We start from the raw sequence: 43,637 nt of genomic DNA, 5'->3' as shown, positions 1-43,637 counted from the left end.
GGCGGTTTCTAGGGGTCGTCGCAACACGTGGTCGTGTTGGTCAGGCCGCGAGTAGTTTATGCAGGCGCTCGGCCGGGGTTTCCCAGCCGAGCGTTTTGCGTGGGCGGCGGTTGAGCTGGTCGGCGACGGCGGCCAGGTGCTCGGGGTCGTGGACGGACAGGTCGGTGCCTTTGGGGAAGTACTGCCGCAGCAGGCCGTTGGTGTTCTCGTTCGAGCCGCGCTGCCAGGGGCTGGCGGGGTCGCAGAAGTAGACCGGGATGTCGGTGGCGAGGGTGAACTGCGCGTGGCGGGCCATCTCGCTGCCCTGGTCCCAGGTCAGGGACCGCATCAGCTGGGCGGGCAGGGTCTGGACGGTGGCGGTCAGGGCAGTCAGGACGGCCTCGGCTCCGTGGTCGCCGGGCAGGTGCAGGAGCATGACGTAGCGGGTGGCGCGTTCGACCAGGGTGCCGATCGCGGACCTGCCGTCCTTGCCGATGATCAGGTCGCCCTCCCAGTGGCCGGGAACGGCCCGGTCCTCCACCTCGGCGGGCCGTTCGCTGATCATCACCATCGGGGTGGTGAAACGCGGCTGGCGGCAGTTCGCCTGCCGCTGGGGTCTGCGGCGGGCCCGCCCGGAGCGCAGGGCGCCGGCCAGCTCGCGCCGCAGCTGACCCCTGCCCTGGACATAAAGTGCCTGATAGACGGTCTCGTGGACCACGTGCATCTCCGGCCGCTGGGGGAACTGTGTCCGCAGAGCGTGGCATATCTGCTCCGGGCTCCACTTCTCGTCCAGCATCGTCTGGACGGCGTCCCGCAGCTCGGGGTTCCGGAGGATCTTGCGGGGCTTGGGGCGGGGACGGCGGGCGTCGGCGCGGGCCTGGGCGGCGTGCGGGCGGTAGTGCCACTGGCCGCGTGTGCCGTCGGTGCGGTTGCGGCGGATCTCCCGGCTGACCGTGGACGGACTTCGGCCCAGCTCCGCGGCGATCGCCCGTACCGTGGCCTTCTCCCGCAGCCGGTCCGCGATGTGGATCCGCTCGTCCTCGCTCAGGTATCGGGACGGACCGGAAGCCGGCACCACCAGATTGATCGGTGGTACCGGCTTCCGGTTGCGTTCCCCGGAGCGGCCGTTGCGCCACTTCCGACCGGTCCGCTCATCGATGCCGACAATCCGGCACGCTTCGGTGTTGCTGTATCCCTGCCGCACGAGCCGGGAGTATGCCTCCCGCTCCCGGGACAACTTCTTACGCCCCTGCGGTGTCCGGTCCGCTCGGATCTGGAAGTCCATCGCACCCCTTGAACTGGGGTGTTGCGACAACCACTAGAACCCAAGTGGTGGCGGGCGGCCCTTTCGCTGTGATGCGCCGTGTGGCGCCGTGCGGTGCTGCCGTTGCGGTCAGCCGTTGCGCGGAGCCGGGAAGGCCGGCGGGCGCTGCTCCTCGCGCAGCGCCTGGCTGCCCGAGGTCGGCTGCGGCGGCATCGTGCGGGCGGGCGGGACCACCGGCACGGTGCGGGGAGCGGGGCCCGGCTCCGCCGTGCGCTCCGGGTCCAGGGCGACGCCCGCCTGCGGGGCGCGGCGCGAGCCGTAACGGCGGTGGACCGCCTGCTTGGTGACTCCGAGCGCGGAGCCCACCGCGTCCCAGGAGAACCCGAGCGAGCGGTCGAAGTCGACCGCCGCCGTCACCAGGGTCTCGACGCTGTCCCGCAGCTCCTGGGCGAGCCGTACGGTCGGGGCGGGAGCGCGTCCGTAGACGACGAAGCCCGTCGAAGGAGCGGTGCGGCGCGGACGGTAGACATTGCCCAGCTGGGCCGTGAGCGTGCGCAGTGCGTCCACCTGCCGCCGGACCCGCTCGATGTCCCGCACGAGCAGGTGCAGACTTGCCCGGGCCTGGGCGTCGTGGGTTGCGTGGTCGGCCATGGATGAGCCTCTCGAACCGGCGTGAAAGGGGCGGGTCGCTGGGGGAAGGGCGACCCGATTCGGTCAATCTCCTTTGACCAACGCGCCACCCGTCCGTTGGGTCACGCTGCGGGGGCGTACACGCATATGCGCAGGGCGCTCGACCTCGCGTACGCCCCCCGAGCTGACGGACCCTAGACTTGAGGGTCCGTCCGGTGGACGCCGCCACCGCCCCGAGATGCGAGGTTTTCCCGCGTGAAGCTCGTCTTCGCTGGCACCCCCGAGGTCGCCGTACCCGCCCTGGACGCCCTGCTCGCCTCCGGGCGGCACGAGGTGGCCGCCGTCGTCACCCGGCCCGACGCGCCCGCGGGCCGTGGCCGCCGGCTCGTCGCGAGCCCCGTCGCCGAGCGGGCCGAAGAGGCGGGGATCGAGGTCCTCAAGCCGGAACGGCCGCGCGACGAGGCGTTCCTCGCACGGCTCCGGGAGATCGCCCCGGACTGCTGCCCCGTCGTCGCGTACGGCGCGCTGCTGCCCCGCGTCGCCCTCGACATCCCCGCCCACGGGTGGGTCAACCTGCACTTCTCGCTGCTGCCCGCGTGGCGTGGCGCGGCGCCGGTGCAGCACGCGCTGATGGCGGGCGACCAGGTGACGGGCGCGTCCACCTTCCAGATCGAGGAAGGCCTCGACTCCGGCCCGGTGTACGGCGTCGTCACGGAGGACGTGCGGCCCACCGACACCAGCGGAGACCTGCTCACCCGCCTCGCGTTCGCGGGCGCCGGACTGCTCGCGGCCACCATGGACGGCATCGAGGACGGCACCCTGAAGGCCGTGCCGCAGCCCGCCGACGGCATCACCCTGGCCCCGAAGATCCAGGTCGAGGACGCCCACGTCGACTTCGCGGCCCCCGCGCTCCGCGTCGACCGCGTCGTCCGCGGCTGCACGCCCGCCCCCGGCGCCTGGACCCTTTTCCGCGGCGAGCGCCTCAAGCTCATCCAGGTCGCGCTGCTGCCCGACCGCACCGACCTGGCCCCCGGCGAGCTCGCCGTCGGCAAGAACAACGTGTACGTCGGCACCGGCTCCCACGCGGTGGAACTGCTCTGGGTCCAGCCGCAGGGCAAGAAGCCGATGAAGGCGGCCGACTGGGCGCGCGGTGTGCGCATCGCGCCCGGCGAGCGGGTCGGGGCGTAGCCCACCGTGCTGCCGCTGCCGGAGGGCTCCTGGTGGGACCGGACGGTCCTGCGCTACGACGGCAGCCGGCTCACCCTGGCCGCCGGCCACGACCTCTCCTACGGCCACGGACTGCAGGTCGCGTTCACGGACACCGTCTGCCTGCGGTGTCCGACGGCCTTCTCGGACCCGGAGTTCCGCGAGGCCACCGCCGAGGAGCGGGCGGAGATCGTCCGGCTCGTCGGCGAGGACCCGCCGGTGCCGGCCGCCTCCGACGCGGACGGGTACGGCACGCGACCCGTCCCGTGTCTGATCGCCGCCGGTGACCGGGCGGTCGGGCTCGGCCGTTTTTCCCGGGACGGCGCGCGGACGTAGGCTGAGGAGGTTCGACCTCTTCTTTCTCACGCGGAGCACCTTTGAGCGAGCAGGCACGTCGCCGCACCCCCACGTCCTCCAAGGCCCCCCGGCCCCACCGGCGGCCCAAGAAGGACCCCGTGCGGATCCTCGCCTTCGAGGTGCTGCGGGCCGTCGACGAGCGCGACGCCTACGCCAACCTGGTCCTCCCGCCGCTGCTGAAGAAGGCGCGGGAGAAGAACGAGGGCTTCGACGGCCGGGACGCGGCCCTCGCCACCGAGCTGGTGTACGGCACGCTGCGCCGGCAGGGGACGTACGACGCGATCATCGCGGCCTGCGTCGACCGGCCGCTGCGCGAGGTCGACCCGCCGGTGCTCGACGTGCTGTCGCTCGGCGCGCACCAGCTGCTCGGGACCCGGATCCCGAGCCATGCCGCCGTCTCCGCCACCGTCGAGCTGGCCCGTGTGGTGCTCGGCGACGGCCGGGCGAAGTTCGTGAACGCCGTGCTGCGCAAGATCGCCCAGGACGACTTCGACACCTGGGTGGCGCGGGTCGCGCCGCCGTACGAGGAGGACGCCGAGGACCACCTCGCCGTCGTCCACTCGCATCCGCGCTGGGTCGTGTCCGCGCTGTGGGACGCCCTCGGCGGCGGCCGCGCCGGGATCGAGAGCCTGCTGGAGGCCGACAACGAGCGGCCCGAGGTCACCCTGGTGGCCCGGCCCGGCCGGGCCACCACCGACGAGCTGGCCGCCGCGGCCGAGACCGAGCCCGGGCGCTGGTCGCCGTACGCGCTGCGGCTCTCCGAGGGGGGCGAGCCCGGGGCGATCGAGGCCGTGCGCGAAGGCCGGGCCGGCGTCCAGGACGAGGGCAGCCAGCTCGTCGCGATCGCCCTCGCCAACGCCCCGCTCGACGGACCCGACACCCGCTGGCTCGACGGCTGCGCCGGCCCCGGCGGCAAGGCGGCCCTGCTCGGTGCGCTGGCCGCCGGGCGCGGCGCCGCCCTGCTCGCCTCCGAGAAGCAGCCGCACCGCGCCCGCCTGGTCGAGCGCGCCCTCGCCGGCAACCCCGGCCCCTACCAGGTCATCGCCGCCGACGGCACCCGCCCGCCGTGGGGCGAGGGCTCCTTCGACCGGGTCCTGATGGACGTGCCCTGCTCCGGGCTCGGCGCGCTGCGCCGCCGCCCGGAGGCCCGGTGGCGCCGCCGGCCCGCCGACCTCGACGGCTTCGCCCCGCTGCAGCGCGGGCTGCTCACGGAGGCGCTGCGGGCCGTGCGCGTCGGCGGCGTGGTCGGCTACGCGACCTGCTCGCCGCACCTCGCCGAGACCCGCGTGGTCGTGGACGACGTCCTGAAGAAGGCCGGCGGCGCCGAGCTGATCGACGCCCGGCCCCTGCTGCCCGGCGTCCCCGACCTCGGCGACGGCCCCGACGTCCAGCTGTGGCCGCACCTGCACGGCACGGACGCGATGTACCTCGCCCTGATCCGCCGTACGGCCTGAGGCGTCGAAGGCGCGCCCGTGGCCGGGCGCCGGGGTGCCGTTTCCGGACGTGGCGCCCCAACATAGGTACGGATACTCATGAGTTCCGCGTCGCGTGTGCGCTGTAGTGGTCCCCGCTGAAAGTGACACGGGTGAACGGGGGCCTGCGCGTGGCGTGGGACGAGTGGGAACAGATCAAGGCCGGGACCGCCGGGGGTCCGCCCGCGGCGATGCGGCTCGACCACGTACCGGTGGAGCCGAGTTCAGGGCCGAGTGCCGTGACCGGCGGTCTGAAGTCCAGTCAGAAGGCGTGGACCACGGCCGCCGAGGGCGTGGGCTCCCTCCGCGGGAGCATGGGCACCGCGCTGTCGAAGCTGGAAGAGGGCCAGGCGGGGCTCGGCGCGACGACGGGCTGTCTGACGGCGGCGGCGCAGAAGGACGTCCACGACTCGTGGAAGAAGTACGCCGAGAACGTCGGCAAGCGGTGCGGCGCGCTCCAGGGCATCCTGCGGCAGGTGGGCCGGGACGTGCTGACCACCGACGAGGCCGTGAAGGGCGAGATGGACCGGCTGAACCGCACGTACGCCGACACGGACGCCGTCGGCGGCCAGTCGAAGAGCCGGTGACCGGCGCCATGGACTACGCCACCCTCAAGGCCTTCGAACCCACCGGGTTCGAGGGCGCCGCCGACGGCTACCGCGCCCTGGGCAACGCCGCCCAGGCGGCCAGGAACCACATCGAGAACACCGTCGCCACCGGCATGCGCACGTCCCTGTCGGGAGAGTCGGCGGAGGCGGCGCAGAAGCAGCTCAAGGCCCTGGCCGAGAACTTCCACTACACCGTCACCGAATGCCATGTGATCAGCACGGCCCTCAACGGGTTCGCGTACGACATGGCCGCCGCCAAGCGGAAGCTCGACGCGGCGGTCGAGGACGCCCGCGCGGACGGCTGCACGGTGAACGCCGACGGCTCGGTGAGCTACCCGGCGGGCCGCAAGCCGGGCGACGAGAAGGACACCGAGGGGGGCACGGTCACCGGCAGCGCCGGCGGCGACGCGACCTCCGACGCCCTGGAGCGCCAGGCGGCGAACATCCACCCGAACCCCCACTACGGCAAGGCGATGGCGTACGCCGACCGGATCGCCGACGCGGTCAAGGAGGCCACGGACGCCGACGCCAAGTGGGAACCGAAGGTACGGGCCCTCAGGGCCGACGACGACCTGACCGTCTCGGACCGGGACTGGACGGACGTCGCCTCGGACACGGGCGGCGTACGCGGAGCGGCCGACGCCTACCTCGGCTCGATCGAGCCGCCGCCCGAGAACGACTGGCCCCAGGACAACGCCGACTGGTGGAAGGGCCTCACGGACGAGCAGCGCGAGGCCTACATCTCCCTGCACCCGGCGAGTGTCGGATCCCTCGACGGCCTGCCCTCGGCCGTGCGCGACGAGGCCAACCGCACGGTGCTCGCGGAACAGCGGGCCGCCAGGCAGCTGGAGTACGACGCCTGGCTCAGGAAGGAGCCCGAGCACTACCGGCCGTACATCAGCCCCGTCACGGGCCGCGAGGTCAAGGGCGCGATGGTCCCGACGGAGGAGTGGAAGGAGTGGGAGGAGAAGCGGAAGAAGCTGGAGAACGGCTTCAAGGGCATGGACGCCATCCAGTCCCGCTTCGACAGCTTCACGACCGAGGGCAACCGCCCCTACCTGCTCGGCTTCGACGGCAACGGCATGGGCCGCGCCATCGTCTCCATCGGCAACCCGGACACCGCCGACAACGTGGTGACGTACGTGCCCGGGACGTTCGCCAAGCTGGAGTCGATCGACGGGGACCTCCGCAGGGCCCAGCTCCTCCAGGCCGAGGCGGAGCGCCAGGACGGGGCGCACGCGACGGCCTCGATCGTGTGGCTCGGCTACGACGCCCCGCAGGGCATCATGACCGACGCCACGGAGACCGGGTGGGCCGACGACGCGAAGGAGCCGCTGGGCGACTTCATCCAGGGGCTCGAGGAGGCCAACCACCGCGAGAACGGCGTGAACCAGACGCTCATGGGCCACAGCTACGGTTCCCTGGTGGTGGGCGAGACGATGGAGACGCACATCGACCTGCCGGTCGACAACGCGATCATGGTCGGCAGTCCGGGTGTGGGAGTGAACCACGCCAAGGACCTGAACATCCCGCCGGACCACGTCTTCGCGGGCACCGCCCAGAACGACCTCATCAACCTCGCCCCACCGGTGGCCAGGGACCCGCTCAGCCCGAAGGCGTACTGGGACACCTTCTTCGACGGCGACGAGATCGTGCACGGCACCGACCCGACCTCGGAGGACTTCGGGGGCCAGGTCTTCGAGGTCCCCGACGGGAAGCTGCCGCTCACGGACTGGGAGATGATGCCCGCGCACTCCCAGTACTGGGACGAGAAGCCCCTGGGCACCCTGGGCAAGATCGTGACCGAAGGACGACTGTGAACCCACGCAAGGCCGTCCCGGCCGCCGCGCTGCTGGCCATGACGCTCATGGCGACCGCGTGCGGGGCACAGGAGGACGGACCCGACACCGGCGGAAACGCACCGAAGCAGGTAGTGATGAACGAGCAGCAGGCGATCGCCCGGGCAGAGGAGATCATCGGGGAGGCCGTCGACGGCATGTCGCCCCGGCCGACGCTGGAGCGCATGGGCCCCGCGCCCGTCGGCCCCTGCCTCGCCCACGACGACCACCGGCCCGACGACCGGGTGCAGGTCACCCTCATCTACAAGCTGACCGGCGTTCCGGGGACCCAGGCGCAGAACCTGGTCCGCCAGGCACGGGACGCCTGGCGGAAGCACGGCTACGTGAACCAGTCGGGCGAGCAGGACTGGGAGACCGACTACCCGGCGGTCTACATGCGCACGAAGGCGGACGACTTCTGGATGAACGCCGTGACCGGCGTCCTCGACCGCGCCAGGAAGGAGGGCCTCGCCTCCCTCAAGGTCACGTCCCCCTGCTTCCTCCCGCCGGACAAGGCCTCCTCCGCCGCCGATCCCGCCGCGTTCGAGCCCCAGGACGCCGACGACCCCGCCGCGCGCCGCGCCCTCGGACACTCCAGCCGGATCTACGACGTGCTGCGGGCCGGATCGGCGCCCGCGCAGCCGGGGGAGGGCCTGAGCAGGGTCCCGGGCGGGTCCGGGGCCGCGGTGCACCACACCTGGTCGACCCCGGCGCTGCCGGAGGACGAGCGGCTGCGGGTGGTGGAACGCGCGCGGGCGTACTTCGCGGGCGAGGGATGGCGCGTACGCCCCCTGCCGACGGCCGACGGACACCCGGGCGTCGTCGCCGGTCACCCCGAGGAGCACACGGTCGCGCAGGTGGTGGTCTCGGCCACCGGTACGGTGCGGGTCGCCGTGACGACGCCCGTCGACGGAACGGATTCCGCGGAGGCGTGACAGGATCCCGCCGGACCCTACCGGCGGGATCGGCTGGTCTGTACCATTACGTCCCCCGCGTGAAGCGTCCCGCGCACGATCCACACCGCTCCGCGGCAAAGAAGTCCTCAAGAACATGGCAGGCTTGGCACATGGCGCAGATCTATCCCAGCATCCTGTCCGCGGACTTCGCCCGGCTCGCCGATGAGGCGAAGGCGGTCGACGGAGCCGACTGGCTGCACGTCGACGTGATGGACAACCACTTCGTGCCCAACCTGACGCTGGGCGTCCCGATCGTGGAGTCGCTGGCCAGGGCCACGGACACCCCGCTCGACTGCCACCTGATGATCGAGGACCCGGACCGCTGGGCCCCGCAGTACGTGGAGGCCGGCGCGGGATCCGTCACCTTCCACGTGGAGGCGGCCGCCGCGCCGGTGCGCCTCGCCCGGGAGATCCGCGCCAAGGGCGCCCGCGCGTCCATGGCACTCAAGCCGGCCACGCCCATCGAACCGTTCGAGGACCTGCTGCCGGAGCTCGACATGCTCCTGATCATGACCGTCGAGCCCGGCTTCGGCGGCCAGGCCTTCCTCGACATCATGCTGCCGAAGATCCGCCGCACCCGTGAGCTGATCTCCAAGCACGGCCTGGAGCTCTGGCTCCAGGTCGACGGCGGCGTCTCCGAGTCCACCATCGAGCGGTGCGCCGAGGCCGGCGCCGACGTCTTCGTGGCCGGTTCCGCCGTCTACGGCGCCGCCGACCCGGCCGACGCCGTCCGCTCCCTGCGGGCCAGGGCCGACTCCGCGACCGCCTCGGCGGCCTGGGCGTGCGGCCACTGAGCCTCCACCGGCCGACCGGCACGTGAACGCGGCCCGTCGGGCCGTCGACACGACCGCTCAGGACCCGCCGGATCTGACAGGATGAACGGTGAGTCCACAGCGTGAACGCAAGCAGGAAAAGCAGCAGAAGCAGCGGCCCCGGCGCAGCGACGAAGCGCGCCGGGGGCACGCGGCAGCCGTACGTGAACAGCAGTGAGGAGATCGCGGTGGCGGGTATGTCGGCGGGACGGTCGGCCCTGCGCATGGGACCCGCGGAACTCGTGCAGGCGGCGGCCATGGCGCGCCGCTTCTACCTCGAGGGCAAATCCAAGATCCAGATCGCCGAGGAGTTCGGCGTGAGCCGCTTCAAGGTGGCCCGGGTCCTGGAGACCGCCCTGGAGCGCGACCTCGTCCGCATCGAGATCCGCGTGCCGGCCGAACTGGATGCCGAGCGCTCCGACGCGCTGCGCGCCCGCTACGGGCTGCGTCACGCCGTCGTCGTCGAGTCGCCGGCCGAGGGCGAGGACGAGTCGCCCGACCCCGAGAACCTCGGCGAGGTCGCGGCCGACCTCCTCGGCGAGCTGGTCACCGAGGGCGACGTCCTGGGCCTCGCCTGGGGCCGCTCCACCATCCACATGGCCGCCGCCCTCGACCGGCTGCCGCCCTGCACCGTCGTCCAGCTCACCGGCGTGTACGACGCGGGCACGGCCGAGCGCGGCTCGGTGGAGGCGGTGCGCCGCGCCGCCCAGGTCTCCGGCGGCGAGGCCCACCCGATCTACGCGCCGATGCTGCTGCCGGACGCGGCCACCGCCAACGCCCTGCGCAGCCAGACCGGCATCGCGCGGGCCTTCGAGTACTTCGACAAGGTCACCGTCGCCTGCGTCTCCATCGGCTCCTGGGAGCCGGGCATCTCGACCGTCCACGACATGCTCTCCGACGCCGAGCGCGCCCACTACGCCTCGCTCGGCGTCGCCGCCGAGATGTCCGCGCACCTCTTCGACGCCGAGGGCCGCCGGGTCGGCCGGGACCTCGGGGAACGCTGCATCACCGTCGAGGCGGACCGGCTGCGCCGGATCCCCGAGGTCGTCGCCATCGCGGGCGGCCAGCGCAAGGCGGCGGCGATCGGCGCGGTGCTCCGCTCCGGTCTCGTCACCAGCCTGGTGACCGACCGGTCCGCGGCCGACCACCTGCTCACCGAGTCCAGCCCCGGCCCGCGCCCCGCACTCGACCGCGCGGACCCCGACGGCATCTGACTCCGCGGCCCGCCCGCGACCGCGCCCGCCCGTCGCCCGGTGGGCGCGCCCGCACGGCGGGCCGGCCCCGGCGATGGCAGCATCGGGGCCATGATCCTTCGCAGCGCCCGGCTCGGCCTCACCCTCCTGGCCGGGCTCTCGCTGTTCCTGACGGGCCTCACCGGCTGCTCCGGCGGCGCCACCGGCCCGGGCGACCCCGCCGCCACGACCCGCACCGCGGCCGTCGCGTCCACCGCCACCTCCGGTCTCCCCGCGGCCTCCTCCCGCTCCTCCGCGGACCCCCCGGGCCGCCGCACGCCCTCCTCCGGCCTCCCCACCGTGCGCGAGGCGGACCTGCCGCCCGAGGCGCGCACGACCCTCGCCCTCATCCGGAAGGGCGGCCCCTTCCCGTACGCCAAGGACGGCACCGTCTTCTCGAACTTCGAGCGCGTCCTGCCCCGGCGCGAGCGCGGCTACTACCGCGAGTACACGGTCAGGACCCCGGGCGGACGCGACCGCGGGCCGCGGCGCATCGTCACCGGGCGGCAGGGGGAGACGTACTACACGGACGACCACTACCGCAGCTTCAGGGAGGTGGTCGCGGATGAGGATCGATGACGCCGTCGTCCTCGACCTGCACGGGGTCACCGACAAGAACGCCTTCCTCGACCGCTGCGTCCGCGCCCTCCCGCTGCCCGTCTGGTTCGGCCGCAACTGGGACGCCCTCGCCGACTGCCTCTCCGGCATGCGCGAACCCATGGCGATCGTGGTGACGGGCTGGCAGTCTTATGCCGAGGCCGCACCGGACGAATGGTCCGTCGCCGAGGAGGTGTTCTCCGCGGCGGCCCGGGCCAGCTCCGCCGGTCTCGCGGTCCTCCTCTCGCTGGGCGGAGACCTCGCCCATCTGGAGGATCGGACAAGCACCCCCGCACAAGACTCGGACGATCCGCCCGCACCGCCCCGCGCCCCCGGCGTGGGACAATGAACTACGTGCTTTTTCCCCTGGCTGAAATGCCTAGGGGCCGATCCGAACGACTGGGATGTCAGCACGTGCGTTTCCTCAATGACGTCAAGCCGCCGTACGACCTCACGTACGACGATGTGTTCATGGTGCCGAGCCGCTCGGCCGTCGGTTCCCGCCAGGGCGTGGACCTCTCCTCGCCGGACGGAACCGGTACGACGATCCCGCTGGTCGTGGCCAACATGACCGCCATCGCGGGCCGCCGCATGGCCGAGACCGTCGCCCGCCGCGGCGGCCTGGTCGTCATCCCGCAGGACATCCCGATCGAGGTCGTCACCGACGTCATCGGCTGGGTCAAGTCCCGCCACCTGGTCCTCGACACCCCGATCGTCCTGGAGCCGCACCAGACGGTCGCCGACGCCCTCTCGCTGCTGCCGAAGCGCGCGCACGAGGCCGGTGTCGTCGTCGACGAGGACCGCCGCCCGGTGGGTGTCGTCACCGACGCCGACCTGTCCGGCGTGGACCGCTTCACCCAGCTGTCCGAGGTCATGTCGAAGGACCTGCTGCTCCTCGACGCCGGCATCGAGCCGCGCGAGGCCTTCCACACCCTCGACTCCGCCAACCGCCGCTACGCCCCGGCCGTCGACGCCGACGGCAAGCTGGTCGGCATCCTCACCCGCCGGGGCGCGCTGCGCGCGACCCTCTACACCCCGGCCGTCGACGCGAACGGCCGGCTGCGCATCGCCGCCGCCGTCGGCATCAACGGCGACTTCGTCGGCAAGGCCAAGCAGCTCCTCGACGCGGGCGTGGACACGCTCGTCATCGACACCGCGCACGGCCACCAGGAGTCGATGATCAACGCGATCAAGGCCGTCCGCGCCCTGGACCCGCAGGTCCCGATCGTGGCCGGCAACATCGTCGCCGCCGAGGGCGTCAAGGACCTCGTCGAGGCCGGCGCGGACATCATCAAGGTCGGTGTGGGCCCCGGCGCCATGTGCACCACCCGCATGATGACCGGTGTGGGCCGCCCGCAGTTCTCCGCCGTCCTGGAGTGCGCCGCCGAGGCGAAGAAGTACGGCAAGCACGTCTGGGCCGACGGCGGTGTCCGTCACCCGCGCGACGTCGCCATGGCGCTCGCCGCCGGCGCGTCCAACGTCATGATCGGCTCCTGGTTCGCCGGCACGTACGAGTCCCCGGGCGACCTCCAGCACGACGCCAAGGGCCGTGCCTACAAGGAGTCCTTCGGCATGGCCTCCGCCCGTGCCGTGAAGAACCGCACGAGCGACGAGTCCGCGTACGACCGCGCCCGCAAGGCGCTGTTCGAGGAGGGCATCTCCACCTCGCGCATGTTCCTCGACCCGCAGCGCCCGGGCGTCGAGGACCTGATCGACTCGATCATCGCCGGTGTCCGTTCCTCCTGCACCTACGCCGGTGCGAGCAACCTCGCCGAGTTCGAGGAGCGCGCCGTCGTCGGCATCCAGTCCGCCGCCGGTTACGCGGAGGGCAAGCCGCTGCACGCCAGCTGGAGCTGAGCCCCACGCTCCGACGCCGCGGGCCCCCGGGAGACCACTCCCGGGGGCCCGCGGCGTTCCCCTGCGCCCCTTCCCCGTACGGGGGGCCGCCCCCTCCCGCCCTCGGGCCCCTCACAAGGGCCCTGGAGCGCCTTCTGCGGGCTTCCCGGCCCTCCGCGTGTCCACGCGGCCCGCGGGGCCCGTGGAGGCGGTGGGCGGCGCGAAGCCCGCCTCGCGCAGGGCACGCGCCACCGCGGCGCCCAGCACGGCGTGCCCCGCGTCGTTCGGGTGGAGGCCGTCGGCCAGGTGCTCCGGACGCAGGAGGCCGCGTCCCGGCAGGACGGCGAGCCGTCCGTCGCCCGCGCCGACCCGGTCCCGCGCCGCCCGCTCCATGGCCGCGCGCAGCTCCACCAGCGTCGCGCCCATCCCGTTCGGCGTCGCCTCCGCCTCCGGCCGCAGGACGGGGGAGAGGAGGAGGACCGGGGTCGTGGGATGACCCCGCCGCACGAGCGCCAGGAACGCCCGCGTGGTCTCGTACATCAGCGAGGCCGAGAACGGCACCGTCCCCCAGCAGTTCGTGCCGAAGGCGAGCGTGATCAGCTCGCCCGGGAGACGGGAGAGCTGCTCGGCGAGCGGGAGTTCGCCGCGTGCGCCGCCCGCGTAGCCGAGGTTGACCGGGTCGAGACCGAGCAGCCGGCCCGCCGTCGCGGGCCAGGAGCGGGCCGGGCGGGTGGCCCACCAGCCCTCGGTGATCGAGTCGCCGTGGACCAGCCAGCGCGGGCGGCGCGGGGCGGGCGAGACGACGCCGCCGACCGCGCGCAGACCGCGCACGACCGGCGCCTGGCCCTCGGGCAGATGGACGGTGAACTCGCCGCCGCCCGGCGGGAGTTCGATGCGCACGGAGCCCTCCTCCGCGGGCCGGGCGAAGACCTCGGCGACACAGTCCGTGCCCCGCCATAGCTGGAAGCCGTGCCGCAGCGCCCGCAGCGCGTCACCGGCGAGCGGAAGGGCCGCGCGGTACCGCAGCAGCACGGCCCGGGTCCCCGGCGCGGCCGTGAACTCCACCCGCACGCCGATCGGCAGCGCGGCCCGCTGGGCGATGTCCCAGGGCAGCCGTTGCAGGTCCGCCGGATCGGCCCGGACGGGCCGGTCACCGTCCCGCCAGGCCGTACCGCGCAGGAAGGGTCCGGGCTCCAGCCAGCTCACCTCGTACCTCCGTTCCGGCGGGTGCGGCGCGGGACGTGCGCCACAAGGAGTCCCTTCACCCGCGCGGGCCTCCGTACGCCCCCGATGTGTCGATTCATGCGGGGGAGCGCAATGTTTCCCCGTCTGTGCCGCAAGCGCGCAATGATCATCCGCGACTGCGCAACAACCCTGCATTACGGATGCGAAGCCCGGGGCCTTAGGCTCGTGCCTCGTACCAGGAGTGGCGGCGACCGCCTGCTCGGCGGTTTCCCCTTCCCCCGTGGGCTGTCTTCGCACGCCCGCGCACCGCCGCGGTCCCGCTTCGTCTACAGGCAGCGATAAGGAGCCTCCGCAGTGCTGGACCACGGCGCAGCCCCACCGGTCGACGACACGAACGTCACGACCGCCCGCAAGACCACCGGGCTCTCCGCCCTCACCCGCCGCAAGCCGGTCGAAGCCCTGGTCGCGGAGGGTGGACAGGGCGAGGGCGGCTCGCTCCGCCGCTCGCTCACGATGTGGCAGCTGACCATGATCAGCATCGGTGCGACGCTCGGCACCGGCATCTTCGTGGTGCTCGGCGAGGCGACCCCGCTCGCCGGCCCCGCGGTCGCGATCTCGTTCGTCATCGCGGGCCTCACCGCCCTCTTCTCGGCGCTCTCCTACGCCGAGCTGGCCGGCTCCATACCGGTCTCGGGTTCCTCGTACTCGTATGCGTACGCAACGATGGGTGAGCTCATCGCCTGGGTCTGCGGCTGGTGCCTGGTCCTGGAGTACGGCGTCTCCGTCGCCGCCGTGGCGGTCGGCTGGGGCGAGTACCTCAACGAGCTGCTCGACGGCACCATCGGGGTGACCATCCCCGACGCCGTCTCCGCGCCGCTCGGCGAGGGCGGGTTCATCAACCTCCCGGCCCTCGTCGTGGTCCTCCTCGCGATGGTCTTCCTGATGGGTGGCGCGAAGGAGAGCGCCCGCATCAACACGATCATGGTCGCGGTGAAGATCGTCACGCTGCTGCTCTTCATCGGCATCGGCTTCATGGGCATCAAGGCGGGCAACTACGCCCCGCTGGCCCCGCTCGGTGTGACCGGCATCAGCGCCGCGGCGGCCACCCTGTTCTTCTCGTACATCGGCTTCGACGCCGCCTCCACCGCCGGTGAGGAGGCCAAGAACCCCAAGCGGGACCTGCCGCGTGCGATCATGCTCTCGCTGCTGATCGTCACCGTGCTGTACTGCCTGGTCGCCCTGGTCGCGGTCGGCGCCATGCCGTGGCAGGACTTCGAGGGCACCGAGGCGGCCCTCGCCCAGATCATGAAGGACGTCACCGGACAGAGCTTCTGGGGCGTCGTGCTCGCGGCGGGCGCGGTCGTCGCCATCGCCAGCGTCGTCTTCGCCGTCCTCTACGGCCAGACCCGCATCCTCTTCGCGATGTCGCGTGACGGCCTCGCGCCCAAGGTCTTCGCCAAGGTCGACGCCAAGACCGGGGCCCCGCGCGCCAACACCGTGATCGTCTCGCTCTTCTGCGGCGGCCTCGCCGCGTTCATCCCGCTGGGCGAACTGGCCAACGCCACGAGCATCGGCACGCTGTTCGCCTTCGCGCTGGTCAACGTCGCGGTCGTGGTCCTGCGCTACACGCGGCCCGAGATGAACCGCACCTTCAAGGTGATGCTCTTCCCGGTGACCCCGATCCTGGGCTTCCTCTTCTGCGGCTACATGATGTTCAGCCTTCCGGCCATCACCTGGATGTGGTTCGGCGGCTGGATGATCGCGGGTCTCGTGTTCTACTTCCTGTACGGCATGCGCCGCTCCCGACTGGCCACGGCACCGGCCGTGGCAGAGGCTCCAGCAGAGAAGTGATCCACCCGTAGTGCGACTCAACGACCTCGACGAACGCATCGTCCACGCCCTCGCGGAAGACGCCCGCCGCAGCTACGCCGACATCGGCTCGCTGGTCGGTCTTTCCGCGCCCGCCGTGAAGCGACGCGTGGACCGGCTCCGCGCCGAGGGCGCCATCACCGGCTTCACCGTACGGGTGGACCCGGCGGCGCTCGGCTGGGAGACCGAGGGGTTCGTCGAGATCTACTGCCGCCACAACACCTCGCCGGAGGACATCCGGCGAGGGCTGGAGCGGTATCCGGAGGTGGTGTCCGCGTCGACCGTCACCGGTGACGCGGACGCCGTCGTCCAGGTCTTCGCCTCCGACATGCGCCACTTCGAGCGCGTCCTGGAGCGGATCGCGGGCGAGCCCTTCGTGGAGCGCACCAAGTCCGTCCTGGTGCTCTCGCCGCTGCTGCGGCGCTTCTCCTCCGGCTCGCCCGCGTAGCGGACGCACCGGCCAGGCCCGACGGCCCGGACGGGACAGAACCCGGACCGGCGAGCCCGGTGCGATGAGCTCGGACCCGGACCGACGGGCCCGGACCCGTACCGACGAAGGGACCGCCCACCCCCGTGGAGCGGTCCCTCCGTCGTACCGGCCTCCCCTCTTCCGCAGCCGGCCGCGCCGGGGCGTCGGGCCGCGGCAGGGTCCTGGTCTCCGCCGTGCGGCGGGGGGAGTCCTCCGCCCGCGGGCGGAGCGGCGCGCAACGATTCGCCGCGGTCACCGGAGATCGCGCAACGGTTCGACGGTCGGTCCGCAACGGTCTCGCCTTGTCCCGGGTGAGTCCGAAACCGTACCGTTTTTGACGTCTTCCTTTGGAAGTCTCACCCTCCCCTCCGCCCCCACGAGGAACGCCATGCCCGCGCTGCGCACCGCCCTGCTCCAGAGCTCCGGACAGCTCGGTGACGTCGCCGCGAATCTGAAGCTCCTCGATGAGGCCGCGGCCCGTGCCGCCGCCGCGGGGGCCGGGCTGCTGGTCGCACCCGAGCTCTTCCTCACCGGCTACGCCATCGGCGCCGACATCGCCCGCCTGGCCGAGCCGGCCGACGGCCCGTCCGCCCGCGCCGCCGCCGGGATCGCCGCCCGCCACGGCCTGGCCGTCGCCTACGGCTATCCGGAGCGCGACACCGAGCGGCACGGCGTCGTCTACAACGCGGCCCGGCTCGTCGGTGCCGACGGCACCCTGCTGGCGAACTACCGCAAGACCCACCTCTTCGGCGACTTCGAGCTGAAGTGGTTCACGCCCGGAGACCGGAGCGTCGTCCAGGCGGAGCTCGGCGGACTCACCGTCGGCCTGATGATCTGCTACGACGTCGAGTTCCCGGAGAACGTCCGGGCGCAGGCGCTGGCCGGCACGGACCTCCTCCTCGTGCCGACCGCGCTCATGCACCCCGCCGAGATCGTGCCCGACGCCGTGGTCCCCGTACGCGCCTTCGAGAACCAGCTCTACATCGCGTACGCCAACCGGACCGGACCCGAGGGCGACTTCGCGTTCGTCGGCCGGTCCGCCCTCGCCGCCCCCGACGGCACCGCCCGGGCCCGGGCCGGCCAGGGCGAGGACCTCGTGTTCGGTGACGTCGACCCCGACGTCCTCGCCGCGTCCCGCGCGCTCAACCCGTACCTCCGCGACCGGCGGCCCGGCCTCTACGGCGCGCTGACCGACGACCGGACCTGAGCGCCGCCCCTCCGCCCTCCCACCCGCTCCACCCCTGTTTCCGTGCAAGGAGTCCGTACCCCATGACGTCCACGGTGCCCACCGCCGTCCAGCACACCGACGGCCAGCCCCCGATCACGATGTTCGGTCCGGACTTCCCGTACGCCTACGACGACTATCTGGCCCACCCGGCCGGCCTCGGGCAGATACCCGCGACCGAGCACGGCACCGAGGTCGCGGTCATCGGCGGCGGCCTGTCCGGCATCATCGCGGCGTACGAGCTGATGAAGATGGGCCTCAAGCCCGTCGTGTACGAGGCCGACCAGATCGGCGGCCGGCTGCGCACCGTCGGCTTCGAGGGCCCGGAGACCGACGGCCTGACCGCCGAGATGGGCGCGATGCGCTTCCCGCCCTCGTCCACGGCGCTCCAGCACTACATCGACCTGGTGGGCCTGACGACCAGGCCGTTCCCGAACCCGCTGGCCGAGGCCACGCCCTCGACCGTCGTCGACCTCAAGGGCGAGTCGCACTACGCCGAGACCATCGACGACCTGCCGCAGGTCTACCGTGACGTCGCCGCGGCCTGGAACAAGTGCCTCGACGAGGGCGCCGACTTCTCCGACATGAACCGCGCCATGCGCGAGCGTGACGTGCCGCGCATCCGCGAGATCTGGGCGAAGCTCGTCGAGAAGCTCGACAACCAGACCTTCTACGGCTTCCTCTGCGAGTCGGAGGCCTTCAAGTCCTTCCGGCACCGCGAGATCTTCGGTCAGGTCGGCTTCGGCACCGGCGGCTGGGACACCGACTTCCCGAACTCCATCCTGGAGATCCTGCGGGTCGTCTACACCGAGGCCGACGACCACCACCGCGGCATCGTCGGCGGCTCGCAGCAGCTGCCGCTGCGCCTCTGGGAGCGCGAGCCGCAGAAGATCGTCCACTGGCCGCTGGGCACCTCGCTCGCCTCGCTGCACGAGGGCGACCCGCGCCCGGCCGTCACCCGGCTGAACCGCACCTCCGGCAACCGGATCACGGTCACCGACGCCTCCGGCGACATCCGCACCTACCAGGCGGCGATCTTCACCGCCCAGTCCTGGATGCTGCTGTCCAAGATCGCCTGTGACGACTCGCTCTTCCCGATCGACCACTGGACGGCGATCGAGCGGACCCACTACATGGAGTCCTCGAAGCTGTTCGTGCCGGTCGACCGGCCGTTCTGGCTGGACAAGGCCGTCGACGACGAGGGCAATCCGACCGGGCGTGACGTCATGTCGATGACGCTGACCGACCGGATGACCCGCGGCACGTACCTGCTGGACGACGGCCCGGACAAGCCGGCCGTCATCTGCCTCTCGTACACGTGGTGCGACGACAGCCTGAAGTGGCTGCCGCTGTCCGCGAACGAGCGGATGGAGGTCATGCTCAAGTCGCTCGGCGAGATCTACCCGAAGGTCGACATCCGGAAGCACATCATCGGCAACCCGGTGACCGTGTCCTGGGAGAACGAGCCCTACTTCATGGGCGCCTTCAAGGCCAACCTGCCGGGTCACTACCGCTACCAGCGCCGCCTGTTCACCCACTTCATGCAGGACCGGCTGCCCGAGGACAAGCGGGGCATCTTCCTCGCGGGCGACGACATCTCGTGGACGGCCGGCTGGGCCGAGGGCGCGGTGCAGACGGCGCTCAACGCGGTGTGGGGCGTGATGCACCACTTCGGCGGCGCCACCGACGCCACCAACCCGGGCCCGGGCGACGTGTACGACGAGATCGCCCCGGTCGAGCTGCCGGAGGACTGATCCCCCAGGGCCCGGTCCAGGGCCTCCGCGGCTCACGGCCCCCAGGCCGTCGGGGCCTCAGGGCCTGGCCAGGGGCGTGAGCAGCATCCGTCCCACCAGGCCCACCGACCGGTCGAGGCGTTCGGTGAACTCCTCGGCCAGGTCGGGCAGCCGCCGCAGCTGCCACAGCGAGCGGGCGGCGAACCAGGCCCCGTCGCGGGCCCGGTCCAGGCTCCAGCAGCCGAGCAGATGCGTCAGCGGGTCCGCGATCTCCAGGAGGTCCGGGCCCGGCATCAGTTCCTCGCGGATGCGCTCCTCCAGGAGGACCAGGACGTCGCCGACCCGGTCGAACTCGTCCTCCAGGTCCGCGGGCGCGCACTCCAGGGTGCGGCAGGTGTCGACCACCGCGAGGGCCAGGTCGTGGCCGATGTGGGCGTTGATCCCGGCGAGCGCGAACTGCAGCGGCCGTACGCCGGGATGCCGCCGGTAGTGGAAGAGCGGCCGCCAGCAGGCCGGGGCCCGGCCGCCGGCCGCGACGGCGTCGACGACCTCGAGATAGCGCTGGGCGAACCGTACGTCCAGGGTGGCGGCCGCCCGCCGGTCGGCGAAGGATCCGGACTCGATGGCCCGGCCGATCTCCTCGGTGACCGTCAGATAGACCCGGTTGAACACGGCGACGCCGTCGGCCGGGTGCCAGGCCGAGCGGATGGCCCGCATCCGGTCCACCACGGGGTCGACGGCCGTGAACGGCCCGAGCTGGATGTCCTGCGTCTGCGCCGTGTATGCCATGGCTGCAGGGTGGCAGCAGAGAGGCCGGACGGCGGTGTTCCGCCACCCGGCTTCCCCAGAACGGGCGAATGTGTCAGGACTTCGCCGTGGGCTCCTCGCCCGTGGTGCCCTCGTACGAGCTGGTGCCGGAGTCCAGGAGCGGCTCCTGCTGCTTGAGGTGGGCGGGTGCGAAGGCGCCCAGCACGTGGTAGCCGGTGATGACGACGATGGTGCCGAGCGCGATGCCGCCGAGCTCGAAGGTGTCGGTGAACGTGAGCTTCACGCCGCCGACGCCGATGATGATGCCGGCCGCGGCGGGCACCAGGTTGAGCGGGTTGCGCAGGTCGACCCGGGCGTTGGTCCAGATCTGGGCGCCGAGCAGGCCGATCATGCCGTAGAGGATGACGGTGATGCCGCCGAGCACGCCGCCGGGGATGGCGGCGACGACCGCGCCGAACTTCGGGCAGAGGCCGAAGAGCAGGGCGAAGCCGGCCGCGGCCCAGTAGGCGGCGGTGGAGTAGACCCGGGTCGCGGCCATGACACCGATGTTCTCGGAGTACGTGGTGTTCGGCGGGCCGCCCACGGCGGTGGACAGCATGGAGGCGGCGCCGTCGGCGGCGATCGCGGTGCCGAGCTTGTCGTCCAGCGGGTCGCCGGTCATCTCGCCGACGGCCTTGACGTGCCCGGCGTTCTCGGCGATGAGGGCGATCACCACGGGCAGGGCCACGAGGATCGCGGACCACTCGAAGCTGGGGCCGTGCAGGGTGGGCAGGCCGATCCAGTCGGCCTGGGAGACGCCGGAGAGGTCGAGTCGCCAGTGGTCGGTGACCCGGCCGTCCGCCCCCGTCGAATGGATCTTCCCGAAGACCAGGTCGAAGACCCAGGAGACGGCATAGCCGAAGACGAGGCCGAGGAAGATCGCGATGCGGGACCAGAAGCCGCGCAGGCAGACCACGGCGAGGCCGGTGAACAGCATCACCAGCAGCGCCGTCCACTGGTCCTGAGGCCAGTACGTGGCGGCCGTGACCGGGGCCAGGTTGAAGCCGATCAGCATGACGACCGCGCCGGTGACGACCGGCGGCATGGCCGCGTGGATGATCCGCGCCCCGAACCTCCTCACCGCGAGGCCCGCGAGGAACAGCACCGCGCCGACCACGAACACCGCGCCGGTCACGGTCGCGCTGCTGCCGCCGGAGGCCCGGATGGCGGCGGCGACGCCCACGAAGGAGAGCGAGCAGCCCAGGTACGACGGGACCGTGCCGCGGGTCGCGAGCAGGAAGATCACGGTGGCGACACCGGACATCATGATCGCGAGGTTGGGGTCGAGGCCCATGAGGACGGGGGCGACGAAGGAGGCTCCGAACATCGCCACCACGTGCTGGGCGCCGAGCCCGGCCGTACGGGGCCAGGAGAGGCGTTCGTCCGGACGGACGACTGCTCTCGGAGCGGGTGTCCTCCCGTCGCCGTGCAGGGTCCAGCGCACGCCGAGGCTCATGTGCTCGCTCCAGTTTCCGTGGGTCGGGATCGCGGGGAGGGGACGTCTTTCGGTCCTGTCGTGCAGTGACCGAAAAAGATCAGCCATATGGTAGGTCCTGTCCGGTCCCGACAGGCCGGACAGGACCCGGGCGCCGCGGGCCCACGGAGCACCCGGTCCGCCCCGGGGCAGCGGACCGCGGGCGCCGTGGGCCGGCGGACCCCTTCGGCGGTGCCGTGGGCCGGCGGACCACTTCGGCGGTGCCGAGGGTCAGCGGACCTTTTCGACGGCGCCGCGCTCCGCCGCCCCCGCCGTCCGCCGCTCGCCGGTCCTGAGCACACCCGCCCCCAGCACCAGACCGAAGGCCAGCAGGGTCACCAGTCCGAAGGAGAAGGCCAGCGAGGTCGCGTCCGCGATGCCGCCGATCGCCGAGGGGGCGATGAGGCCCGAGGTGTACGTGATGGTGGCGACGCCCGCGATGGCCTGGCTCGGGTTGGGGCCGCTGCGGCCGGCTGCGGCGAACGCCAGCGGGACGACGACCGCCACACCGAGCCCCATGAGGCCGAAACCCGCCAGCGCCAGGGCCACGTGCGGGGCGAACACCACGAGCAGACCGCCGGCGGTCGCGGCCACGCCGCCGACGCGCACCGTGCGCACCGCCCCGAAGCGGTCCACCACCCGGTCGCCGGCCAGCCGTGCCACGGCCATGGTCAGGGCGAAGGCCGTGGTGGAGGCGGCGGCGAGACCGGCGGAGGTGCCCAGTTCCTCCTTCAGGTAGACCGCCGACCAGTCCAGGCTGGCACCCTCCGCGAACACCCCGCAGAACCCGATCGCGCCGATGACCAGGGCGGATCGCGGCGGCAGCGAGAACCGCGGCGGCGCCTCCTCCTCCGGCGCGCTCTGCAGGTCGAGCACGCCCTGGCAGGCGGCCAGACCGAGCGCGGTCAAGGCGAGCGCGGCGACCAGATGGTGCAGCCGGGCGTCGCCGCCGAGGTGCGCGGCGACGGTGCCGGCGGCCGAGCCGATCAGGGCGCCCACGCTCCACATGCCGTGCAGCCCGGACATGATGGAGCGGCCGAGCCGGTTCTCGGTCTCGACGCCGAGCGCGTTCATGGCGACGTCGGACATGCCGGCCGTGGCGCCGTAGACGAACAGGGCCGCGCACAGGCCGTAGACGTTCGGCGCGAGCGAGGGCAGCGTCAGGGACAGGGTCCACAGCACGAGCAGACCGCGCAGCGCGTTCCGGGCGCCGAAGCGGTGGCTGATCGCGCCGGCGAGGGGCATCGCGAGCGAGGCGCCGATCGCCGGGAACGCGAGGGCGAGCCCGAGCGCGCCCGCGCCGACGCCCGCGTGGTCCTGGATCCAGGGAATGCGGGTGGCGAAGCTGCCGGTGACCGCGCCGTGGACGCAGAAGACGGCGGCGACGGCGAAACGGGCGCGCCGCAGCCGCTCGCTGGTGAAGACGGTCTGCGCCGTCATGGGCCCTCCCCGGAGTGGTCGTCCTCGACGGGCCGTAAACTATCAGGAACCCTGCCTGATAAATAGTGTCCGCAGAGGCCCGGGGCGACGGGCCGCGCCGGACGGCCGTACGCCGGTACCCGGAACGCCTCCGGCCAGTCTGAGAGGATCGCCGCATGGCCGCATCCCCGAGCACCGCGCGGGCCATCAACGACCGGCTCGCCCTGCGACTGCTCCAGGACGAGGGCCCGTTGACGGCCGCCCAGCTCAAGACCCGCACCGGACTGTCCCGGCCCACCGTCGCCGACCTCGTCGAACGGCTCCGGGGCTCGGGACTCGTCCATGTCGTCGGCGAGTCCGGAGCCGACCGCCGCGGCCCCAACGCCAAGCTCTACGGGATCGTCGCCGACCGCGCCCACCTCGCCGCCCTCGACGTCCGCACGCGCTCCGTCTCGGTCACCGTCACCGACCTCGTCGGCACCCCGCTCGCGGAGGCGGCCGCCCCCGTCGGCGACGCCGACGGCACCGGCACCGCCGTCGAGCGGGCCGTCACCCTCCTGGAGCGGACCGCGAAGCGGGCCGGCGTGGCCCGGCTCCACACCGTGGCCGTCGGCGCACCCGGCCTCATCGACCCGGCCACCGGCGAGCTGCGCGACTCCACCGGACTGCCTGCCTGGCACCGCCGGCTCATCGGCGTCCTCCAGGAGCGGCTCCCGGCCCGCGTCCTGGTCGAGAACGAGACCAACCTCGCCGCCCTCGCCGAACTGCGCGAGGGCGCGGCCGGCGACCGGGACGACTTCGTCCTCCTCTGGCTCGGCCAGGGCGTCGGCGCGGCGGTCGTCCTCGGCGGCAGGCTGCGCCGCGGCGCCTCCGGCGGCGCCGGCGAGATCGGCTTCCTGCCCGTCCCCGGCACCTCCGGGCTGCCCTCGGCCACCGGCTGCGACGGCGGCTTCCACGAGCTGGCCTGCGTCGCCGCCGTCGACGCCCTGGCCGCCGCCCACGGCCTCGCCCCCGCCACGGCGCTCACCTCCGGGCACGGCCCGTTCCTCGATGCCCTCGCCCACCGCCTGGCGATCGGCGCGGCCGCGGTCGTCTCCGTCCTGGACCCCGGCTGCGTGGTCCTGGCCGGCGAGACCGGTCACCAGGGCGGGCAGGAGCTCGCCGCCCGCGTCGAGGCCGTCCTCACCTCGCTCTCACCGCTGCGCACCGAGGTGCGCGCCACCACCCTCGGCGACGCGGCGGTCCTGCGGGGCGCGCTGCTGCGGGCCCGCGACGCGGCGCAGGACGAGCTCTTCCCGTAAGGACGGCGCCACCGCCACCGCTCCCGCCACCGCCACCGTTCCCGCTCCCGAAGCTCCCCGACCTCGAAACTCCCTGCCTCTCGTCCTCCCGAACGCCCCGAACGCCCCGAGCGCCCCGAGCACCTCCCAACGCCCCGAGCGCCCCGAACGCCACCGCGCCGCGTCCCGGACAGGGGGACGCGGCGCGACGGGGGAGACCCGGCGGCGGCAAGGGCCGTGAGAACCGCCGCCGGGGGTTTCATGCGTTGACGGGAGGCTTCGTTCCGTCGGTCAGCAGGAGCCCTGGTCCTTCAGGTCAGCAGGCGCCCTGGTCCTTCCAGACGCCCCACTCGCCGGTCGTACCCGGCTCCTCGTTCTGGGTCCACCACTGGGCCTTCCAGGTGTGGCCCTTGTGGGAGACCAGCGAACCGCCGTTGTAGACCTGGCCGGCCACGTACGCCGGGGCGGTGCAGCCCGTGGGCGGCGTCGTCGGCGGGGTCGTGGGCGGGGTGGTCGGGGGAGTGGTCGGCGGGGTCGTGGGCTCCGTCGTCGGCGGCGTGGTGGGCGGGGTCGTGGTGCCCGGCTCCACCGTCGTCGTGCCGCGCGCCAGGTCACCGGCGAGCGCGTACGTCGTGCCGTTGATGTTCACCGTCCAGTTCGACGGGGTCGAGACCGGCAGGTAGTAGTTGAAGGCCAGGTCGACCGAGGCGCCCGGGGCCAGCGACTGCCAGGCCGGGAGCTTCAGGGAGACCCGGTGGAAGTCGCCCTTCAGGCCGCCGACGTTGCTGCCCGTGTGGTCGCTGCTGATCACCTTGGTGCCGAAACCGGACTGGTCGGAGGCGTTGCTCGGCGCCGAGGTGCCGTAGTCGAACTGGAACTCCGTGCCGCCCGGCAGCGCGGTGGCGGTGTTGTTGGTGATCTTGATCTTCGGGGTGATCGGGTAGTTGGAGTCGCCCAGCTTGAACTCGGTGAACTCCACGCCCACGTTCACGGCCTGGGTCGGCAGCGCCTTGTTGCTCTTCTTCGCGCCGTAGGGGGTGGCGGCCTTGAACTTGTCGTACATCAGCGAGGTGAGCGTGTCGCCCATCTCGTACTGGCCCTTGGCCGCGTTCCAGCCGTAGTCGCCGGCCAGCTCCCAGATCATCGTGCCGCCGATGCCGCGGTCGACCACGTAGTCGGCCTTGGCGGCCACCGACTGCTCGTCCTCGGTGGACAGGAAGACCTTCTTCTGGGCGTTCCACAGCCACGGGGCGACCAGCGTGGAGTCGTACTTGCGGGCGTAGGTGCCGGTCAGCGTGGTGTTCGCCGGGAAGCCGTACTGCGTGACGTAGTCGCCGACGATGCCCTTCTCGAGGTTCTTGGCGTGCCACATCGGGTTGGAACCCGCGGGCGACTCCTGCCCGTTGGTGTCCTTGTCGTGCCACAGGTTGTCGATGCCGACGGCGCCGTCACCGCACTTGGTCAGACCGGCCCCGGCCGGGCAGCTGGTCGCGGCGGCCTTGCCCCACAGACCGTCGGTGCCGCCCTGCACGTTCTTGTGGCCGCGGGTGTAGTACGGCAGGCCGATGTTGATCCGGCCGGACGGCATGGAGCCGCGGAAGTAGTGGTACGCCCAGTCGGTGTTGAGGTAGCCGATGTTGCCGTACTGCGCGGAGCCGTAGACGTTGGCCGCGGCGAGCTCGCCGTCCTTGCCGTCGTCGAAGAGCGAGGCGTTCGGGCCGACGTACTCGTTCCAGGCGCCGTGCAGGTCGTAGGACATGATGTTGACGTAGTCCAGGTACTTCTGCACCTGGAAGGTCTCCATGCCGCGCAGCAGGTAGCCGGAGGAGGGCGCGGCGACGGTCAGCAGGTAGTGCCTGCCGTCGGCGGCGCCGGCCCTGTCGAGCTTCTCGCGCAGGGACTTCATCAGGGCGGCGTAGCCCTTGACGAGGCCCGCCCGGCGCGCGTTGGCGACCTGCCAGTCGAGCGGGTTGCCCGCGTCCTTCATCGTCGTCGGGTACTCGTAGTCGATGTCGACGCCGTTGAAGCCGTACTTCCTGATGAAGTCGACCGCGGAGTTCGCGAACGTGTCGATGCCCGCCTGGTTGACCGAGCCGTCGGCGTTGGTGGCCATCGAGTAGAAGCCGCCGGAGTTCACGCGGTCGCCGTTGTCGTCGAAGTAGCCGCCGGTCTCCGCCCAGCCGCCGACCGAGATCAGCGTCCTGACGTTCGGGTGCTGCTTCTTGAACTTGTTCAGCTGGTTGAAGTGGCCCTTGTAGGGAAACTCCGGGTCCATCTCGGCGCCCGCGACGCCGGGCCAGGTCATCCCGGTGGACGCGTTGTCCGGTCCGTCGGCTCCCACGGACAGCTTGTTGTCGCCGCCGACGTGGCCGAAGGCGTAGTTGACGTGGGTGATCTTGTCCCACGGGATGTCCTTGGCGAGATAGGCGGGCTGGCCGTTCTTGCCGGTACGCCAGCTCGTGAAGTAGCCGATGACCCGGCGCTGGTGGTCCGCGCCCATCTTCTCGCGGCCCTCGGTGTCGTAGACCGAGCAGTACGGGACGTCGACGCCGGGCGTCTTGTAGAGGCCGTCGGGGCGACAGGACTCGTTGTCGGCGGCGTACGAGACGCCGCCCGCGGCGAGGGAGCTGATCAGCAGCCCGGCGACGGCGGCGCCGGAAGCGAGCAGCGAGGCCCTCTTCTGGGTGGGGGACAACACGATCGGTTCCTCCAAGGGAGGTTTGGGCCCCGCGCGCCGCGAGCGACGCTGGGGGAAGAACACAACGAACAAGGGGATGGGTCGTGTTGGGCCCGTGGAGTGCGCACGCCGACGGGCCGTTACCTCGGAGGTGACACGGAGATTAAGAGGACTAGACCAGTGCGTCAATAGGTCTGGACCAACGAGGAAATCCGTGACAGGCTGTGGCAGGGCCATGGCGAGTTGTGAGCCAGCCCACAGGGCCTCACCCGCATGGCCGGTTCCCGGCCGTGGCACACTGGCCCTGTATCAGCAGCAGCGCACTCCGGGGTCGGTGTAATTCCGAACCGGCGGTATAGTCCGCGACCCGTCCGCAGCCAGCGGCCGGTTGACCAGGTGAGATTCCTGGACCGACGGTGAAAGTCCGGATGGGAGGCAGTGCGCGGCGGGCGACCCCGGCAAGGGGTGCGTCGGCCGTACGTCCGCTGGTCGCCGTACCCGTCCCGGGTGCCGGCGCACCGGGGACCCGGCCTCGGCACACCCTGCGCGAGGCGTCGTACCCGCTCCCTGTCGTCATCGACAGCCCCGGAGTCCGTGCCCGAAGAGGCAGGAGGACCCGGTGGCCACCCAGGCCGACATCACCGCCATGCGACGCGCGATCGCGCTCGCCGCCCGCGGTCTCGGCTCCACCAGTCCCAACCCGGTCGTCGGCTGCGTCGTCACGGACGCCTCCGGCCGGCCCGTCGGCGAGGGCTGGCACCAGCGCGCCGGCGGCCCGCACGCCGAAGTGCACGCCCTGCGCGCGGCCGGCGAGCAGGCCCGCGGCGGCACCGCGTACGTCACCCTCGAACCCTGCAACCACACCGGCCGCACCGGCCCCTGCGCCCAGGCCCTCATCGAGGCCGGCGTCGCCCGCGTCGTGTACGCGGTCGGCGACCCGAACCCGCAGGCCACCGGAGGTGCCGACACCCTGCGCGCGGCCGGGATCCAGGTCGGCCAGGGCCTCCTCGAGGCCGAGGCCGAGACGGGCAACCTCGCCTGGCTCACCTCCGTGCGCCGCGGCCGCCCCTTCGTCCGCTGGAAGTACGCCGCCACCCTCGACGGCCGGATCGCCGCCGCCGACGGCACCTCCCGCTGGATCAGCTCCGCCGACTCCCGCGCCGACGTCCACCGGCTGCGCGCCGAGGCCGACGCCGTCGTCGTCGGCTCCGGAACCGCCCGCGCCGACGACCCCCACCTCGCCGTCCGCGGCGTCGAGGGCGCCGTACAGCCGCTGCGCGTCGTCGTCGACACCGAGGCCACCGCCGTCAAGCCCGGCGCCCGCGTCCTCGACGCCGCCGCCCCCACCCTGATCGCCGTCGCCGAGGACGCCGAGACCACGCTCACCGACGTCGTCCGGCTGCCGCGCGCCGAGCGCGGCCTCGACGTCACCGCCCTCCTCGACGCCCTGCACACCCGCGGCGTCCGCTCCGTCCTCCTCGAAGGCGGCCCCACCCTCGCCGGCGCCTTCCTCGCCGCGGGAGCCGTCGACCAGGTCGTCGGCTACCTCGCCCCGGTCCTCCTCGGCGCGGGCCCTTCCGCCCTTGCCGACGCCGGAATCACCACCATCACCGACGCGTTGCGCCTCGACGTCACCGAGACCGTGCGCATCGGACCCGACATCCGCATCACCGCGACCCCCGTCGTCACGACCCCCAAGGGAGCCTGACCGTGTTCACCGGAATCGTCGAAGAGCTGGGCGAGGTCGTCGCCGTCGAGCAGCTGGAGGACGCCTCCCGTTTCCGACTGCGCGGCCCGCTCGTCACCGAGGGCGCCCAGCACGGCGACTCGATCGCCGTCAACGGCGTCTGTCTCACGGTCGTGGAACACGGCGACGGCGAGTTCACCGCCGACGTGATGGCCGAGACCCTCAAGCGCTCCTCGCTGGGCGCCCTGGACGTCGGCTCCCGCGTCAACCTGGAGCGGCCCATGGCCGTCGGCGGACGCCTCGGCGGCCACATCGTCCAGGGCCACGTCGACGGCACCGGCACCGTCCTGGAACGCACCCCCTCCGAGCACTGGGAGCTGGTCAAGGTCGGCCTGCCCGCCCCGCTCGCCCGCTACGTCGTCGAGAAGGGCTCCATCACGGTCGACGGCGTCAGCCTCACCGTCGTCGAGGTCGCCGACGACTGGTTCACCATCAGCCTCATCCCCACCACCCTCGCGCTGACCACGCTCGGCATCAAGCAGCCCGGCGACCCGGTCAACCTCGAGGTCGACGTCATCGCCAAGTATGTCGAGCGGCTGCTCGGCCCGAACGCACAGGAGAACGGCAAGTGAACTGGCTCAACTCCGAGGCGTTCACGGCCTTCGGCCAGCACATCATCTGGTCCGACATGATCGGCAACGTCTTCGGTCTGGTCGCCCTGGCCCTCGGCTGGCGCCGTTCCGTCTGGACCTGGCCCGTGCAGTTCCTCGCCGGCCTGATCCTCTTCGGCGCCTTCTTCGGCCACCTCACCGGCAGCGCCGGCAAGCAGGTCGTCGTCATGCTCGTGGCGCTCTACGGCTGGTGGCAGTGGCAGCGCGGCAAGGGACAGGGCGCGGACGGCCACATCGCGGTGCGCTTCGCCACCTGGCGCGAGCGGGCCGCCATGACCGTCGCGGCCGCCGCCGGCACCGTCGCGGTCGCCCTGCTCTTCACCGCGTACCCGAACCTCTCCTGGGACCCCTGGCCCGACGCGTACATCTTCGTCGGCACCGTCGTCGCCATGTACGCCCAGGCCCGCGGCATGGTCGAGTTCTGGTTCGCCTGGCTGCTCGTCGACCTCGTCGGCGTCCCGCTCAACTTCGCCAACGGCTACGCCTTCTCCGGCTTCGTCTACGTCATCTACGGCGCGCTCGTCCTCTGGGGCCTGCGCGACTGGTGGCTGCGCTCGCGCACGGCCGCCCCGCTGGAAGGAGCCATGACGTGAGCGACGCGTGCGCGGCCACCCGGCCGCAGACGACCGTGATGCCCGCACCGGTGCGCCGCGCGGGCGGAGAAGCGAACGAAAGGAGTGCAGCATGAGCGCGCTTCCCGTCTGGGACGTCACCGACCTCGTCCTCGACCCCGTCGAGCAGGCCATCGCGGACATCGCCGCCGGCCGCCCCGTCGTCGTCGTGGACGACGAGGACCGCGAGAACGAGGGCGACCTCGTCATCGCCGCCGAGAAGGCCACGCCCGAGGTCGTCGCCTTCATGATGAGCGAGTGCCGCGGCCTGATCTGCGCACCCATGGAGGGCGAGGAACTGGAGCGCCTCCGGCTGCCGCAGATGGTCGACGACAACACCGAGTCCATGAAGACGGCCTTCACGGTCTCCGTCGACGCGAGCGCCGCCCACGGCGTCACCACCGGCATCTCCGCCGCCGACCGCGCCACCACCCTGCGGATGCTCGCCGCCGGCACGTACGAGCCCGGCGACTTCGTCCGACCCGGACACGTCTTCCCGCTGCGCGCCAAGGAAGGCGGCGTCCTGGTCCGCAACGGCCACACCGAGGCCGCCGTCGACCTCGCCCGGCTCGCCGGCCTCCGCCCGGCCGGCGCCATCGTGGAGATCGCCGGCGAGGACGGCGTGATGCTCCGGCTGCCCGAGCTCGTCCCGTTCGCCCGCAAGCACGGCCTGACGATCATCTCCATCGAGGACCTGATCGCCTACCGCCGCTCCGCCGAGCCGACCGTACGCCGCGAGGCCGCGGTGCAGCTGCCCACCCGCCACGGCGACTTCACCGCGTACGGCTACCGCTCCACGGTCGACGGCGTCGAGCACGTCGCCCTCGTCCACGGCGAGGTCGGGGACGGCGAGGACGTCCTGGTCCGGGTCCACTCCGAGTGCCTGACCGGAGACGTCTTCCACTCGCTGCGCTGCGACTGCGGCCCCCAGCTGGAGGCCTCCATGGACCGGATCACCGAAGCCGGCCGCGGCGTCGTCGTCTACCTGCGCGGCCACGAGGGCCGCGGCATCGGCCTGCTGTCCAAGCTCCGCGCCTACGAGCTCCAGGAGCGCGGCCGCGACACCCTGGACGCCAACCTGGAGCTGGGGCTGCCCGCCGACGCCCGCGACTACGCGGCCGGCGCGCAGATCCTCGCCGACCTGGGCGTCCGCAGCGTGCGGCTGATGACCAACAACCCGGACAAGATCGACGCCCTGACCCGTCACGGGCTGACGGTCGGGGGCCGCGAACCCATGCCGGTCCAGGCGGGCGAGCACAACCTCCGCTACCTGCGCACCAAGCGCGACCGGATGGGCCACGACCTGCCCTGGCTGGACGGCACCCCGGCCCCCACCTGCGGCAACCAGTAACCCCGCATTCCCGTATCCCGTACCACGTACGCACGACCGGCAAGGAGCAACATGAGCGGCAAGGGCGCACCCGTCCTCAGCGTGAAGAACTGCGGCGACCTCCGCGTCGCGGTCATCGCGGCCCAGTGGCACGAGAAGATCATGGACGGCCTCGTCGACGGCGCCCTGCGCGCCCTCGCCGAGCTCGGCATCGAGGAGCCCACCCTGCTGCGCGTCCCCGGCAGCTTCGAGCTCCCGGTCGTGGCAAAGGTCCTCGCCGGCCGGGGCTACGATGCCGTGGTGGCCCTCGGCGTCGTCATCCGCGGCGGGACGCCGCACTTCGAGTACGTGTGCCAGGGCGTCACCCACGGCCTCACCCAGGTCTCGATCGACACCGGCGTACCCGTCGGATTCGGCGTCCTGACCTGCGACACCGAGGAGCAGGCCCTCGACCGGGCCGGCCTCGAAGGGTCCAGCGAGGACAAGGGCCACGAGGCCGTCACCGCCGCCGTCGCCACCGCGACGATCTTGCGTACAGTCAGCGAACCCTGGCGCTGAGTGCAGATTCACACCCCGTACTCTTAGGACATCATGGCGAACAAAACCTTCGAAGAGCTCTTCACCGAGCTCAAGCTCAAGGCCGAGACCGGCGACCCGGCGACCTCCCGCACCGCGGAACTGGTCGGCAAGGGCGTCCATGCCATCGGCAAGAAGGTCGTCGAGGAGGCCGCCGAGGTCTGGATGGCCGCCGAGTACGAGGGCAAGGAAGCCGCCGCCGAGGAGATCTCGCAGCTGCTGTACCACGTCCAGGTGATGATGGTCGCCCGCGGGATCTCGCTCGACGACGTCTACGCCCACCTCTGAGCACACCCACCCCACCGACAAGCTCCGCGAACACCCGAGGCAAAGGAAGCCCGTCCCATGCTGCGCATCGCCGTCCCCAACAAGGGTTCTCTCTCCGGACCTGCGATGGAGATGCTCCATGAGGCGGGCTACCGGCAGCGCAAGGAGTCCAAGGAGCTCGTCACCGTCGACCCGGACAACGAGGTGGAGTTCTTCTACCTCCGTCCCAAGGACATCGCGATCTACGTGGCGTCCGGCCGCCTCGACATCGGCATCACCGGCCGCGACCTGCTCCTGGACTCCGGCGCCAACGCCGAGGAGATCCTGCCGCTGAACTTCGGCCGCTCCACCTTCCGCTACGCCACCCGGCCCGGCACCGCGAACGGTCCCGAGGACTTCCACGGCATGACGATCGCCACCTCCTACGAGGGCATCGTCGCCAAGCACCTCGCCGAGCAGGGCGTCGACGCGTCCGTCGTCCACCTCGACGGCGCGGTCGAGACCGCGATCCAGCTGGGCGTCGCCCAGATCATCGCGGACGTCGTGGAGACCGGCACCAGCCTGCGCAACGCCGGCCTGGAGGTCATCGGCGAGCCGATCCTCACCTCCGAGGCCGTCGTCGTCCGCCGCACCGGCGCACCGACCGACGACCCGAAGGTCCAGCAGTTCCTGCGCCGCCTCCAGGGCGTCCTGGTCGCCCGCAGCTACGTGATGATGGACTACGACTGCCGCGCCGAGCACCTGGAGCAGGCCGTCGCCCTCACGCCGGGCCTGGAGTCGCCCACCGTCTCGCCGCTGCACAACGAGGGCTGGGTCGCCGTGCGCGCCATGGTCCCCGCCAAGGAGGCGCAGAAGGTCATGGACGACCTGTACGAGCTGGGCGCCCGCGCCATCCTCACCACGGCCATCCACGCCTGCCGCCTCTGACGGCCCACCCACAGCCGCACACCCGTCGCGCCCACGAACGGCGCCCCCTCGACCCGTACGCAAGGAACCCCGGGAAACCCGATGTCCGACACCGCACCCCCCGCCCTTCCGGTCACCTTCCGGCCGGCCCGCACCCGGGTCGTCCTGCTGACCGCGGGCGTGGCGATGTTCGTCGTCATCACCACCGTCGGAATGCTGCTGGAGAAGCTGGGCCCGGGGGAGCGGGCCAGTTTCGTCTTCACCGCGGCACTGTTCCTGGGCGTCCTGGTGCTGCTGAGCCGGCCCAAGGTCGTCGCCGACGACAAGGGTGTGACGGTCGTCAACATCACCCGGACACGCCGACTCGCCTGGGCCGAGATCGTCAAGGTCAACCTGCGCCCCGGCGACGCCTGGGTCTTCCTCGACCTCAGCGACGGAACCAGCCTGCCCGCCCTCGGCATCCAGCCGGGAATCGCCAGGGAGCAGGCCATCCGCGACGCCCGCGCGCTGCGCGCGCTCGCCGAGAGCAAGGGCACCGGAACCGAGGCCGGCTGACCCCGGCCGGACCCGGGGACGGACCCCGATCCGTCCCCCATACGGGGCCGACCCCCTGCCCGTACGGGTGCGGGCGTGGCTAATCTTGTGGCGGTGGTGCCGAGCGGCACCACCGCCTCGCATGTAACGGGGCCGCCCGCCGGCGGCCCGCGAGGCCTCCCTTCGACCCGAGGAGTGACTCCCTCCGGCAATGGACGGATCGTCCGGTAGTACCTGCGCCGCCCCCTCACCCGAGGCGGCGGCATGATCGTCTCCCTGCTGCTCCTCGCAGCAGCCCTGCTGCTCATCCTCGCCAACGGCTTCTTCGTGGCCGCCGAGTTCGGCCTCGTCACCGTCGAACGGGCCGAGGCCGAGCGCGCCGCCGCCGAAGGCGACCGCCGGGCCCGCGGCGTCGTCCGCGCCCTGCGCGAGCTGTCCTTCCAGCTCTCCGGCACCCAGCTCGGCATCACCCTCACCTCGCTCGTCACCGGCATGCTCGCCGAGCCCGCGCTCGCCCGGCTGCTCGACGGGCCGCTCACGGCCACCGGACTGCCCGAAGGAGCCGTCTCCGGCATCTCCGTGCTCGTGGGCATGCTGCTCGCCTCCGCCGTGCAGATGGTGGTCGGCGAACTCGTGCCGAAGAACTGGGCGGTCTCCCGGCCGCTGCAGGTGGCCCGGTTCGTGGCCGGACCGCAGCACGCCTTCGCGAGCCTGTTCCGGCCGGTGATCACCCTGCTCAACACCGTCGCCAACCGGCTCGTCCGGCTGTTCGGCGTGGAGCCGGCCGACGAGCTGGACTCGGTCCGCACCCCCGGCGAGCTGGTCTCCCTGGCCCGCCATTCGGCCCGGGCCGGCGCCCTGGAACAGGACACGGCCGACCTCTTCGTCCGCACCCTCTCGCTCGGCGGCCTTACCGCCGAGCAGGTCATGACCCCCCGGGTACGGATGAGCTCCCTCCAGTCGGACGCCACCGCGGCCGACGTCCTCAACCTCACCCGGGCCACCGGTCTGTCCCGGTTCCCCGTCTACCGCGAGCGCATCGACGAGATCGTCGGCATGGTCCACCTCAAGGACGCCCTCGCCGTCGTCCCGCACGAGCGGCACCGGACCTCCGTGGCCCGGATCGCCGTACCGCCGCTGCTCGTCCCCGAGTCGCTGCCCGCCCAGGCACTCCTGGAGCGGCTGCGCCGCGAGCAGCCCATCGCGGTCGTCGTCGACGAGTACGGCGGCACCGCAGGCGTGGTCACCCTGGAGGACATCGTCGAGGAGCTCGTCGGTGAGGTCCGCGACGAGCACGACACCGCCGCCGACGCCCGGCCGGAACTGTCCGCCGTGCCCTCCGACGACGGCTCCCAGGTCTGGGAGGCCGACGGCTCCTGCCGCGTCCACACCCTGCACCGGATAGGCCTCGACGTGCCCGACGGCCCGTACGAGACGGTCGCCGGGCTCGTCGCCGACCTGCTCGGGCGCATCCCCGCCCCGGGCGACCGGGCCGAGCTGCCCGGCTGGCGGCTCTCGGTGCGCCAGGTCGACCGCTACCGCGCCGAACGCGTGCGGATCATGCGCACCGCCCCGGTGCCCGTCGCCGCGGAGGCGGCCCGATGAGTCTGCTCCCTCTGCTCCTCGCCGTCCTGCTGGTCCTGGCGAACGGTTTCTTCGTCGGCGCCGAGTTCGCCCTCGTGTCCGTACGCCGCAGCCAGATCGAGCCGCTCGGCACCAAGCGGGCCCGCCAGGTCCTGTACGGCCTGGAGAACCTGCCGCAGATGATGGCGGCCGCCCAGTTCGGCATCACCGTCGCCTCGCTGACGCTCGGCGCGGTCGCCGAGCCGACCGTGGCCCGGCTGCTCGAACCGGTCTTCCACGCCGTCGCCGTACCCGAAGGCCTCGTCCATCCGCTCGGCTACGTGATCGCGCTCGCCGCCGTGGTCTTCCTCCACCTGGTCATCGGCGAGATGGTCCCGAAGAACCTGGCCATGGCCGACCCCGAGCGCACCGCACTGCTCCTCGGCCCCGGCCTGGTCGGCTTCGCCCGCCTCTGCCGGCCGGTCACCCGCGCCCTCGGCGCCTGCGCCGGACTCGTCCTGCGGGCCTTCAAGGTCGAGCCGAAGGACGAGGTGGAGGCCGTCTTCACCAGCGCCCAGCTGGGCCGGCTCGTCGAGGACGCCGGCCAGGCCGGACTGCTCGACCCGGCCGAACAGGAGCGCCTGGAGGACGCCCTGGAGCTGGGCACCCGCCCGGTCACCGACGTCCTCATCCCCTCGGCCTCGCTCGTCACCGTGCCCCCGTCGGTCACTCCCCGGGACATCGAGGAGCTGACCGTCCGGACCGGCTACTCCCGCTTCCCGGTGCGCGCCGGCGGGCCCGGCGCCCGGGGCACCTTCATGGGCTTCGTCCACGTGAAGGACGTCCTGGACCTGGAGGAGCGGGAGCGCGCGGTGCCGCAGCACGTGTGGCGCCCGATGGCCAGGGTGCGGGCCGAGCTCCCGCTGGACGACGCGCTCACCGTGATGCGCCGGGCAGCGACCCATCTGGCACAGGTGTCGGACGCCTCCGGCCGGGTGCTGGGCCTGGTCGCCCTGGAGGACGTGCTGGAGATGCTGGTCGGCGAGGTCCGCGACCCCGCACACCGCGTCGGCCCGCCGGTCCGGCATCCGTCGAGCCCGCCGCAGCCGCAGCCGCAGGCACAGCCGCAGCAGCCGCCTCAGCCGCAGCCGCAGGCACAGCCCCAGTCGCCCACGCGGGTGCTCGCGGGCTGAGCGCGGCCCGTCAGCCGTACCCCGCGCGGAGCCACCGGTCGCCTGCCGGCGGCTCCGCGCGGAGGCTCAGAGCCTCAAGGCCCGGTGCTCCTGTGGCGCAGGTGCCCGGCGGCTCCTCGCGCAGGTTCAGAGGCCCGGGTGCTCCTCGTGCGGGCTCAGTTGCCCGGCGGCGCCTGCGGCTCAGGCGCCCGGTGGCTCCCGTGGGCTCAGATGCCCGGTGGCTCCCGTGGGCTCAGATGCCCGGCGGCTCCTGCGGGCCGCGGTCCATCGGGCCCCGCCCCGAGAGCACCTCGCCGTAGGCCTGCATCAGGTCCGGCAGCCGCAGCGTCGCCAGGTCCTCGCGGCTCGGCGTGGTCCCGTAGCCCGAGAGCCGCAGATCGCGGTAGGCGCAGGACTTCTCGTACAGCGTGCGCAGGAAGCGGCCGTTGCCGAGCTCGTCGATCCAGCCCTGGTCGACGACGTGCCCGCTGATCGAGCGCAGCTCCTCCAGTGCCTCCTCGTCCCAGCCGTCGCCGTTCGCCGCGGCGAGGACCTTGCCGATCTCGGTGAGTTCGAGCGGGCGGTACGAGGGGAAGTCGACCCGGGTGGTGAAGCGGGAGGAGAGCCCGGGATTGGCGGCGAGCAGCCGGTCCATGCCCTCCGGGTAGCCGGCCAGGATCACCACCAGGTGGTCGCGGTTGTCCTCGGCGCGCTTGAGCAGCACCTGAAGGGCCTCGTCGCCGTAGGCGTCGCCCTTGCTGTAGCCGGTGTTGGAGAGGGCGTACGCCTCGTCGACGAAGAGCACGCCGCCGACCGCCGAGTCGATCAGCTCGTTGGCCTTGACCGCGGTCTGGCCCAGGTACTCGCCGACCAGATCGGCCCGCTGGGCCTCCACCAGATGGTCGCCGCCGAGCAGGCCGAGCGCGTAGAAGACCCGGCCCAGAATGCGGGCGACGGTGGTCTTGCCGGTGCCCGAGGGACCCGAGAAGACAAAGTGACGTTTCGGCGGCTGGACGGGAAGTCCCTGGTCAGCGCGCAACCGGGCCATCTCCAGCTGCGCCGACAGAGCCTTCACCTGCCGCTTGACCGGCTCCATGCCGACCATCCGCTCCAGCTCCGCCAGCGCCTCCGCGAGTAACGCCGGGTCGGTGGCGCCGGCCGGGAAGCGGGGCGGCGCCGGCTGCGCCGGGACCGCCGCCTTCTGGCGTACGACGTCGGGCGGCTCCGGCGGCGCGGGCGGCGGGCCGGTGTCCGGCCTGAGCAGCAGCCCGTCGCCCGCCGGGGGCTCCGGGTCGGTCCGCTCGCCGTCCACCGTGTCCTGGCCCAACCCGCCGTACATGGCCGGGGCGAGCCCCATCGGATCGTCCGGACCCTCGAACCCGTCGTACTCGGCGATGGTGGCGAGCCGTGCGGCGGTGTCCATGAACGCCGGGTCGATCCGGTGCACCGCGCGGTAGAGCGGCATGGCGGCGGCGGTCCTCCCGGTGCCCTCGTGGGCCCGGGCGAGCCAGTAGCGCAGCTCCTTGCGCTGCGGCTGCTCGCTGCGGCAGCGCATCAGCGCCGTCGCGAGCAGTGGCTCGGCCTGCCCGTACATCTCCAGGCGCACCCGCGCCATCCCGCCGAACAAGCCCGCCTCGATGCCCAGGAGCGGGTCGTCGACCAGCGGCTCGGTGTGCCGTACCAGCTGCTCCCAGTCCTTGACCAGGTACGAACGGCAGGCGTGCAGGAAGCGGACCTGCGGGTCGGCGTCGACCGGCGGCAGGCCGGCGAGCGCCCGGTCGAGCTCCGGCACGTGCCGGCCGTCGAGCCAGTGCGAGGCGTGCGCGAGCAGCAGGTCGCGCGGGCTCTCGAGCACCGGCTGCACCCACCAGCCCAGCCAGTACCAGGAGTTGAGGTTCCTTCGGTGCCGGGTCCGCTGCTCGCCGAAGCGCTCGCGGTTGCGGTACATCCGCAGCAGCGCGGTCGTGGTGTCCACGCGCAGCGCGTGCAGACCGAGCCAGCCGTCGGCCATGCCGGGGTCGATGCGCACCGCCGTACGGAACTCCTCCTCGGCCTGCGGATAGGCGCCCATCGTGTAGGCGTCGACTCCGCGCAGCCAGGCGAGCTCGGCGGGGGCATGCGCGCCCTGTGTGCCGAAGTCCATCAGGTCCCCCACAACCGTCTACACGTGGACGGGAATTGACCGCACCGAGGGGCATCGTACCTGCGCAGAGGGTGCGTGATGAGGGAGAAGGAGACGATCCGTCGTGATCGACACGATCCGCGGCCCGCGCACCGGCGGTGACCCTCGGTGAACGCGGGGGCGGAACGAAGCCCCCGATCACGGGGGAACAACCGGGGGCTTCGCGTCCGCGGCGACTCCCGAGAGCCGCACATTGAGAACGTAAGACCTGTACGCCCCTTGGGTCAAGCCGAGTTGAGGCACCCGCGGAAGTGGACTTCCGCCCTCTCAGTTTGCGGCCGGGGAGTCATCACGGTGGGTGATGATCTGGTGGGGGTCCGCCGTCACACGAGGCCCTGGCAGCCACTCGTACCCCTCGCGGCACTCGCGTACCAGGGTGTCGGCGAAGGGCCGCGAAGGGTCCTCGCGGAAGTGGCGAGTCTCCGCCACGGTCCACCCGTCCCAGAAACCGGCGAGCGCCGGCCCGTCCCGGTGCCGCCCGCGCGCCCAGGACTCCTCGGGACCGCGCTCCATCCACAGCAGTCGCGCGAGAAACGGCCGCAGCGCCCGTCGCCCGGCCCCCACGCCCTCCACGAGTACCACCGGCGCCGGGTCCAGCGACCGCGGCGGACCGAAGGCGCGCAGATTCCAGTCGTACGGGTGATAGCGCGCCGTCTCGCCACGGGAGAGCGGCCCGATCACCTCGCCGAGCATCCGCCCGGTCCACGCGAACGACTCCGCATGGCTCGCCAGGTCGTCGAGGTGGAGCACGGGGGCGTCACCGAGCGCGGCGGAGAGCCGGCCGGCCAGCGTGGACTTGCCGGAACCGGCGTGCCCGTCGACCGCGACGAGCCGCACCGGTCCGCACGAGGGGGGCAGCAGCCGCAGAGCGGCGGCCGCCCGGTCGAGGGCGGGACGGTCGGTACGGTCCTCGGGATGGTCCATGGCCCCAGCGTAGGCGAGCCGCCGCACGGACCAGTCGCAGGTCAGCGGCCGGACCGGCGCCATTGGCGGAGACCAATATTGCCCGGGCGGCGCGCGTCGAATCGCTGGCAGAAGCCGTCCGCGAGCCGGGATAGTGGGCCCCGCAGCCCGTCCGTTCGCCACCACCGACTGGAGGGTCACCGCCCATGCCCCCTGCCACCCCGCGCAGAACCGTCCTCGCCGCCCTCGCGGCCGCCGCGGGCACGGCCGCGACCACCGGGACCGCGGCCGCGGCCCCCGGCGCCCGCGCCGCCGACCCCGAGGCCCGCACGGAGGAACCGGCCCGCGCCGACCGGGCGACGGGAGGCGGCCACGCCCCCGCACCCGCCCTCGTCGACAACCGCTTCTGGAGCACGTACACCGACTGGCGCTGCGGCACCGCCTCCGGCACCCGCGCCGTCCCGGGACACCGCCCCGGCCTGGTCATCGACAGCCCGACCGGCCGCACCGCCTACACCGACCCGCACACCGGCCTGACCGGCACCTGGGAGCACGCGAGCTGGACCTCGCCGGTCCATACGTCCTCCGTCCCCGCGACCGAGGTCATCGCCTCCTGGAACGCCCACACGCCTCCCGGCACCTGGCTCCAGGTCGAGCTGCGCGGCACGTACGGCGACGGCACGACGACGCCCTGGTTCGTGATGGGCCGCTGGGCGGCGGGCGACACCGACATCCGGCGCACGTCGGTCGACGACCAGAGCGACGGCAAGGCCTCCGTGTGGACGGACACCTTCGCGATCGACGACCCCGCGAGCGGCCTCCGCCTGGTCTCCTACCGCCTGCGCCTCACCCTCCACCGCAAGCCCGGCACGACCCTGACCCCCACGGTCTGGCGGCTCGGCGCGATGGCCTCGGACGTCCCGGACCGCTTCACGGTGCCCGCCTCCGAACCGGGCCCGGACCGCGAACTGACCGTGCCCCGCTACTCGCAGAACACCCACGTCGGCCAGTACCCCGAGTACGACAACGGCGGCGAGGCCTGGTGCAGCCCCACGTCCTCGCAGATGATCGTCGAGTACTGGGACCGCCGCCCCACGGCCGAGGACCTCGCCTGGGTGAACCCGGACTTCGCCGACCCCCAGGTCTGCCACGCGGCCCGCTTCACCTACGACTACCAGTACGCGGGCTGCGGCAACTGGCCCTTCAACGCCGCCTACGCGGCCACCTACCCGGACATGAACGCGGTGGTGACCCGCCTGAGCTCGCTCACGGACCTGGAGACCCTGATCCGCGCGGGCATCCCGGCCATCACGTCCCAGTCCTTCCGCAAGGAGGAACTGACCGGCGCCGGCTACGGCACCTCGGGCCACCTGATGACGGTCATCGGCTTCACCCCCACCGGCGACGTGATCGCCAACGACCCGGCCTCACCGGACAACGAGGCGGTGCGCAGGGTGTACCAGCGGCGCGAGTGGGAGAACATCTGGCTGCGCACGAAGCGCTACGACGCAAATGGCAAGGTCAGAAGCGGTACGGGCGGGGTCTGCTACCTCTTCTGGCCGACCAGACTGACAGGAACCCAGCGCCGCGCGCTGCGGTCGCTCGGCCTGGTGTGAGCGTGCGCGCCCCGGCGCGGCCGTTTCGACGACCTGACGGCAGTAGCTCTTGACCCTCCTGCGTGAAGCGGGGGCCGCGCCGGTCCACCGTGACCTTGATCGAACGCGTCCGAGCCTGCGAGACACCTGGCGAAGGGACACTCCGTTGGTCAGGGCCACGGTGGTCCGTTTGTGGCACAGGTCGTGCGGCGATGGACCAACTTGAGTGAGACCTGATGCGGTCCGGCCCGGTACCTCAGTCAGTCCCGAGGATTGTGGACCCTGCGCGGCTTCGCGCTCGGCCGCGAACTCGTCGAGGAGCTCGAACAGGACTCTGATCGCACGCTGCTCGTCCTCAGGCGGAATGTTCCAGACGTTGTCCCAGCCGTCCGGGAAGGTGATGTGGAGGACTTGGCCAGGCCAGGCGTTGCTGCAGTCACGTCCCCGACGGGCGACGAGCCACTTGTGCCAGCCGGTGTGGCCGTGACCGCCGTGCCGCATCGCATGCTGGTCGTAGCCGGTCAGGAACGCGGTCAGCAGGGGGAAGGAGGGCTTGCCGACGAACATGCCGGGACGTCGGCCGACGCTGGCGAAGTACTCGCGCTCGGTCATCTCCGCGAGGGGGCTCACGTGTCTGACCCCTCGTGATCATCGGTGTCGTCGTTCGGAGTTGGACGAAGCCTGCGGCGGGCCGCGTCCAGGCGCTCGGCAGTCGCCTGTCGACGGCTTCGGGAGCCACCGAGTGGGCCGGTTCCTTGATCAAGGTCGATGAGTTCTGGGTTCTGGCACAGATCTTGGGGAGCCGTCGCACAGGGTGATAGTGCAGTTCGATTGAGAGGGTGGCGATGAGCTCGGCTGCTTGACGGCATCGCGGTCACCAATCGCCCTCGTCGAGGGCGACCACGGCACCGTGTGCCTCATGCGCTATGCGGGATAAAGAACGCAGTTGATCCCGGACAGGCTCTCGTGCAGCTCGCGAGCTCCCAGGGCGACGTGCTCGTCAGTATCCCGCGTGAGCGCCTCGCAGAGCCGCACCGCGTCGTCGCGGTCGCTGGCGTAGACGGCAAACACATCGAGGATCGCGGTGTGGATCCAGTCGCCGTGGTTCGGGCTGGCGACTGCCAGCGCTGACGCGACGACCCTGAGTCCAGCCCTGTCCTGGCGTCGGAGCAAGGCTTGTGCGGTCACCCGCGTAACGAAGGTGTCCTCGCGGTCGAGCACCAGCTCCAGCAGCGGACCGACAGCTTCCTCCATCTCGGCAAAGCCCGCGAGGCCGCGACCAGCGTCCGCACGGTCCCCGAAGTCGCTGCTTCGCCCGAGCTCGCCGAGGGCCACGACAGCAGCGCGCCGCAGGGCACCGTCCGCCAACTCACCCACCCGTCCCACAAATTTCGACCAAAAGTAGCACCGCGCCGGGAAGACTCTGCAGTCGAAGCCGCCGGAAGGCTACCGAGTAACACCTCCGCGCGGAGCTACTGGAGCAAGATCATTTTCCGGAGCAGTTCAGATCCGGCTCGACCGTATAGCTGCCGCTTGATCTTCTTGATCCGATTCACGGCACCCTCGATGCTGCCCGAGCTCCAGTCCAGGGTGAGCCCGGCTGTCACAGCGTCAAGGTCTCGGAGCAGGTGGAGTGCGAAGCCGGTGAGACCGGGAAGCTGACTGGCGTCGACCGCGTCGATCCACGTGGGGAGTGTGGAGCCGAGGCGGCCGGTGAGTATCTCGCCGAAGCCGCGAACGTGCCCGGCGGCCGTGTCCAGTTCGGGGCAGCGGGCCAGGACATCCTTCAGGCTGGCCCGGTCGCCCTCGCTCAGGGTCGTGGGGTGACGGATGAGCCAGCCGGTCACCTGGCGCACCGTCGGTGGCCGGGGCGGCGCGTCGGCCGGCGCCCCGCGGAGGGTGGCGATGTGGGCGCGGACCATCTGGTAGGTGACGGGTGCGTTGTCGGCAACGAGTTCGCTACGCGGCCACCATCCACACTCGCCAGCTGCGAATGGATCAAGAAGAGCCAGCCGCTCTGCCTGATCGGCGACTCCGGGACCGGCAAGTCTCACATGCTGATCGCGCTCGGCACCGAGGCGGCGATGGCCGGCTACCGGGTCAAGTACGTGCTGGCCACGAAGCTGGTCAATGAGCTCGTCGAGGCTGCTGACGAGAAGCAGCTCTCCAAGACGATCGCCCGCTACGGCCGCGTCGATCTCCTCTGCATCGACGAGCTCGGCTACATGGAACTCGACCGCCACGGCGCCGAACTCCTCTTCCAGGTTCTGACCGAACGCGAGGAGAAGAACAGCGTCGCCATCGCCTCCAACGAGTCCTTCGGTAAAGCGCACATGTTCCGGCGAACCCGTGCCAGGCGGTGCCTGAACAGCACAGGTTCCGGCAGCGGCTCGGATGCTGCATGATCGAACGGTGTTGGTCGAACTGGAGAAGGTCGCAAAGTTTCCTTGGAGCCCCTGGCTGGCTCAGATCCGGACCCCCTTCGGAAGGACCGCGGTCCGATGGTGCGGTGACGAGAACGCGGAGCCGGGCGAGTACCACGTCGAGTGGACAGTCGATGAGGACATTGTCTGGGGGCGGAATGCGAAACCGGCTGCCGATTCCGGTCCGGGAGTACGGCCTGGTGGACACTGAGGCTTTTCCATCATCGGTCTGAGCTGGCCAAATGCAGTGTGAGCACGGCTTGGACGAGGCTGGTGATCCGGGTGGTCGAGC

The 43,637-nt window shown here is 72.1% G+C and carries 38 protein-coding genes, 1 pseudogene and 1 riboswitch; of the genes and pseudogenes, 28 read left to right on the top strand and 11 right to left on the bottom strand.

What is annotated here, in order from left to right:
* Positions 1 to 40 precede the first annotated feature (40 nt).
* Positions 41 to 1,264: an IS30 family transposase gene (locus ESG85_RS08475; RefSeq protein ID WP_128977433.1), complete on the bottom strand. Its 1,224-nt coding sequence runs from the start codon at positions 1,262 to 1,264 to the stop codon at positions 41 to 43.
* 108 nt (positions 1,265 to 1,372) lie between these two features.
* Positions 1,373 to 1,894 (bottom strand): hypothetical protein, encoded by a 522-nt coding sequence (locus ESG85_RS08470; protein ID WP_128977432.1) that lies wholly within the window; start codon positions 1,892 to 1,894, stop codon positions 1,373 to 1,375.
* 234 nt (positions 1,895 to 2,128) lie between these two features.
* On the opposite strand from ESG85_RS08470, the gene fmt reads away from it, so the two are divergent.
* From fmt to ESG85_RS08415, 11 genes are all read left to right on the top strand, one after another.
* On the top strand, positions 2,129 to 3,061 hold the full coding sequence (gene fmt / locus ESG85_RS08465) for a methionyl-tRNA formyltransferase (protein ID WP_128977431.1): 933 nt from the start codon (positions 2,129 to 2,131) through the stop codon (positions 3,059 to 3,061).
* 6 nt (positions 3,062 to 3,067) lie between these two features.
* Positions 3,068 to 3,415, top strand: a complete 348-nt coding sequence (locus ESG85_RS08460) for a hypothetical protein (RefSeq protein ID WP_128977430.1) — start codon at positions 3,068 to 3,070, stop codon at positions 3,413 to 3,415.
* A gap of 41 nt (positions 3,416 to 3,456) precedes the next feature.
* A complete protein-coding gene (locus ESG85_RS08455) occupies positions 3,457 to 4,890 on the top strand; it encodes an RsmB/NOP family class I SAM-dependent RNA methyltransferase (protein WP_128977429.1) in 1,434 nt (477 codons plus the stop codon).
* 131 nt (positions 4,891 to 5,021) lie between these two features.
* Positions 5,022 to 5,495 carry a hypothetical protein gene (locus ESG85_RS08450; protein ID WP_246094886.1) on the top strand — a complete coding sequence of 158 codons (474 nt, stop codon included), beginning with the start codon at positions 5,022 to 5,024 and terminating at the stop codon, positions 5,493 to 5,495.
* Between the two features lie 8 nt (positions 5,496 to 5,503).
* The gene (locus ESG85_RS08445; protein ID WP_128977428.1) at positions 5,504 to 7,336 is read left to right on the top strand and encodes an alpha/beta hydrolase; all 1,833 of its coding nucleotides are present in this window, start codon (positions 5,504 to 5,506) and stop codon (positions 7,334 to 7,336) included.
* Positions 7,333 to 8,289: a hypothetical protein gene (locus tag ESG85_RS08440; RefSeq protein ID WP_128977427.1), complete on the top strand. Its 957-nt coding sequence runs from the start codon at positions 7,333 to 7,335 to the stop codon at positions 8,287 to 8,289. The genes ESG85_RS08445 and ESG85_RS08440 overlap by 4 nt, the downstream gene beginning before the upstream one ends.
* Positions 8,290 to 8,420: 131 nt before the next feature.
* Entirely contained in the window at positions 8,421 to 9,104 is a 684-nt protein-coding gene (rpe, locus tag ESG85_RS08435) for a ribulose-phosphate 3-epimerase (RefSeq protein WP_128977426.1), read from the top strand.
* Between the two features lie 182 nt (positions 9,105 to 9,286).
* Positions 9,287 to 10,336 (top strand): sugar-binding transcriptional regulator, encoded by a 1,050-nt coding sequence (locus ESG85_RS08430; RefSeq protein WP_128977425.1) that lies wholly within the window; start codon positions 9,287 to 9,289, stop codon positions 10,334 to 10,336.
* Positions 10,337 to 10,426: 90 nt separating this feature from the next.
* Positions 10,427 to 10,933, top strand: coding sequence for a guanyl-specific ribonuclease (locus ESG85_RS08425; RefSeq protein ID WP_128977424.1), 507 nt, complete (start codon positions 10,427 to 10,429; stop codon positions 10,931 to 10,933).
* Positions 10,920 to 11,300: a barstar family protein gene (locus ESG85_RS08420; RefSeq protein WP_128977423.1), complete on the top strand. Its 381-nt coding sequence runs from the start codon at positions 10,920 to 10,922 to the stop codon at positions 11,298 to 11,300. Before ESG85_RS08425 ends, ESG85_RS08420 begins: the two co-directional genes overlap by 14 nt.
* A 65-nt stretch (positions 11,301 to 11,365) precedes the next feature.
* The gene (locus ESG85_RS08415) at positions 11,366 to 12,808 is read left to right on the top strand and encodes a GuaB1 family IMP dehydrogenase-related protein (protein WP_164986193.1); all 1,443 of its coding nucleotides are present in this window, start codon (positions 11,366 to 11,368) and stop codon (positions 12,806 to 12,808) included.
* Between the two features lie 111 nt (positions 12,809 to 12,919).
* Here the strand turns inward: ESG85_RS08415 and ESG85_RS08410 are convergent, their stop codons facing one another.
* Positions 12,920 to 13,993, bottom strand: coding sequence for a GDSL-type esterase/lipase family protein (locus tag ESG85_RS08410; protein WP_246094885.1), 1,074 nt, complete (start codon positions 13,991 to 13,993; stop codon positions 12,920 to 12,922).
* Positions 13,994 to 14,326: 333 nt separating this feature from the next.
* Between ESG85_RS08410 and ESG85_RS08405 the strand changes: the two genes are divergently transcribed.
* The 4 genes from ESG85_RS08405 (at position 14,327) to ESG85_RS08390 (ending at position 19,289) form a co-directional block, all read left to right on the top strand.
* Positions 14,327 to 15,823 (top strand): amino acid permease, encoded by a 1,497-nt coding sequence (locus tag ESG85_RS08405; protein WP_128977420.1) that lies wholly within the window; start codon positions 14,327 to 14,329, stop codon positions 15,821 to 15,823.
* 10 nt (positions 15,824 to 15,833) lie between these two features.
* Positions 15,834 to 16,289 carry an Lrp/AsnC family transcriptional regulator gene (locus tag ESG85_RS08400; RefSeq protein WP_030691274.1) on the top strand — a complete coding sequence of 152 codons (456 nt, stop codon included), beginning with the start codon at positions 15,834 to 15,836 and terminating at the stop codon, positions 16,287 to 16,289.
* 409 nt (positions 16,290 to 16,698) lie between these two features.
* Positions 16,699 to 17,517 carry a carbon-nitrogen hydrolase family protein gene (locus ESG85_RS08395; RefSeq protein ID WP_128977419.1) on the top strand — a complete coding sequence of 273 codons (819 nt, stop codon included), beginning with the start codon at positions 16,699 to 16,701 and terminating at the stop codon, positions 17,515 to 17,517.
* Between the two features lie 62 nt (positions 17,518 to 17,579).
* A complete protein-coding gene (locus tag ESG85_RS08390; protein WP_128977418.1) occupies positions 17,580 to 19,289 on the top strand; it encodes a flavin monoamine oxidase family protein in 1,710 nt (569 codons plus the stop codon).
* A 57-nt stretch (positions 19,290 to 19,346) separates the two neighbouring features.
* Here the strand turns inward: ESG85_RS08390 and ESG85_RS08385 are convergent, their stop codons facing one another.
* From ESG85_RS08385 to ESG85_RS08375, 3 genes are all read right to left on the bottom strand, one after another.
* The gene (locus tag ESG85_RS08385) at positions 19,347 to 20,057 is read right to left on the bottom strand and encodes a DUF5995 family protein (RefSeq protein ID WP_128977417.1); all 711 of its coding nucleotides are present in this window, start codon (positions 20,055 to 20,057) and stop codon (positions 19,347 to 19,349) included.
* Positions 20,058 to 20,130: 73 nt separating this feature from the next.
* Positions 20,131 to 21,531 (bottom strand): uracil-xanthine permease family protein, encoded by a 1,401-nt coding sequence (locus ESG85_RS08380; protein ID WP_128977416.1) that lies wholly within the window; start codon positions 21,529 to 21,531, stop codon positions 20,131 to 20,133.
* A 249-nt stretch (positions 21,532 to 21,780) separates the two neighbouring features.
* Positions 21,781 to 22,989 carry an MFS transporter gene (locus tag ESG85_RS08375; RefSeq protein ID WP_128977415.1) on the bottom strand — a complete coding sequence of 403 codons (1,209 nt, stop codon included), beginning with the start codon at positions 22,987 to 22,989 and terminating at the stop codon, positions 21,781 to 21,783.
* A 155-nt stretch (positions 22,990 to 23,144) separates the two neighbouring features.
* On the opposite strand from ESG85_RS08375, the gene ESG85_RS08370 reads away from it, so the two are divergent.
* Positions 23,145 to 24,269 (top strand): ROK family transcriptional regulator, encoded by a 1,125-nt coding sequence (locus ESG85_RS08370; protein WP_128977414.1) that lies wholly within the window; start codon positions 23,145 to 23,147, stop codon positions 24,267 to 24,269.
* A 295-nt stretch (positions 24,270 to 24,564) separates the two neighbouring features.
* On the opposite strand, the gene ESG85_RS08360 is transcribed toward ESG85_RS08370, so the two are convergent.
* A complete protein-coding gene (locus ESG85_RS08360; protein ID WP_164986192.1) occupies positions 24,565 to 26,946 on the bottom strand; it encodes a chitinase C-terminal domain-containing protein in 2,382 nt (793 codons plus the stop codon).
* A gap of 295 nt (positions 26,947 to 27,241) precedes the next feature.
* A riboswitch (FMN riboswitch) is annotated at positions 27,242 to 27,371 on the top strand.
* Positions 27,372 to 27,544: 173 nt separating this feature from the next.
* Here ESG85_RS08360 and ribD point away from each other — a divergent pair.
* The 10 genes from ribD to ESG85_RS08310 all read left to right on the top strand — a co-directional run bounded on the left by ribD (position 27,545) and on the right by ESG85_RS08310 (position 36,263).
* Positions 27,545 to 28,633, top strand: coding sequence for a bifunctional diaminohydroxyphosphoribosylaminopyrimidine deaminase/5-amino-6-(5-phosphoribosylamino)uracil reductase RibD (gene ribD, locus ESG85_RS08355; protein WP_128977411.1), 1,089 nt, complete (start codon positions 27,545 to 27,547; stop codon positions 28,631 to 28,633).
* Positions 28,634 to 28,635: 2 nt separating this feature from the next.
* Positions 28,636 to 29,244, top strand: coding sequence for a riboflavin synthase (locus ESG85_RS08350; RefSeq protein WP_128977410.1), 609 nt, complete (start codon positions 28,636 to 28,638; stop codon positions 29,242 to 29,244).
* A complete protein-coding gene (locus ESG85_RS08345; RefSeq protein WP_128977409.1) occupies positions 29,241 to 29,876 on the top strand; it encodes a nicotinamide mononucleotide transporter family protein in 636 nt (211 codons plus the stop codon). The genes ESG85_RS08350 and ESG85_RS08345 overlap by 4 nt, the downstream gene beginning before the upstream one ends.
* Positions 29,877 to 29,967: 91 nt before the next feature.
* Positions 29,968 to 31,245: a bifunctional 3,4-dihydroxy-2-butanone-4-phosphate synthase/GTP cyclohydrolase II gene (locus ESG85_RS08340; RefSeq protein WP_128977408.1), complete on the top strand. Its 1,278-nt coding sequence runs from the start codon at positions 29,968 to 29,970 to the stop codon at positions 31,243 to 31,245.
* Positions 31,246 to 31,296: 51 nt separating this feature from the next.
* Positions 31,297 to 31,782: a 6,7-dimethyl-8-ribityllumazine synthase gene (gene ribH, locus ESG85_RS08335; protein WP_128977407.1), complete on the top strand. Its 486-nt coding sequence runs from the start codon at positions 31,297 to 31,299 to the stop codon at positions 31,780 to 31,782.
* Between the two features lie 33 nt (positions 31,783 to 31,815).
* On the top strand, positions 31,816 to 32,088 hold the full coding sequence (locus ESG85_RS08330; protein WP_128977406.1) for a phosphoribosyl-ATP diphosphatase: 273 nt from the start codon (positions 31,816 to 31,818) through the stop codon (positions 32,086 to 32,088).
* Positions 32,089 to 32,145: 57 nt separating this feature from the next.
* Positions 32,146 to 32,994 (top strand): ATP phosphoribosyltransferase, encoded by an 849-nt coding sequence (hisG, locus tag ESG85_RS08325; protein ID WP_128977405.1) that lies wholly within the window; start codon positions 32,146 to 32,148, stop codon positions 32,992 to 32,994.
* Between the two features lie 81 nt (positions 32,995 to 33,075).
* Complete coding sequence (locus ESG85_RS08320) at positions 33,076 to 33,528, top strand: PH domain-containing protein (protein ID WP_128977404.1); 453 nt, start codon at positions 33,076 to 33,078, stop codon at positions 33,526 to 33,528.
* 243 nt (positions 33,529 to 33,771) lie between these two features.
* Positions 33,772 to 35,112 (top strand): hemolysin family protein, encoded by a 1,341-nt coding sequence (locus ESG85_RS08315; protein ID WP_128977403.1) that lies wholly within the window; start codon positions 33,772 to 33,774, stop codon positions 35,110 to 35,112.
* Positions 35,109 to 36,263 (top strand): hemolysin family protein, encoded by a 1,155-nt coding sequence (locus ESG85_RS08310; protein ID WP_246094884.1) that lies wholly within the window; start codon positions 35,109 to 35,111, stop codon positions 36,261 to 36,263. The genes ESG85_RS08315 and ESG85_RS08310 overlap by 4 nt, the downstream gene beginning before the upstream one ends.
* Before the next feature lie 232 nt (positions 36,264 to 36,495).
* On the opposite strand, the gene ESG85_RS08305 is transcribed toward ESG85_RS08310, so the two are convergent.
* On the bottom strand, positions 36,496 to 38,385 hold the full coding sequence (locus ESG85_RS08305; RefSeq protein WP_128977402.1) for an AAA family ATPase: 1,890 nt from the start codon (positions 38,383 to 38,385) through the stop codon (positions 36,496 to 36,498).
* Between the two features lie 306 nt (positions 38,386 to 38,691).
* Positions 38,692 to 39,348 carry a uridine kinase family protein gene (locus tag ESG85_RS08300; protein ID WP_128977401.1) on the bottom strand — a complete coding sequence of 219 codons (657 nt, stop codon included), beginning with the start codon at positions 39,346 to 39,348 and terminating at the stop codon, positions 38,692 to 38,694.
* A gap of 185 nt (positions 39,349 to 39,533) precedes the next feature.
* Here ESG85_RS08300 and ESG85_RS08295 point away from each other — a divergent pair, with 185 nt between their 5' ends.
* Positions 39,534 to 40,943: a peptidase C39 family protein gene (locus ESG85_RS08295; protein ID WP_128977400.1), complete on the top strand. Its 1,410-nt coding sequence runs from the start codon at positions 39,534 to 39,536 to the stop codon at positions 40,941 to 40,943.
* A gap of 903 nt (positions 40,944 to 41,846) precedes the next feature.
* On the opposite strand, the gene ESG85_RS08285 is transcribed toward ESG85_RS08295, so the two are convergent.
* Both ESG85_RS08285 and ESG85_RS08280 read right to left on the bottom strand, forming a co-directional pair.
* Positions 41,847 to 42,257, bottom strand: coding sequence for a hypothetical protein (locus ESG85_RS08285; protein ID WP_128977399.1), 411 nt, complete (start codon positions 42,255 to 42,257; stop codon positions 41,847 to 41,849).
* Positions 42,258 to 42,394: 137 nt separating this feature from the next.
* On the bottom strand, positions 42,395 to 42,769 hold the full coding sequence (locus ESG85_RS08280) for a transposase (protein WP_425471183.1): 375 nt from the start codon (positions 42,767 to 42,769) through the stop codon (positions 42,395 to 42,397).
* Positions 42,770 to 42,898: 129 nt separating this feature from the next.
* Here ESG85_RS08280 and ESG85_RS08275 point away from each other — a divergent pair.
* A pseudogene (locus ESG85_RS08275) lies at positions 42,899 to 43,246 on the top strand (ATP-binding protein); the annotation flags it as partial.
* Positions 43,247 to 43,637: the final 391 nt, after the last annotated feature.

Source organism: Streptomyces roseicoloratus, assembly GCF_004117935.1.
Classification (GTDB): Bacteria; Actinomycetota; Actinomycetes; order Streptomycetales; family Streptomycetaceae; genus Streptomyces; species Streptomyces roseicoloratus.
The sequence above is the reverse complement of the archived record's forward strand: the minus strand, read 5'-3'. Positions and strand labels throughout refer to the sequence as shown.

Excerpts from the sequence above, each read along its gene's own strand:
- ESG85_RS08385 (WP_128977417.1), bottom strand. The coding sequence starts at position 20,057 with ATGGCATACACGGCGCAGACGCAGGACATCCAGCTCGGGCCGTTCACG.
- ESG85_RS08425 (WP_128977424.1), top strand. The coding sequence starts at position 10,427 with ATGATCCTTCGCAGCGCCCGGCTCGGCCTCACCCTCCTGGCCGGGCTC.
- ESG85_RS08320 (WP_128977404.1), top strand. The coding sequence starts at position 33,076 with ATGTCCGACACCGCACCCCCCGCCCTTCCGGTCACCTTCCGGCCGGCC.
- ESG85_RS08370 (WP_128977414.1), top strand. The coding sequence starts at position 23,145 with ATGGCCGCATCCCCGAGCACCGCGCGGGCCATCAACGACCGGCTCGCC.
- ESG85_RS08310 (WP_246094884.1), top strand. The coding sequence starts at position 35,109 with ATGAGTCTGCTCCCTCTGCTCCTCGCCGTCCTGCTGGTCCTGGCGAAC.
- ESG85_RS08390 (WP_128977418.1), top strand. The coding sequence starts at position 17,580 with ATGACGTCCACGGTGCCCACCGCCGTCCAGCACACCGACGGCCAGCCC.
- ribH (WP_128977407.1), top strand. The coding sequence starts at position 31,297 with ATGAGCGGCAAGGGCGCACCCGTCCTCAGCGTGAAGAACTGCGGCGAC.
- ESG85_RS08305 (WP_128977402.1), bottom strand. The coding sequence starts at position 38,385 with ATGGACTTCGGCACACAGGGCGCGCATGCCCCCGCCGAGCTCGCCTGG.
- ESG85_RS08475 (WP_128977433.1), bottom strand. The coding sequence starts at position 1,264 with ATGGACTTCCAGATCCGAGCGGACCGGACACCGCAGGGGCGTAAGAAG.
- ESG85_RS08380 (WP_128977416.1), bottom strand. The coding sequence starts at position 21,531 with ATGAGCCTCGGCGTGCGCTGGACCCTGCACGGCGACGGGAGGACACCC.
- ESG85_RS08315 (WP_128977403.1), top strand. The coding sequence starts at position 33,772 with ATGATCGTCTCCCTGCTGCTCCTCGCAGCAGCCCTGCTGCTCATCCTC.
- ESG85_RS08300 (WP_128977401.1), bottom strand. The coding sequence starts at position 39,348 with ATGGACCATCCCGAGGACCGTACCGACCGTCCCGCCCTCGACCGGGCG.
- ESG85_RS08340 (WP_128977408.1), top strand. The coding sequence starts at position 29,968 with ATGAGCGCGCTTCCCGTCTGGGACGTCACCGACCTCGTCCTCGACCCC.
- ESG85_RS08470 (WP_128977432.1), bottom strand. The coding sequence starts at position 1,894 with ATGGCCGACCACGCAACCCACGACGCCCAGGCCCGGGCAAGTCTGCAC.
- ESG85_RS08375 (WP_128977415.1), bottom strand. The coding sequence starts at position 22,989 with ATGACGGCGCAGACCGTCTTCACCAGCGAGCGGCTGCGGCGCGCCCGT.
- ESG85_RS08330 (WP_128977406.1), top strand. The coding sequence starts at position 31,816 with ATGGCGAACAAAACCTTCGAAGAGCTCTTCACCGAGCTCAAGCTCAAG.
- ESG85_RS08445 (WP_128977428.1), top strand. The coding sequence starts at position 5,504 with ATGGACTACGCCACCCTCAAGGCCTTCGAACCCACCGGGTTCGAGGGC.
- ESG85_RS08420 (WP_128977423.1), top strand. The coding sequence starts at position 10,920 with ATGAGGATCGATGACGCCGTCGTCCTCGACCTGCACGGGGTCACCGAC.
- ESG85_RS08395 (WP_128977419.1), top strand. The coding sequence starts at position 16,699 with ATGCCCGCGCTGCGCACCGCCCTGCTCCAGAGCTCCGGACAGCTCGGT.
- ESG85_RS08295 (WP_128977400.1), top strand. The coding sequence starts at position 39,534 with ATGCCCCCTGCCACCCCGCGCAGAACCGTCCTCGCCGCCCTCGCGGCC.
- hisG (WP_128977405.1), top strand. The coding sequence starts at position 32,146 with ATGCTGCGCATCGCCGTCCCCAACAAGGGTTCTCTCTCCGGACCTGCG.
- rpe (WP_128977426.1), top strand. The coding sequence starts at position 8,421 with ATGGCGCAGATCTATCCCAGCATCCTGTCCGCGGACTTCGCCCGGCTC.